Genomic DNA, 52,699 nt, shown 5'->3' on the forward strand with positions numbered 1-52,699 from the left:
TCGACGATGCTCGGGCTGACGGCCTTCGCGACGCCGGCCACGGTGCCCTTCTGGCTGGAGGGGACCACGTTGGTGCTGGTGGAGCTGGAGGCGACGGTGTCGTTGCCGGTCAGTTCCTGGATGCCGTAGGCGGTGCCGCCGCCTATCGCCGCCGCCACGATCGCCACGGCGGCGATCAGGGCGAGGGGGCCACGGCCGCGCTTCTTCGGATGCGGAGCATGCGCCGGGGCGTACGCCGGCGGGGGCGGCCACTCGGGGTTCACCGGGGCCTGCTGCTGACCCTCGTAAGGGTTCTCGTACTCGCCACTGCGGTGGAAGCTCTCGGTCATGGAACAGAGCTTGTCGCCCGACCATGAGAGCTTCCTGAGTGCTCCCTGAGAAGCCCGACAGAACCTCGTATGCCCGATATAAAGAGGCTGGCCGCCTCAACCCCCGGCGGCTACGCGCAGCCGCAGGACTGCCGGGTCACCAACCGCGACGGGAACACCTTCAGCCGCTCCCGACGGGCCCCCGCGACCCGCAGCCCGTCATCGAGGACGAGGTCCACCGCCGCCCGGGCCATCGCAGGGCGGTCGGACGCGATCGTCGTGAGGGGCGGGTCCGTGAGCGCCGCCTCCTTGATGTCGTCGAAGCCGGCCACCGCCAGCTCGCCGGGGACGTCGATGCGCAGTTCGCGCGCCGCGCGCAGCAGGCCGATCGCCTGGTCGTCGGTGGAGCAGAAGATCGCCGGCGGGCGCTCGGGGCCGGAGAGGATCTTCAGGGCGGCCTGGTAGGCGTCGTAGCGGCTGTAGAGGGCTTCGAAGAGGCGGCCCTCCGTGGAGATCCCGGCCTCGGCCATCGCGCGGCGCCAGCCCTCGACGTGGTCGGAGACCGGGTCGCCGACCGCGGGGGTCTCGGCTATGCCGCCCATACAGGCGACGTACTCGTGGCCGTGCTCCAGCAGGTGCCGGACGGCGAGCTCGGCGCCGCCCAGGTCGTCCGTGGTGACGGCGACGTCGTCGATGGCCTCGGGTCGTTCGTGCAGCAGCACGACCCGGGCGTCCCAGGCCTCGATCTCGGCGGCGGCCAGGTCGTTGAGCGCGTGGCTGACGAGGATGAGTCCGGAGACCCGCATCCCCAGGAAGGCGCGCAGGTAGTGGACCTCGCGTTCGCCGACGTAGTCGGTGTTGCCGACGAGGACCATCTTTCCGCGCTCGGAGGCGGCCTGCTCGACCGCGTGCGCCATCTCCCCGAAGAAGGGCTGGCGGGCGTCCGGGATGATCAGGCCTATGAGGTCCGTGCGCCGGGACGCCATGGCCTGGGCCACCCGGTCGGGCCGGTACCCCAGTTCCTTGATCGCGGCGAGGACACGCTCGCGCGTGGCCGGGGCGACCGGCCGGGGTCCGTTGTTGATGACATAGCTGACCACGGCAGTGGAAGTCCCTGCCAGCCGCGCCACATCATCCCGAGTCACCTTGGCCACGCGCGGAGTCTACGCGGATATACCGGCTCTGGGCAGGGCGTAAAGGAGGTTCCGTACGATATGCCGACCGCCGTCCGGGGCACCCCGTGCGGGAAGCGATGCCCAGGTCGGCGGCGCAATACGCCTCTTTACGCCTTCGCGCGAGCCTCAGCCGCGTCCAGGGCGGCCGACTTGTCCTCGGTGTCCGGATTCGCCTTGGCCGCCTTGGCCTTCGCCTCCTCGGCGGCGCGCTCCATCTTCTCCGGCTTCTCCGGCGTAACGAATCGATAACCGACGTTCCGGACGGTGCCGATCAGCGACTCGTGCTCGGGGCCGAGCTTGGCGCGCAGCCGCCGTACGTGCACGTCGACCGTGCGCGTACCGCCGAAGTAGTCGTAGCCCCAGACCTCCTGGAGCAGCTGGGCGCGGGTGAAGACGCGGCCGGGGTGCTGTGCGAGGTACTTCAGGAGCTCGAACTCCTTGAAGGTGAGGTCGAGGACGCGGCCCTTGAGCTTGGCCGAGTACGTCGCCTCGTCGACCGACAGGTCGCCGTTGCGGATCTCCATCGGGGAGTCGTCGCTGACGATCTGCTGACGCCCCATGGCCAGCCGCAGTCGCGCCTCGACCTCGGCCGGGCCGGCGGTGTCGAGCAGGACGTCGTCGATGCCCCAGTCCGCGGTGACGGCGGCGAGGCCGCCCTCGGTGACGACGAGGACGAGCGGGCAGCCCGGCCCGGTGGAGCGCAGCAGCTGACAGAGGCTGCGCACCTGCGGCAGATCGCGCCGGCCGTCGATGAGGATGACGTCGGCGCCGGGGGTGTCGACGAGGGCGGGTCCCTCCGCGGGGGCCACACGCACGTTGTGCAGGAGCAGGCCGAGGGCGGGAAGCACCTCCGTCGACGGCTGGAGGGCGTTGGTCAGGAGCAGCAGAGAACTCATACGTCTGGTTCCTCCTCGGTCCCTGCGAGGACGCTTGTTGGTACAGCACCGCTCTGTCTGCGATCCCGAAGGCCCCGTACACCTGCGGTTTCCCGCTTCGTATACAACGCTTCCGAAAGCACAAAAGGACCCGGGGGCAACGCTGCCCGAGTCCTCTGCCCAGCAGAATAGCCCACATGAGCTCTCGTCCGGCAGGTCATGTGGCGCGTTCCACCGATCGTCCACACTCCGAGACGCCCGGGGGAACGCCTGCGCGGAATCCTTCGAGGACGTTTCTGCGTACGGCCGACGGGGTGACGATCGACGCCGTGTACGACCCGGGTACCGCTGTATACGACGCCTCGCGGACGCCTTCCGGTCATCCCGTGTTCGTCGTCGCCCACGGCTTCACCGGGGCCGTGGACCGGCCACATGTACGAAGGGTGGCGCAGGCCTTCGCCCGTTACGGGGCGGTCGTCACGTTCTCCTTCCGGGGCCACGGCGCCTCCGGCGGGCGGTCCACGGTCGGGGACCGGGAGGTGCTCGACCTGGTGGCGGCGGTGCGGTGGGCGCGGGAACTCGGGCACGCGAACGTGGGGACGGTCGGGTTCTCGATGGGCGGCTCGGTCGTGCTGCGGCACGCGGCGCTGCACCCCCGTGAGACCGACGCGGTGGTCTCGGTCAGTGCCCCGGCCCGCTGGTACTACCGGGGGACCGCCCCGATGCGGCGGCTGCACTGGATGGTGACGCGGCCGGAGGGGCGGATCGTCGGCCGGTACGGCTTCGGGACGCGCATCCACCACCGGGACTGGGACCCGGTCCCGCTCTCCCCGGTGGAGGCGGTGCCGAGGATCGCCCCCACCCCGCTGCTGATCGTGCACGGCGAGGCCGACGGCTACTTTCCCGTCGACCACCCGCGGATGCTGGCCGCTGCCGCCGGTGACCAGGGGGAACTGTGGCTGGAGCCGGGGATGGGGCACGCCGAGCACGCGGCCGGCGACGAGTTGCTGGCCCGGATCGGGGACTGGGTCGCGGGCCGGGCGGGCTAGCCTGACGGGGTTCACCGCCGAATTCATTGAGGAAGCAGATGCCAAAGGTCACGGTGCGCTACTGGGCCGCCGCCAAGGCCGCGGCCGGGGTGGCCGAGGAGCCGTACGAGGCGGCCACCCTCGCCGAGGCGCTCGACGGAGTGCGTGAACGGCACCCCGGCGAGCTCGAGCGCGTCCTGCGCCGGTGCTCGTTCCTGGTGGACGGCGACCCCGTGGGCACCCGCGGACATGAGACGGTACGGCTGGCCGACGGCGGCACGGTCGAGGTGCTCCCGCCGTTCGCAGGAGGATGAGCGATGACCAACCAGCCGAACCAGCCGAACCAGCACTACGACCCCTACGGGCAGCAGCCGCAGGCGTGGCCCGGGCAGGGGTACCAGGGGTACGAGGACCCGCACGCCGCTCAGCAGTACACGCAGCAGTGGCAGGGGCAGACCTGGGAGACGCAGAACCACCGGGCGGTGTCCGCGCAGGCGCCGGATCCGGAGACGGCGATCCTGACACCGCAGTCGCCCCGGCCGCTCCAGGGTCCCCGGCCGCCGCAGGAACCTGCTGCCCCGGCCGCGACCGACGCCACCGGCTACGGCCCGGCCACCGTCGGCGGGAACGCGCGCGTCACCGACGCGCAGCGGGCCCGCGCGGAGGGGCGCTCCCCGATCATCGAGCCCGGCATGCAGCCGGCCGCGCTGACGGCGCTGCTCGGGCTGCTGCTGGCCGGTGCCGCGGCGGTCGGGACGTACGCGCTGCTCGTGCCGCTGGTGATCCTCCAGGCCGTCACCGCGGCGGGCTGGTTCCGGCTGAACGGCATGTGGCCGGCCCGGCAGGGCATCGCTCTGGGCTTCGCGGGCGCGCTGGCCGCCGACGCGGCGCTGCTGGTCTCGGGCCGCTCGCCGTCGGCGATCCTCGGCACGATCGGGGTGTGGGTGCTGCTCGCGCTGGTCCTGCAGCTGCGGTCGCACGCCGACCCGGACGAGCGGATGTACGGCCTGATGGCGACGGTCGCGGCCTCGGCGCTGGCGATCGTGGCCGGCGGCTACCTCGCGGCCGCCGCGGAGGCGGTCACGGTCGGCGCGGTGGCGGTGGCGGTCGCCGTCCTGGCCCGCGCGCTGCCGCTGCCGACCCCGGCCTCGGTGGTGGTGTCCCTGATCGCCGCGGCGGGTGCGGGCATCGCGATGGGCTCGGTCACGGACCTCGGCACGTCGGGCGCCCTCCTCGGCGCGGGCGCCGCCGTCTGCGCCCTGATCGGCCACCGGGTCGCGAGCTACGACTACCCGTCCCGCTTCGTCCACTTCACGGCGGGCGTGGCCCTGCCGCTGGCCGCTGCGGCCCCGGCGGTGTACGTCCTGGGCAGGGCGCTGGCGTAGATCGGACAGGGCGGGACGCCGCGCCGCTCGCCCTGTCACAGATGATCAACAATCCTCCGGTCCCCCTTCCCCGCGGGGTTACTCTCACGCAAGGGACGGCCACCCGGTCGTCAGGCACCGCGTCCGACCGACTGGGTGGGGGACACACCGCATGCGCGCACTGCGAATACTGCTGATCTTCGTCGTGATCCTGGGCGGGCTCTTCGTGATCGCCGACCGCGTCGCGGTCAACTTCGCCGAGGACGAGGCCGCCGACCGGCTGAAGACGACGGAGAACCTGTCGGCGACGCCCGACGTGTCGATCAAGGGCTTCCCGTTCCTCACCCAGGTCGCCGGCGGTTCCCTGGACGACATCGAGGTCGGCATCAAGGACTACGAGGCCGCCGCGGGCAACGGCGGCCAGAAGATCCGTATCGACGACCTCCAGGCCGACATGAAGGGCGTCGAGTTCTCCGGCGACTACAGCTCCGCCACCGCCTCCACCGCCACCGGCACCGCGACCATCGCCTACGACGAGCTGCTGAAGACCGCGAAGTCCGAGCCCACCCAGGTCGCCCCGGGCGTCACCGCCAACGTCATCGGCCTCTCCGACGGCGGCAACGGCAAGATCAAGGTCACCGTCGAGGCCACGGTCCTCGGGACCAAGCTCCCGGAGCCGGTCTCCGTGCTCAGCTCGGTGAAGGTGGACAACGGCACCGTCCGCGTGCACGCCGACGGCCTGCCCAAGTTCGGCGGCGTCGACATCGCCGAGAACCGCGTCCGGGCGATCACCGACTTCCAGCAGAAGATCGACGGACTGCCCGGCGGCATCAAGCTGGACACCGTCCAGGCCGCCCCGGACGGCGTCGAGATCACGGTGAAGGGTTCCGACGTCCGCCTGGCCGGGTAGGCAGTCGCTCGGCGGATCCGACCTGCGCTGTCCGGTGGGCGAGACGGCGATGTCCGCAGCGTAGATGTGACGGGGGATACGGTCGGCCGGATGCCGCGCGGTGAGCGCCCTGGCAGCCTCTCGATCCCATATGGCGGATTGTCTCGTCTCAGCATGCGACACACCGGTGACACGCCCGCCCGACCGTCCCTACGATCGACGGTATGAAGCGACAGGCGGATCTCACGAAGCGGCGGGCAGTAGACCTGTGCCGCGTCGCCGCCATGCTCTGTCGCACCTTCTGAGCGATCGCGTCGGCAGTCGCGCCGGCGCGCGCATCCCCGCAGCCCCGCATCACGGGCACCCGTGCGCCGCCCTGCCTCAAGGGCGCGCCCTGCAGACCTCGCACGCCCCGCCGTAACTGCCCCGGAGGAGAAGAAGTATGAGCCGCAACGACGTCCTGGTTGACGCCGACTGGCTCCAGGAGCACCTGGACGACCCGACCATCGCCATCGTCGAGGTGGACGAGGACACGTCCGCCTACGAGAAGAACCACATCCGCAACGCCATCCGGATCGACTGGACCCAGGACCTCCAGGACCCGGTCCGCCGTGACTTCGTCGACCAGGAGGGCTTCGAGAAGCTCCTGTCCGACAAGGGCATCGGCAACGACCACACCGTGGTCCTCTACGGCGGCAACAACAACTGGTTCGCCTCCTACGCCTACTGGTACTTCAAGCTGTACGGCCACGACAGCGTCAAGCTGCTCGACGGCGGCCGCAAGAAGTGGGAGCTCGACGCCCGCGAGCTCGTCGCCGGCGACGAGGTGCCGGAGCGTCCGAAGACGGACTACAAGGCCAAGGCCCAGGACACGTCCATCCGCGCCTTCCGCGACGACGTCGTGGCCGCGATCGGTTCGCAGAACCTCGTCGACGTGCGCTCGCCCGACGAGTTCTCCGGCAAGCTGCTCGCCCCGGCCCACCTGCCGCAGGAGCAGTCCCAGCGCCCGGGTCACGTCCCGTCCGCCCGCAACATCCCGTGGTCCAAGAACGCCAACGACGACGGCACCTTCAAGTCGGACGACGAGCTCAAGGAGCTCTACGCCGAGGAGAGCGTCGACCTGGCCAAGGACACCATCGCCTACTGCCGCATCGGTGAGCGCTCCGCGCTGACCTGGTTCGTGCTGCACGAGCTCCTCGGCGTGGAGAACGTCAAGAACTACGACGGCTCCTGGACCGAGTACGGCTCCCTCGTGGGCGTGCCGATCGAGCTCGGCGCCAACAAGTAAGCCATCCCGACCGACCTTTCCAGACTTCAGGAGTACGACATGTGCGGTGCGAAGGCCGGCGGCCCCGACGCCTCGACGATCAAGCCCGGTGAGACCACCATCCAGGGTCAGGTGACCAAGGACGGCGAGCCCGTGGTGGGTTACGTCCGTCTGCTGGACTCGACCGGCGAGTTCACGGCCGAGGTGCCGACCTCGGCGACCGGACAGTTCCGCTTCTACGCGGCCGAGGGCACCTGGACCGTCCGTGCCCTCGTGCCCGGCGCCACCGCCGACCGCACGGTCGTCGCCCAGCAGGGCGGCCTGGCGGAGGTCGCGATCGCCGTCTGACGGCGACCGGATTTCGAAGGGCCGCACCCCGCGGGTTGGACGCCTGGGGTGCGGCCCTTCGGCCTGCCCGGACCCAGGGGGTTCCTGACGGATCTCCGCGGCGTCGCGACGCCCGGCCCGCACTCTCGCCGCACCGGGCAAAAGGCCTAGTAGCTCCGCTACGAGACCTTCCGCCCGGCACGCCGAGAGCACGCACCGAACGCCGCTCCTTCCTCCGCGGAGATCCGTCAGAAACCCCCTACGCTGGACGTATGTACGCACGCCGGCGTCATACGTACTTCGCGATGATGGGCCTCTGCATCGGCCTCTTCGTGCTGGCCTGGGGTGTCGTGCGGCTGTGGTCCGTTCCCGTCGCCGTCGGGATGTGTGTCGTCGCCATGGTCATCCCGCCCGTCGCGGCCATGGTCGCGAACCGGCGCGGGCCGGAGGACCGGTGGTGGGACGACCCGTCCGGGGACCCCAAGTCCGACGAGTGGTGGGACGAGCTGGACGGCAAGAAGCGCCCGCGCTGACCGGCGTCCACCCCGCCCCGTCCGCCCATGCTGACCGGCGTCCTCCCCGCCCCCCGGGGTATCCGCGCCCCATGAGACTGACAGCGGCGGTCCTGGACGCCCCGAACGCCCGGGAGCTCGCGCTCTTCTATCTGCGGCTGCTGCCCGGCTGGGGCGTCTGGCGGGACGAGGACGGCCCCGACTGGGTCCACATCCGGCCGCCCGGCGGCGGCACGGGGCTGTCCTTCCAGACGGAACCCGGCTACCGGCCGCCGGTCTGGCCGAGCGAGCCGGACCGGCCGCGGATGATGGTGCACCTCGACATCGAGGTCGACGACCTGGAGCGGGAGACCGCGCGGGCCGTCGCCGCCGGGGCGCGGCTCGCCGGGTACCAGCCGCAGGACGATGTCCGGGTGCTGCTGGATCCGGCAGGGCACCCGTTCTGCCTGTACACGGAGTCTCAGTAGACGAGCGCCTGCGTCTCGTCCGCCATCGCCTCCTGGACGAAGACCTGCGCACCGGCGATGCGGACGCCCTTCAGGACGTCCTGCTCCGTGATCTCGCGGCGCGCCGCGCACTGCGTGCACAGGGTGACGCGGCCGGCCGTCAGGAGGGAGTCCAGCAGGTCGGGCAGGGGAGCGGCGTGCGGCAGCTCGAACTCGGCGGCGCGGCCCGGCAGCGCGAACCAGGCGGACTCGCCGGTCAGCCACAGGGAGACGTCGACACCGCTGGCCACGGCCACCGCCGCCACCGTGAACGCCTGAGAGCACCGCTCGGGGGCGTCGGCCCCCGCCGTCACCTTGATCACCAGCTTCTTCGCCATAGCCGGAAGCCTAGTCCGGAATCGAAGTGCCGAAGGGGCCCGCGTAAGCTGGCCTCCGGCCCTGTGCACCCATTCGCACCCCCGCTCAAGGAGCACCCCGTGGAGATCTTCTTCGAAATCCTGTTGGTCCTGGTCGCCGTCGGCGTCCTCGCCTTCGCCGGACTGACCGTGAAGAAGCTGTACCAGGGCCAGCGCTGACCCCCGTCTAGGAAGTTCCCATGATCGAGATCCCGTCCGACCTCCACAAGGACCTCGTCCCGCTCGCCTTCCTGCTCGGCACCTGGGCGGGCGCGGGCGTGCACGACTTCCCCGGCTCCGAGAAGTGCAACTTCGGGCAGGAGGTCACCTTCACCCACGACGGCCGGGACTTCCTGGAGTACCAGTCCCACAGCTGGGTCCTGGACAAGGACGGCAACAAGGTCCGCCCCCTGGAGTCCGAGCACGGCTACTGGCGGATCGACGGCGCCCGCAAGGTCGAGGTGACGATGACCCGCGACGACGGCGTCATCGAGATCTGGTACGGCGAGCTGGCCGACAAGAAGCCGCAGATCGACCTCGTGACGGACGCGGTGGCCCGCACGGCCGCCTCCCAGCCCTACACCGGCGGCAAGCGGCTGTACGGCTACGTCAAGAGCGACCTGATGTGGGTCGGCGAGAAGCAGACCCCCGAGGTCGAGCTGCGCCCCTACATGTCGGCCCACCTGAAGAAGGTCGTCACCCCGGAGGAGGTCGAGCGCTGGGCCAAGGCCCTGCCCGACGACATGCCGGACGACGGCATCGCCTTCTTCAAGTGAGCGCACGCCTTCCTCGACCGGTCGCACGCGAGTGGTCCTAGACTCTTGGGTGTGGTGAGCACCGACTGGAAGAGCGATCTGCGGCAGCGCGGCTACCGGCTGACCCCGCAGCGGCAACTCGTGCTCGAAGCCGTGGACACCCTTGAGCACGCGACCCCCGACGACATCCTCGTGGAAGTGAGGAAGACGGCGTCGGGGGTCAACATTTCGACGGTGTACCGGACGCTGGAGCTCCTGGAGGAGCTCGGTCTGGTCAGCCACGCGCATCTGGGGCACGGGGCGCCGACGTACCACCTCGCCGACCGGCACCACCACATCCACCTGGTCTGCCGGGACTGCCAGAACGTGATCGAGGCGGACATCTCCGTGGCCGCGGAGTTCACCGCCAAGCTGCGGCAGACCTTCGGGTTCGACACCGACATGAAGCACTTCGCGATCTTCGGCCGGTGCGAGGACTGCACGCTCAAGGCTTCACATACCGAGTCGTAGGCTTACGGATATGAAGAGCCCCCTGCTGACCCTGCCCGGCGCCGTCCCCGCCGAGGGTGTGGACGAAGGTGTCGCCGCCCACTACGGCGATCTGTTCCGTGAGCAGCGCGCCCTCGCCGATGGCACCGGATTCGTGGACCTCTCGCACCGGGGGGTCGTCGCCGTCACCGGCGAGGACCGGCTCGCCTGGCTGCACCTGCTGCTCACCCAGCACGTCAGCGACCTCCCGGCGGGCCGGGCGACCGAGGCGCTGATCCTCTCCGCGAACGGCCACATCGAGCACGCCCTGTACCTCGTGGACGACGGCGCGACGGTCTGGGCCCATGTGGAGCCGGGCACCCAGGAGGCGCTGATCGCCTACCTGGAGTCGATGAAGTTCTTCTACAGGGTCGAGGTCGCCGACCGCACGGCCGACATCGCGGTCGTGCACCTCCCGGCCGGCTCCATCGCCCCGGTCCCCGACGGCGTCGTCGTACGGGAGACGCCGCACGGCCGGGACCTGTTCCTGCCGCGCGCCGACCTGGAGGCGTACGCGGCGCAGGTCGGGCCGCCCGCCGGGATCCTCGCCTACGAGGCGCTGCGCGTGGAGCAGTACCGGCCCCGGCTCGGTTTCGAGACCGACCACCGCACCATCCCGCACGAGCTGGGCTGGATCGGCTCGGCGGTGCATCTGCAGAAGGGCTGCTACCGGGGGCAGGAGACGGTCGCCCGGGTGCAGAACCTGGGCAAGCCGCCGCGCCGGCTGGTCTTCCTGCACCTCGACGGCAGCGAGGTCCATCTGCCCGTGGCCGGGACGGAGCTCCGGCTCGCGGACGACGGCCCCGACGGCCGCAAGGTCGGCTTCGTCACCACGTCCGCCCGTCACCACGAGCTGGGCCCGGTCGCCCTCGCCCTGGTGAAGCGGAACGTGGCGGTGGACGCCCCGCTGGTGGCGGGGGACACGGCGGCGGCCCAGGAAGTCGTCGTCGAGCCGTAGACCCTCCGGGTGGATCTTCGGCCCGGAGGCTTGTAGATCTTTCGGGTCAGATTTCGATCTGCACGGTGAACGGGCCGTCGTTCGTCAGTGATACGCGCATCGCCGCCCCGAAGCGGCCCGTGGCCACCGTCGCGCCCAGGGAGCGCAACTGCGCGACGACCTCGTCGACGAGGGGTTCGGCCACGTCGCCGGGGGCGGCGGCGTTCCAGGTGGGGCGGCGGCCCTTGCGGGCGTCGCCGTAGAGGGTGAACTGGCTGATCACCAGGAGCGGGGCGTCGATGTCGCTGCACGACTTCTCGTCGTGCAGCATGCGGATCGACCAGAGTTTGCGGGCCAGCTGGGCCGCCTTCTCCTTGGTGTCCTCGTGGGTGACGCCGACGAGGACGCACAGTCCCTCGCCCTCGATCGCGCCCACGGTCTCGCCGTCCACGACGACGCTCGCGCCGTCCACCCTCTGCACCACTGCTCGCATACGTCCATCATGCAGGGCGGTGACATCGGCGCCGCGGCTGGTCGGCGGATGCACCGAAAGGGTGGTTTGCGCGGGCGCCAACAGCCCCTGCACGGACGTATTTTGCTGCTATACCGCCCATCTGGGGTCTATCGGGGGCACTCGTTCCCATAGCGGCCACTTGGGGTGGCACGATGCTTGCACACACCGGTCGAGGGGACGGTTGAGGCACATGAGCACATCAAGCACCGGACAGCAGCAGGCGGCTGTCTGGTCGACGTACACGGGGATGGGCGCGTCGGAATACCACCGGCCGCCCACACAGCGCACGGACAGCCCGCGGCTGCCCTCGGACGCCTCCGGACCGGAGATGCCCGCGCTGAGCCTGCCCGAGCTGCGCACGCTGCGCCGCGAGGTCCGGCGTGACGAGGCCGACCTCAGCTATCTGCGGCGGCTGCTCCAGGGGCGGATCGACATCCTGCGCGCGGAGGTGGACCGGCGTACGCCGGCGGGCGACGCCTCCGTCGCGGTGTCCGAGGAGACCTCGGTGGTGGAGCGGCTGGCGGAGATCCTGCGGGACTCCCCGGCGCGGCACCGCTCCTCGGCACGCCATGTCACCCTGGGCACCCCGCAGGGCGAGGAGTACCGGCGGCTGGCCGCCGAGATGCTCGCCGAGGTGGAACTGTCCGACCTGGGCGCGCGCACGGACCTGGAGCTGAACGCGGCGATGGGGCGGCTCGAGCGTCACGAGCAGCAGGTCTCCCGGCGCCGCCAGCGGCTCCAGCGCACGGCCGACGAGTGCAGCGCGGAGATCGCGCGCCGCTACCGCGAGGGGGAGGCGCAGGTCGACGACCTGCTGGTCTGAGCCGTCCCGGGGCGGGACGCGCTGGGGGAGGGCCGGCGGTCGGAAATTTACGCGACACCGACCGGCCCTCCGCCTAGCGTGAGTTCATGACCCCCATACCCCGCGCCGACGACATCGACGTACGCCCGATCGCCGAATCCGAGTTCGCCGACTGGCTGCGTGCCGTGAACACCGGCTTCCTGCGGGCGGCCCCTCTGACCGACGAGGAGGTCGAGGGCCGGCGCGAGCGGTTCGTGGAGGGCCGCTACCTCGGAGCCTTCGATCGCGGCAGGTGTGTGGCGACGTTCCGGTCCTTCGACCAGGAGCTCACGGCCGTGGGCGGCGCGAGCGTCCCGGCCGACGCGATCTCGGGGGTCACCGTCACCGCCACCCACCGCCGCCGCGGGCTACTCAGCCGCATGATGGCGCGGGACCTGGCGGCCGCGAAGGAGCGCGGGGACGTGGCCGCGACGCTGATCGCCGCCGAGTACCCGATCTACGGCCGCTACGGCTTCGGGCCGGCGACCTGGACGGCGGAGTGGACGGTCGACGTGCCGCGCGCAGGCCTCGACGCCCGCTGGGCGGGCCCGGCGGACGGCGGGCGGGTCGACCTGGTGGAGGGCGAGGACGTCCGCAAGCTCGGCCCCGAGCTGCACGAGCGGCTCCGCCGCGGCGTGCCCGGCGCCATCGACCGCGACGACATGTGGTGGAGGATGAACACCGGAATCCTGCCGTGGGACCCGTCGTGGAAGCCGCCCTTCTACGCCGTGTACCGCTCGGCGTCCGGCGAGGTCGAGGGCATGGCCGTGTACGAGGTGGACGACAACTGGGGTGACGCCAAGCAGCCGTTGAACACGGCGACCGTGCGGTGGCTCATCGGAGTGACACCGGCCGCGGAACGCGCGCTGTGGGAGTACGTCTGCTCCGTCGACTGGGTCGTGAAGGTGAAGAGCGGCCGGCGGGCGCCCGACGACCTGCTCCCGCACTTCCTGCCCGACCCGCGGGCGGCGAGGATCACCTCGCTGGCGGACTGGCTGTGGGTGCGCGTCCTGGACGTCCAACGGGCACTGGAGGCGCGGACGTACGGGGGCACGGGGGCGCTGGTGCTGGAGGTCGCCGGTGTGGACGGGTTGACCGGCGGGCGCTACCGGCTGGAGGCCTCGCCCGAGGGGGCGTCCTGTACGCCGACCACCGAGAGCGCGGAACTCGCACTGGGGCTGGGCGAGTTGGGGGCGCTGTGGCTCGGGGACGAGTCGGCGGTGCGGCTGGCGGCGCTGGGCCGGGTGGGCGAAGAACGAGCGGGCGCCGCCCGGAAGGCCGACGCCCTGCTGCGTACGTCCAGGCGGCCTTGGTGCCCGGACATGTTCTGAGCCGCTCCCTCCTGCCGGTGTGCTGGGACCCGCATCCGTAGCGAGCTGTTCTGTTGTGGTTGTCGTGCGGCCGTGCAGGCCGGGCGGGACTCCCGGCTCCCCTCCGGGAGGGAGTCCCTGGCGGGTGGCCAACCTCCTGAAGGTCTGACCATGTGCCCGAAGTTGGTGACCAACTTCACTGTACTTATCTCCGCTTGGACGCGGCTCATAACCACCTTTCCCTGAACTGCCTAAAGATGGCGGGAAGTTGTACTGTGCAGTGGTGGACCCGGAACACGACTCCGTCAATGGGCGGAAGAGGTCGCAACGGCCACAGAGAACACATCACGAGGTGGCCGACGAGCTGCGCGCCCGGATCAGGTCAGGGGCGCTGCGGCCGGGTGCGCGCATGCCCACCCAGGCTCAGCTGGCCCACGAGTTCGGTGTCGAGCGCGGGGCGGTGCGGCAGGCGCTGCGCATCCTGCAGTCCGAGCGGCTGCTCACCAACATGTCCAAGGGCAGTCCGGCGACCGTCGCCCTCGACCCCGTCGGACCGCTGACCGGCCCGGAAGCTCCTCCGCTGCCCACGACGGTGGCCCTCGCTCCCCGGATAGCGGCGGCGTTCGGCGCGGAGCACGTCGAGATCGACGCCGTGTGCCTGACGTCCATCTCCCTCACGCTCGCCATCGGCGAGCCGCTGCGCCAGATCCACGCCGGACGGCTGAAACCGGCCAAGGTCGACGTCCGGGTGCTGCTGCCCAGCCGGGACATCGACCTGGCCTTCCCGGTTCCGGTCGAGGGGGGCGGCGACGACTGGGTGCACGACCGGTGGCTGGCGATGCGCAACGCCCAGGGGCAGGTCCTCCAGCACAACCTGCTGGCCCTGCGCGCCACCCACGGCATCGACGTGCACGTCACGTTCCGGGCGCTGCCCTTCACCCCGCCGGTGAAGCTGTACCTGCTCAACGGCACGGAGGCGCTGTTCGCGTACTACACGCTGACGCGCCGGGAGGCCGAGGCCGAGCACGAACAGCCGGCGTTGTACGACGCCCAGGGCACCCGGTCCATGCTGTTCTCCTTCGAGCAGGGCGCCGGGCTGCGCGACACGACGTTCGTGGAGCAGTCGCACCTGTGGTTCAACGCACTGTGGGAGACGATCAGTTCGGAGCTGGTGCTCACGAGCTGATCGTCTCCCACGGGTCGTTCCGGGGCGGTGCGGTGGTTCATCGGGTGGGCCCCGTCATCAGCAGCGCGAGCACGACGGCTCCCGCGGAGCTGACGGCCGGGCTCTTGGCCTTGACGCCCACGGTGAGAAGGATCAGACCGACGAGGCCGGCCGGACCGTACTTCCACTGGACGAGCTGTTCGAAGGCGACGACGAAGGCGGCGGAGAGGAGAGCGAGGGCGGGCATCGGTGTTCCCCCTTCGGAAGTCCGGAAGCAAAACTTCCACCAACTCCGAGAAGTTGGCAACCAACTCTGATTAAGTTGTCCCCACTTGGTCCCTAGTCATAAACAACTTTCAAGCAACTCCCGTCAGATGGATCAGAGTTGTAGCGTTTGGTCGTGACCCAGGAGAGCGTGGCGGAGAACGTGGCAGTGAACGGCAGCAGAAGGTCCTCGCCCCAGGAGATCGCCGACATCCTGCGGCAACGCATCCGAGCCGGTGAGCTCAAGCCGGGGGACCGCCTGCCCACCCAGGCCGAACTGGCGGAGGAGTTCGGCGTGGAGCGCGGCGCCGTCCGCCAGGCTCTGCGCGTCCTCCAGGAGGACGGCCTCCTCACCAACGTCAGCAAGGGCAGCCCACCGCGGATCGCGGCCCCGGAGCCGGTCCGGGGGGAGCCCCAGCCGACGATGGTGGGGCTGGCCCCCCGTCTGACGGAGGCCTTCTCGACGCCGCACGTGCGCATCGACGTGGTCTGCCACACCGCGGAGACGCTGATGGTCGCCATCGGCGAGCCGCTGCGCCTGATCCACGAGGGCCGCATCCATCCCGAGTCGATCGACGTCCGCATCCTGGTCCCCTCCCGGGACATCGAGCTGGCCTTTCCGGTCCCGGTCGAGGCCCACGGCGACGACAACCCGGTCCACCAGCGCTGGCTGGCGATGCGCAACGCCCAGGGGCAGGTCCTCCAGCACAACCTGAAGGCGCTGCGCTCGACGCACGGCATCGACGTCCACGTCACGTTCCGCGCGCTGCCGTTCACCCCGCCGGTGAAGCTGTACCTCCTCAACGAGGAGGAGGCCCTGATCGGCTACTACATGCTGACCAGGCGTGCGGAGGAGTGGGGCAGCCAGACCCTGGACATGTACGACGTCCTCGGCTCCCAGTCCCTTCTCTTCTCCTTCGTGAAGCGGACGGGCCGCCGGGACGCGGCGTTCGTGAAGGAATCCCAGAAGTGGTTCAACGCCCTCTGGGAAACCATCACCTCGGACCTGACACTCTCCTAGTGACTTCTGATACGAAGCAGACTGGTGCGGTGCACATCACGACCGAGAACGATCCGAACCGACTCCGCGATCGGATCGAACGTGCCCGTGTCGTGCTGTGGGACTTCGACGGGCCCATCTGCCGCCTGTTCGCCGGGCACTCGGCGGAGCGGGTGGCGGGCGACCTGGTGTCCTGGCTGGAGGGCCGCGGTCTGCACGGCCTGCTCACGGAGACCGAGCGCGAGTCGCTCGACCCGCATGTGGTCCTGCGCGCCGTGGACCGCCGGCACCCCGGCAGCGACCTCGTCGCCGAGCTGGAGGAACGCCTCACCCAGGAGGAGCTGCGGGCCGCGACCTCGGCGATGCCGACCCCGTACGCCGATCCGCTGATCCGCACCTGGACCGCGGTGGGATCCCGCCTGGCGATCACCACGAACAACTCGCCACGGGTGGTCCGCACGTACCTCGCGGGACGCGGCCTCGCCGACTGCTTCGCCCCCCACGTCTACGGCCGCACCCAGGAACTCCGGCACCTGAAGCCGGACCCGCACTGTCTGAACCGGGCGCTGCGGGCGATGGGGGCGGCGCCGGGGGAGGCCCTCATGATCGGCGACACTCCCTCCGACCACGAGGCGGCGGGCCGGGCGGGAGTGCCGTTCCTGGGCTACGCGCGTAACGAACGCAAGGCCAAGATCCTGAGGGACGCCGGGGCCGACGCGGTCCTCGTGTCCCTGGAACCGCTCTTGGACCTGCTGCGCGCGTAAGCGAACCGCCGGGAGCAACTGACTCATCAGGAAACCGCCTTCTGCCGGTCCTCGGGGTCGGACAACTGGCCGGGATACTTGCCTGGTTGCCTGCTTGAACCAGGCATGCCCGGTCAACTTGATCCCTTAACCGGCAAGTTGCAGGCCGTCCTGCCTGAGAGCGACTTGTTTGCTTGTCGGCCCGCAGCGGTACGTACGTCGTGTGACTGCCAGACGGAGTGGTGACGGCAAGGAGTTCCGGCGCGTGGCCGAGGAGCTGCGGACCCGGATGGCCGACGGGACGTACGGTCTGGGTGTCACGCTGCCCTCGCAACGGGTCCTCGCAGCGGAGTTCGGTGTGTCCAGGGACACGGTGCAGCGGGTCATCCAGGAACTCGGCAACGAGGGCTGGATCGAGAACCGGCAGGGTGCCAAGGCTCTGGTCATCAAGAATCAGCGCATCCAGTCCGAGACGGCCCGGGCCACTCGCTCCCGGCGGCCGATGACCCTGGGGCCCCTCATCAGCGAGGCGTTCGAGCAGCCCGAAGTCACCCTGGACGTCTACACGTTGACCTCCGAGTCGCTGGACGTCCACATCCGCTTGCAGGCCGAGCGGATCCGCGCCGGCGTCATCGCGCCCGAGCGGATCGCCCTGCGCATGCTCCTGCCCTCAGAGTCGCTGGAGTTGCCTTACCCCCGGGCCCTGAAGGAGGAGGACGCCCCGCGGCTGCGGGACCGCTTCCGCACCATCACCCAGCGCAGCACCGAGTCCCTGCGCCAGGTGCTGCGGGGCCTGGAGGCGGAGAAGCTGGTCCCGTCCGTGGAGCTGGAGATCCGGCACGCCCCCCTCACCCCGACCTTCAAGCTGTACGTGATCAACGGGAGCGAGGTGCTCCACGGCCTGTACAACGTGGTCGAGAGGCCGCTGGTCCTCGACGACGGATACCAGGTGCGGGCACTGGACGTCCTGGGCCTCGGCGCCACGCTGACCCATCACGTGCGGGACGGCGACCCGGAGTCGGCCGGCAGCATCTTCGTGGACACCATGCGCACGTGGTACGACTCCGTCTGGAAGTGGTTGTCGGAGCTGCCGCAGTGACGGAAACGCGCTGCGGAGACGGGAGGAGACGCCTGGTGGCCGGGTGTAGCATTCCGGCACCGCGCAAGGTTTGAGTCGTTCCCGCGCCCCGCTCGTATGGGACGAGGCCAACCGGCCATCACCGAACGAGTTCACGCAGTCTCATGCTGATGGGTGGCATTCACCCGTAATGGCTCACTCTGCCATGCGCGGCGTCGGCCGCGAACCTACCGTTTGCCATACCCTCCTCCCTTCTCGTCCTTCCGGAGCGGCCAGTGGGCGCACCTCCTCGTCCCCGTCCTCTTCTCGGGGAGCGCGCCTCGCACGACGCCACCTACCGGGCCTTCGTGAAACTCGCCGCCGAGCTGGGGCAGGAGACCAGCGGCCACCACAACCGCAACTACGTCCTTCCGCTGACCCCGGGCATGGCCCGGATGATCGGCGGTGAGGCGGGGACGTCGGTGACCGTCCGGGTCCGGCGTCCGGACGCGCTGCCCGTGGTCATCAGGACCTGGCAGAACGAGGCCGACATCCTCGCCGCCGTCCGGGGCGTCCTGCCGCACGCGCCGCAATGTCTGCTCAAGCGGGACGATTTCGCGATCCACAGCTTCGTCGAGGGCGTGCCCCTTTCCAGCGTCTGCGACAACGGCAAACCGGTCGACACCCTGCTCATCAAGGCACTGGCGGGGCTGCTCGCCCGTATGGCCCAGGTGCGGCGTGGCGCGCTGCCCGCCCTGCCGGCCGTCTGGCCCCGCAACGACACGGACAGCCAGGGCTTCCTGCGGACCCTGGTGCACCTGGCGGACCAGCAGGTCAGACGGCCCAACCGCGAGAGGTTCGGCGGGCTGTTCGCGGCGCTGGGCATTCCGGAGGACGCACTCGCCGGGCTGGCCGGACGGGTGCCCGCGATGGCCCGGCGGCCCTACAGCCTGCTCCACGCCGACCTGCACCGCGACAACGTGATCGTGTCGTACGCGGGCGACCCGCCCCTCATCTGTGTCGACTGGGAGCTCGCCACCTACGGCGACCCGCTGCACGACCTCGCGACCCACCTCGTCCGCATGCGGTACCCGGCCGACCAGTGGGCCGAGGTGGTCGACTCCTGGGGCGAGGCCATGCAGGAGGTCCGTCCGGCCGCCGTCAACGGACTGGCCAAGGATCTGCGGCACTATCTGGCGTTCGAGCGGGCGCAGTCGGTGTTCCCGGACGTGATGCGGGCCGCCCGGTCCCTCGAGGAATCGTTCACGCAGACGAGCCTGGACGAGGCGACGGCCGAGGTGCGCAGGGCCCTGGAGGCGGCGGCGGAACCGCTGCGGCTCACCAGGGTGCCGCGCGAGGGCGAGATCCGGCGGGCCCTGTTCCGGTGGCTGGTGTCGCGGATGAACGGGGACATCAGCGGCCGGGCGTGGATCGCGAAGGCGTTCGAGTGGCGGCCCGACCGGCGCGTTCCGGAGCGCCCCGACTTCCCGCCCGCCGCGGTGCGGGAGGCCCTGCTGGCGGAGGGGGCCGCTCCCGCGGGGAGGGTCTTCAAGGGGACCGCCCACCTGAACACGGTGGTGACGGTGCCGGGTGTCGACCCGCCCGTGGTCGTCCGGCGGAAGCTGCCCGAGGTGTGCCGGCGGGAGCGTGGCTTCCTCAGCGAGCACGCCGTGCTGCGGGCGATCGAGGAGTCGTCCGTCGGGGTGGCCGCGCCGCGGGTGCTCGCCCTGGGCGAGACCTACCAGGGCGACACCATCGCCCTCCACACCTACGTCGGGCCGCGGGACGTCGACCGGCCCCCCAGCCACCCCGTCCACGGCCTGCTGCCGCACGAGGCGGACGGTCTGGTGGACCAGCTGTGCGCCCTGACGCACGTCAGGTACCGGCAGGTGGACCCGACCGCCGGCGAGGGCGCTTTCCACCGCTGGCTGCGGGACCAGCTGGTCGCCCTGGTACGGGACCTGCCGAAGGAGTCCCAGCAGCTGGCCCGGCACCTCGGGCTGCCCGACGCGGACCGGCTGCAGCTGATCCTCTCCCGGCACGAGGTGAGCCACCGGGAGCCCGCGCTCCTGCACGGTGACCTGAACCCGTGGAACCTCGTACGCCGCGACGACCGGCTGGCGCTGACCATCATCGACTGGGAGATGGCCGTCGTCGGCGACCCCCTCTACGACCTCGTACGGCACATGCACCTCACCCCTACCCGGCCGGAGATCAGGGACCGGATGTTCCGTCGCTGGGAGCGCCTGCTGCCCGCCGAGTACACCCGCGACTGGCGCAAGGACTGGCGGATGTACCGCGGGCTGGAGATCGTGCGGTCCGCCTACGTCGACCTGGACCGCATCGTGACCGGCGCGGGCCTGGACGCTCCGAACGTCCGGCGGGCGGTGGACTCCTACGCGGTGACGCTGGCCGTCGCCACGGGCTCCCTCGGCCTCCCGGTGCGCTCCACGGCCAACCCCTACCTCGCCCGCGCCCTGGCCTGACGCCGCCCCTGCGTAGGCTCCCCCTCATGAGCGACCCCGGCCTGCGTGAGCGTAAGAAGCGGCGAATGTACGAGACCGTGTCGGACATCGCCGTTCGGCTCTTCATGGAGAAGGGGTTCGACGCGGTGTCCGTCGCGGAGGTGGCGGCGGCGGCCGAGATCTCGAAGCCGACGTTGTTCCGGTACTTCCCGGCCAAGGAGGATCTGGTGCTGTACCGGATCGCCGATCACGAGGGGGAGGCCGCCCGGGTGGTGGCGGGGGCCGAGGGGACGGCCGTGGAGGCGCTGCGGCGGCATTTCGTGACGGGGCTGGAGCGGGAGGACCCGGTGACCGGGCTCAGCGACCATCCTGACGTGCTCGCCTTTCACGCCCTGCTCTACGGGACGCCCTCCCTGGTCGCCCGGGCGCACACGCACCAGGAGCGGTCGGAGGCCGCGCTGGCCGAGGTGCTCGGGGGTGATCTGGACGCGCGGCTGGCGGCCGGGCAGATCATGGCCGTGCTGCGGGTGCTCGCGCTGGAGAACTGGCGGCGGATCGCGGCGGGGGAGCGGGTGGCGGACGTGCGGCCGGACGCGGTCGCGGCGGCGCAGCGGGCGTTCGGGTGGCTCGCGGCCGGGCTGCCGCCGCGCCTTCGTGGAGAGACTCGGTAATTTATTTAACTCGGTTACGTTTTCGCGTACGCTCGGTGGAATGACCTCGACCGAGCCTGCCCTCCAGTACGTCCTCGACCGGGAACGCGCCCATCACGAGCGCTGCCGGACCGCCCTCGCCGCGATGGTCGAGGGCGCCGGTGAACAGGTCGTCATCGGGGAGGACGTGTCCGCGTCCGGGGCCGATGCCGAAGTCCTCGGATACCAGCTGCGCAGCCGGGCGAAGGCGCTGCGGGAGCTGCCCGAGGGGCCGTTGTTCTTCGGGGCGCTGGAGGGAGGGGACGGCACGCTGCACATCGGGCGGCTGCGGATCTCCGAGCACCCGGCCGAACCGCCCCTGGTCGTCGACTGGCGTGCGCCCGTCTCACGCGCCTTCTACCAGGCGTCGGCCCGGGACCCGCAGGGCGTGGTGGTGCGCAGGCGGTTCGGGTGGGCACCCGGCAGCCGGGGCGACTCCGGGGATCTCACCGGCCTGGAGGACGAGCACCTGGAGCAGGGGGAGTCGCGCGACAGCGAGATCGTCGCCCGGGAGATCGAGCGGCCCCGGGTCGGGCCCATGCGGGACATCGCCGCGACGATCCAGCCCGAGCAGGACGACCTCGTCCGGGGGGACCTGGCGCTGTCGGTGTGCGTGCAGGGCGCGCCGGGCACCGGCAAGACCGCCGTCGGGCTGCACCGGGCCGCGTATCTGCTCTACACGCACCCGCAGCGCATCCGGCGCGGCGGCCTGCTGATCCTCGGACCCAACCGCACCTTCCTGTCGTACATCGCGGAGGTGCTTCCCGCCCTCGGCGAGACCGGCGTGCGGCAGTCGACGCTGGCGGAGGAGATCGCCCGGTGCCCGGTCCGGGGCGCGGACGAGGAGCCGGCCGCGGTCGTGAAGCACGACGCCCGGATGGCCGAGGTGCTGCGGCGGGCGCTGTACGCGCGCGTGCGCGCCGAGGGCAGCGGCGCGGAGATCGCCCTGCCGGACGGGGCCTACCGGTGGCGGGTGCCGGCGGGAGAGCTCGCGCGGATCGTGGCCGAGGTGCGGGAGGAGGAACCGCCCTACGGGGTCGGGCGGGAGCGGGTGCGGGCGCGGATCGTGCGGTCTCTGCGCGAACAGGTCGAGCGGCGGGCCGGGCCGCCGCCGAACGCCTGGGTGCGGCGGGTCGAGCGGGCGCGGCCGGTGTCGGCGTACGTCGATGCCGTGTGGCCGCGGGTGCGGCCGGAGGAGGTCGTGGCCGAACTGCTCGGCGACGAGAAGGTGTTGGCGGCGGCCGCCGAGGGGCTGCTCGACGCCGGTGAGCAGCGGGCGCTGCTGTGGGAGCGGCCGCCCCGGTCGTGGAAGTCGGCGTGCTGGTCGGCCGCCGATCTGGTGCTGCTCGACGAGGTGGCCGGGCTCATCGGGCATCCGGAGGGGTACGGGCACGTCGTCGTCGACGAGGCGCAGGACCTGTCCCCGATGGAGTGCCGGGCCATCGCCCGCCGGGCCCGCTTCGGTTCGCTGACGGTGCTGGGCGATCTGGCGCAGGGGACGACGCCGTGGGCGGCGCGGTCCTGGCGTACGGTCCTCGCGCACCTGGGGAAACCGGACGCGGCCGAGGTCGCCCTGACCACCGGGTTCCGGGTGCCGCAGGCCGTCGTCGGGCTCGCCAACCGGCTGCTGGAGCGTCTCGACGTGGATGTACCGCCGGCCCGATCGCTCCGCGGGGACGGGGAGTTGCGGATGCGGGAGACCACCGTCGACGGCGTGCCCGGGGCGGTCGTGGCGGCCGTACGGGACGCGCTGGGGCGGGAGGGCTCGATCGGGATCGTCGCGGCGGACGCGGACGTCCCCCGGGTGCGGGCGGCCCTGGAGGCGGCCGGCATCGCGGCGGCGGGCCCGGACGAACTCGGCGCGCGGGTCGCCCTGGTGCCGGCGAGCGTGGTCAAGGGCCTGGAGTACGACCATGTCGTGGCCGTCGAGCCGGCGGCGATCGCCGAGGCGGAGGAACGGGGCCTGCACCGGCTGTACGTGGTGCTGACCCGGGCGGTGTCACGGCTGGAGGTGGTGCGGGGGAGGGAACTGCCTTTCTAGGAAACCTTTTTGACGGCTAGGGTCCCGTGCCATGGCTGACGTCGACGCGTTCACGGACATACCCACGACCACGCTGGCCGATCTGCTGGGCCGCGAGCAGGTCATGGACATCGGGATCCGGCCGCTGTGGGAACCGGTGCCCCGGGTGGCCGGACCCGCCTTCACCGTACGGTGCCCGCCCGGCGACAACCTGATGCTGCACGCCGCGATCCACCGGGCCGGCCCCGGCTCGGTCGTCGTCGTGGAGTCGGGCGACCTGGACTACGCCCTGGCCGGCGGCAACGTCTGCGCCGTCGCCCGGCGCCGGGGCATCACCGCGTTCGTCGCCGACGGGTTGATCCGCGACCTCGCCGAGGTCCGGGACATGCGCTTCCCGGTGTTCGCACGCGGTGTCATCCCCATCCCGGGCGCCAAGTCGGCCGCCACACCGCTGAACGAGCGGGTGCGCTGCGGCGGGGTCGCCGTCGACGCGGGCGACACCGTCGTCGCCGACGAGGAGGGCGTCGTGGTCGTGCCCGGGGCCCGCCGCGAGGAAGTGCTGGCGGCGGCCCGGGCGAAGCTGGCGAAGGAGGCCGCTCAGTCCCTGGACGACTGGGAGTCGGCCCACCGCACCCGCATCGCCGGGATCCTCGCGGACCAGGGCTTCGAGGATCAGGCTTACGAGGACTGACCGACCGGTCTGGGCCGGCCGGTCGATCGCTACGACCGGTCTCGGTCTGCCGGTCGCTACGCCGCGGCGAAGGGCCCTCCGTTGGTGAAGGCCAGTTCGTGGAAGCGGTCGCCGATGTGGCGGTGGGTGGCCGCGTCCGGGTGGATGTGGTCGGGCAGGGGGTGGGCGGCGGCGTCCTTCGCGCCGTAGAGGTCGAGGCCGTCGAGGTAGTGCAGGTTCGGGTCGTCGGCGGCGCGCTGCTCGACGATGCGGGCCAGTTCCTCGCGGATGACGGTGAGCGTGAGCTTGCCCGCGGCCGTCTGCGCCGGGTCGCCCATGGCGGCGAAGACCATCCGGCCCTTGCTCATCTCGTCCCTGTCGGGGGCGGTGGGCCCGGGCGTGTCCTCGTGGATGGCGCAGTGGATGGGGGAGACGAGCAGCAGCGGGGTGTCCGGGTGCCCGTCGCGGATCGTGTCGAGGAAGCCGTGCACGGCGGGGCCGAAGGTGCGCAGGTGCATCGCGTCCTGGTTGACGAGGTTGATGCCCGTCTTGACGCTGATCAGGTCGGCCGGGGTGTCCCGCATGGCGCGCGCGGTGAACGGGTCGAGCATCGCGCTGCCGCCGAAGCCGAGGTTGACCAGCTCCGCCCCGCCCCGCAGTGCGGCGATCGCGGGCCAGATGGCCGTGGGGCTCGCGGCGTCCGAGCCATGGCTGATCGAGCTGCCGTGGTGCAGCCACACCCTGCGGCCCCGGTCCGGGGCGGGCGTGACGGGAGCGTCCGTGCGCAGGGCGACCAGCTCGGTGGTCTCGTTGTGCGGCAGCCAGATCTCGACGTCCTTGTCCCGCGCGGGCAGGCCCGTGAAACGGATCGTGCCGACCGGGCCGGGCGTGACCTCGCCCTCCCAGGTGGCGAGGTCGACGGTGAGGACGTTGCCGTCGGTCCCGGCGGCCTGGCCGGCCGGGACGCCGTCGACGAGGAGGTCGTACAGCCCGTCCGGGCGCGGCGGGAAGCCGGTGTACTCGCGCTTGGTGCGCAGCGTGTCCAGCTCGATGGCGGTCGCGGCGGTGCGCAGCGCCAGGCGCACGCCCGAGGGCTGGGACTCGGCCATCGACAGCTGCGGGCTGGTGTTCTGCGCGCGGGCCCGGGCGGGCAGCCGGTGGGGGAGCAGGCCGTGCTCGGTGCGCTCCAGGTCGAGGGCGCCGCGCAGCAGGTCCGCCGTGACGGGCGTGGTGATCCAGTCGTGCTCGGTGTGCATGGGTGTCAGCCTCGGGGGTCGGTAGGGGCCGCGGGCCAGTTCCGCAGCAGCGTGTCGAGGGCGTCGAGGATCCGGGCCCAGGTCTCCTCGGTGTCCGGGGCGCTGTGGCTGAAACCGCCGCCGAGCTCCAGGCTGACGTAGCCGTGGAAGACGCTGCCGAGCAGCCGGACCGCGTGGGTCTGGTCCGGCTCCGTCAGGTCGTAGCCGCGCAGCAGCGCCCGGGTCATCTGCGCGTGCCGGACACCGGCGCTCGCGGCCGCCGTCTGCGGGTCGAGCCGCAGTTGGGCCGCGGCGTAGCGGCCCGGGTGTTCCCGGGCGTAGTCGCGGTACACGTTCGCGAGGGCGGACAGGGCGTCCTTGCCGGCTCGTCCGGCCAGGGCCTCGGCGGCCCGGTCGGCGAGTTCCGCGAGGGCCAGCAGGGCGATCCTCGTCTTCAGGTCGTGGGAGTTCCGCACGTGCGAGTACAGGCTCGCGACCTTGACGTCGAACCGCCGGGCGAGTGCCGAGACGGTGACCTGCTCGAAGCCGACCTCGTCGGCGAGCTCGGCGCCGGCCTCGGTCAGACGCTCGGGCGTGAGTCCTACGCGTGCCATGAGGGTTCTCCCTTCTACCTGAAGAGAGCGTGCCCCTGCCTAAAGCTTTTAGGCAAATGACTGTGACCTTTCGCGGCCGCGGCGGGTTTTCCCCCAGGGCTTGAGGACGGAGATCACCGTCATGAAGACGTAGGCGGACAGCGACACGACCGGCCCGAAGAGCACGTCCCCTGCGTCGGGCAGCGGTCCGCCCGCGGCGACGGCCGTGACCGCGGAGTTCACGCCGGGGCGCAGCGCGAAGACCGTGGCGGTGGTGGTGGCGAGGGTCAGCCAGAACTTCGTGTACACCCACCGGTGCCGGGCCAGGCCCCACTTCGTGCCCAGCGACAGCAGCAGGCCGCTGAGGAGCGTGAGGAACGCGACGGGGAGCAGGAGCCAGTCGGCGAAGAGCTTCATGGCCCGGACGGAGGCCTCCACGGTCGCGGGGGATCCGGTGGTGGCCGCGGAGATCCCGAGCGCGAGCAGCCCGAGCGTCAGCCCGAGCCAGCAGGCGGAGACGGTGACGTGCACGACGAGCGCGGCGCGGCGGGATCGGCGGTTGAGTTTCGGCTTCGGCTTCACGCTGTCACCGTGCCGGGGGAGGGGTGGTGCGGGCGTCTTGCAGCGGGAGTAAGTCGGCGTACTGGCGTCGGAGTACGAGGCGTGTCAGTGCCATCACCTACCTTCGTGGCATGACCGAGCCTTCCCACCTCGTAGCCATCCGCGAGTCCTACGACACCGTCGCCGCCGACTACACCCGACTCGTCAAGGAACCGGCCGAGTTGGACCCGGTGTCCCGCGCGATGTTGGCCGCCTTCGCCGAACTGGCGGCGCCTCTCGGGCCGGTCGCCGACCTGGGCTGCGGTCCGGGCAAGGTGACGGCGCACCTGGCCGCTCTGGGGGTACCGGTGTTCGGCGTGGACGTGTCGCCGAGGATGATCGAGCTGGCCCGGACGGCGTATCCAGAACTCCGCTTCACCGTCGGCTCGATGACCGCGCTGGACATCGCCGACGGCGAACTCGGCGGCATCCTCGCGTACTACACGACCCACCACACCCCGCCGCAGTGGCTGCCGACCGTCTTCGCCGAGTTTCACCGCACCCTCGCGCCCGGCGGCCGGCTGATGCTGGCCGGCCATGTGGGCAACGGCGATCACCTGCGCCCCACGCGCGCGTACGGCGACCATCCGGTGTCCTACGAGTCCCACCTGCTGCCGCCGGACCGGATCGCGGAACTGCTGCACCGGGCGGGGCTGGTGGTCACGACGCGGGTGGTGCAGGAACCGGACGGAGGGGTGAAGAGGCAGGGGGGTACGTTCCTGGCGTACAAGCCGGAGTAGCGGAACGGACCTGGTGGGGTGGGGTTGTCAGCCGTTCTGTTCGGCTTCTTCGGGGGCGTCGCCGACCGGTCGTTCGACGACGAAGGAACCCTTCCCTCGCACGGTGACGATCAGGCCGCGCTCGCGGAGTTCCTGTGCGGCCCGTCGCGCGGTCAGTCGTGCCACACCGTACTCGTCGGCGAGGTGATTCTCGGAAGGGATGGGCCTGTCCGGTGCCAGTTCACCGGATGCGATCTTCCCGGCGATGACGTCGGCCAACTGCACGTAGAGCGGTCTCGCGCTCATCGGGTCCAGAGTGGGCTTCGACGCTTCGGTATCGCTCATACGTCCAACGTAGAGCGGTAGCGATCTGCCCGATCGTGTGGATCCCTCTGTACTTGTATGTAGAGGGCTGTATCCAGGTGTAGCGTCGAAGACGGAAAGACCCCGGCGAGGTGGACTAGACCTCCCGGGGCATGGCCAACGCTGATCAAGGAGCGTCGACATGCACGACCTTATCCCCCGCGCCCTCCACTGGCTGCGCCTCCTCTTCGCCCCCGGCACCGGGAAACGGCGGCGGTGCCACCCCCGCCGTCACCTCTTCCCCCACGTGCACCTCACCCTCGTCAGCTGCCCCTCCGCCCCCCAGCAGCCGCAGCTCCCCCGCCACCGCTCCCCGTACGGCCTGCACAGTCCTCTCGACGGAGCCGCTTCCTCCCTCGTCCGCCCCTACCTCGCCGCCCACGAACAGGAAGCCGTTCTCCAGGAACGCCGTCGCCTGGCCCTCGTGCTCGCCGCCGACTTCGGGATCGATCTCGACCAGCATCTGATCGGCGCGCGGGAGGTGGCCGCCTGATGGAACCCCTCACCGGTCGGACACACGTCACGCCGCCACCCAGGCTCCTGCCCTGGTCGTCTCCCGACGGCAACCCCTGTTACCTGGTGACCGACCACAACGGCAGCCACCTCTCCCGTCTCGCCGACGACTTGGAAGCCGTCCAGCTCGCCACTGGCGCCGACGTGCTCGGTCACGCCCGCAAGGTGCTGGACGACCCGGCCTCCCCGCACAGGGAGATCCGTTTCGCCGGCATCCGTCTCGCCGAGTGCCTGAGCGACGCCCTGCGGGTCGCCGAGTCCCGGGGAATGCGCCTGCCCGGGCCGGACACCGAGGACGCCTGAGAGGGTCACCCGCCGTGTGTCCACACCCGCAACGGGCCGATCGGCTCGAAGCCGTGCCGGAGGGCGACCCTCAGATCGTCACCCTGCTCGTAGCCGACTACGGGCAGGGTGGGAAAGAGGTGGGTGAGTGCATGCAGAACGACCGGCCAGGCCGCGTCGGGTCCGTCCTCCCGCCCGAAGACGTTGGAGACGCCGACGACATGCTCACTGCGGGTCGCCACGGCTCCGGCGACCACGCGGCCGTCGGAGCCGTGGCCGGGCCGCGCCAGGATCACGAAGGTCTCCGGGTCGGCGAGCAGCCCGGGCCGGAACAGCTCTGCGTGTCCGGCCCCGTCATCCCAGGCCAGTGCCCAAGCACGCAGGGTGTCCGGGTCGCCCACCACATCCCACGCGAGATCGGATGACGGGATGGGCGCCCCGGCCGGCCGGTGGACCCACTGTGCCTCGAACAGCACCTGGAACCCGGCTGCCGTCAACTCCAGGTCGGCGAAACTGTCCTTGACCGAGGCGCCGGGCGAGGCCGTGTCGATCCGCGCCACGAGCGCGTCCCGGCCGGTCTCCGGCTCCAGCGTCACGGCGTCGGGGTAGTAGAGCGGCGTCCGCACGGCCGCGGCCCAGGCCTCGGCCCCGAACTCGCCCGCCACCCCGTGCGCCCGGCACATCGCCGCACACCACTCGGCGTTGTTCCGGGCGGCAGACCGGATCAGGACTTGCCGCGAAGTCGTCATGACAGGGATGAAACCGATGGCCGGACCGGTCCGTCCACCGATTTGATGGTGCCGCCCTCGACCTCTGCCGGAAGGACCCCGCCCCCGTGCCTGCTTCCCTTGCCGAGTCCGGACCGGCCGTCGCCCTCCTGAGCGGGCTCGGCGCGGCGGACATCGCCCATCCGGGCGGCACCCTCCTCGCCCACCTCACGCGGGTGCAGAGGCAACTCGCCGAGTGGGGAGCCCGCCCGGCCCTCCAACTGGCGGGTCTGTGCCACGCGTTCTACGGCACCGACGGCTTTCCGGACGCCCTGCTGCCCCTGGACCGCCGTGACGAACTCGCGTCGGCGGTCGGCGCCGAGGCCGAGGCTCTGGTGTATCTGTACGCCTCGTGCGATCGCGGGGCCACCTATCCGACGCTCGCGGAGGCTGATGGACCCTTCCACGACCGGTTCACCGGCTTGCGCCATACCCCCGAGCCGCAGGCGCGGCGGGACTTCGCCGAGTTGTCCGCCGCCAACGAGATCGACCTCGCTCGCCTCGACCCCGCCTTCCGTGACCGGTGGGGCCCCGACCTCCTCAGCCTCTTCACCCGCGTCCGTTCCCTGCTGAGCCGACCCGCCTGGTCGGACTGCCAGGAGGTGCTCGCCGGATGAAGTTGAGCGCGATCACCCTGGACTGTGCCGACCCGCTCGCCCTGGCGGCGTTCTACCAGCAGGCCACCGGCCTGGAGCTGCACCCGAAGTCGGACGCCGACTTCGCCGCGCTGGAGGATGAGAACGGCCTCTCCCTCGCCTTCCAGCGGATCGACGGCCACCGGCCGCCCAGCTGGCCCGACCCCGCCGTTCCCCAGCAGCTGCACTGCTGTTTCCGGGTCGCGGATCTGGACGAGACGGAGCGGCGACTGCTGAGACTGGGCGCCGGCAAACCGGAACATCAGCCGAACGCGGGAAGGTGGCGCGTCCTCACGGACCCGGCCGGGCATCCCTTCTGCATCGTCGGGGGTCTCGTCGAGCCTGAATGAGGCGGTCGGCCGGCCCCGGGCAACGAAGCCCCGGCCGACGGGGCCGACTCGGTCAGGATGGGATCCATGACCCCGTCCAACACACGAAACGAACAGAACACACCGAATCCCCCGGCCTCGGTGGTCGCCTCACCCACCCTCTCCGCCACGGAGATCACCACGCCCCGGCTCCGGCTGCGCAAGGCGCACGACGCCGACCGTGCCGGATTCATCGAGCTGCAGACCGATCCCCAGGTCCGGTTACACCTCGGGGGCCCGAGGCCGGTGGCCGCGGTCGAGCAGTACTTCGACACGATGGGCGTCGCGCACGTCACCGACAAGCCCGGCACGTTCGTCATCGCCGACCGGACGACCGACGACCTCGTCGGGACGCTCCTGATCCACCGACGCCCGGCCGCCCTCCCCGGACACGTCACCGAGGAGGGCGGGGAACTGGAACTGACCTACGTCCTGCGCCGCCCCGCCTGGGGCACGGGACTGGCCTTTGAGGCAGCCACCGCCGCGTTGCGCGCCGCCGCCTCCGAACTGCCCGACCAGCCGGTCCTGATCGTGACCCAGACGGCCAACACCCGCTCCCTCGACCTGGCCGCCCGCCTCGGCTTTCGACGCGTGAGCACCTTCGAGGCGTACGAGGCCGAACAGGCCCTCGCGGTGGCCGACCTCCACTCGTTCCTGGCCGGGTGACGGGGCGAGGAGACCGAACGAAGCAGCATCGTCGTCACCGAACGAGTCACGGCCTGTCACCACTGCTCCTTCAGCAGGCTTACCGCCGAGCACCCCGACCTGGCCTGTGAGTTGCCGGATCGGCAACGTCGATCGCGTCGGTGGCCGCCGCGCCGCATGATCCATGGGTACCTGCCGACCGCCCGCGAACCGAGGAGAAGCCGCCCATGCGATCCGAGTCGACCGCCGCACTCCGCCACCGCATCGTCGAGGCCCCGGCCGGGCGCCTGCACTTGGTCGAGCAGGGCCGCGGGCCGTTGATCCTGCTCGTGCACGGCTTCCCCGAGTCCTGGTACTCCTGGCGTTGTCAGCTCCCGGCCCTCGCCGCGGCCGGGTACCGGGCGGTGGCGATGGACGTACGCGGCTACGGCCGCTCCTCCAAGCCCGCGGCGACCGATGCCTACCGCATGCTCGACCTGGTGGACGACACCGTCGCCGTCGTGCGCGCCCTCGGCGAGGACGGCGCGGTGGTCGTCGGCCACGACTGGGGCTCCAACATCGCCGCCGCCTCCGCCCTGATCCACCCCGCAGTCTTTCGCGCGGTCGGCTTGCTGAGCGTCCCGTACGCGCCGCCCGGCGGCCCGCGACCCTCCGAGGTCTTCGGCCGGGTCGGCGGACCCGAACGGGAGTTCTACGTCTCCTACTTCCAACAGCCCGGCCGCGCCGAGGCGGAGATCGAGCCCGATGTCCGGGGCTGGCTCGCGGGCTTCTACGCGGCCCTGTCCGCGGACACCATGCCGGCCGAGGGCGACCCTGACCCGCACTTCCTCGCCCCGGGCGGTCGGATGCGCGACCGCTTTCCCGCCGGACAGCTCCCGGCCTGGTTGAGCGAGGAGGACCTCGACGTCTACGCCGGGGAATTCGAGCGCACCGGTCTGACCGGCGCCCTCAACCGCTACCGCACCATGGACCGCGACTGGGAAGACCTCGCTCCCTACCGCGGAGCCCCGATCACACAGCCCGCCTTGTTCATCGGCGGCGCGCTGGACGCCTCCACCACCTGGATGGCCGACGCCATCGACGCCTTCCCCACCACCCTCCCCGCCCTGTCCGCCTCCCACATCCTGGACGGCTGCGGCCACTGGATCCAGCAGGAACGCCCCGAGGAGGTCAACAGCCTGCTGACCGACTGGCTCGCCACCCTCCAGGGCTGAACCAGGCGGGTCAACCGGGCAGCCCGGCCACGCGCTTCGAGCGGGACGCCGTGTGTCCTGTCCCAGCTGACTGTGGGCATGGGTCCCGCAGCCGCTCCGCCCGGCCGAGGCGGTCGTTCTTGTCAACGGCTGTTCACGGATGCCTCGTTCGAGGCAGTGACCACGCCTGGATCAGTGGAACGTCGCGGCGCCGCGGAGCCTTCCGAGGGCTTGGACCTCGTCAGCCACAGGCCGGTGACCACGGCGGTGGCCACACTGATGGCGCCGGCAGCGAGGAAAGCGCTGTTGAGGCCGGTCTCGAAGGAGGCGCCGCCGGATTGTCGGGTGCGGACGATGCCCCCGAGCACCGCCACGCCGAGCACCGCACCGATCTGCCGGGTGGTGCTGCTGATGCCTGAGGCGAGGCCGCCTTCCTGCGGGCTGACCGCTTGGATGGCCGCGCCTGTCAGTGGGGATATGGCCAGTGCGAAGCCGATGCCGACGAGCCCCAGCCGCCACCACACGTTGCCGTAGCCGGTGTCGGCATGCACAATGCCGAGCGCCAGCAGTCCCAGGCCGGCCAGGGCCAGGCCGGTGGTGACCACGATTCGGAAGCCGTACCGGGCGGCGAGTCGGCCCGCGTACGGGCTGACGATCACCATGGCGAGGGATACCGGCAGGGTCTGCAGGCCGGCGCGCAGGATTGAGCTGCCCTGGACGTACACGAAGAACTGGGAGAAGAAGAACGACGAGCCCATGAGCGCGAACCCCACCACGACCATGGCGGTGTTGGACACGGTGAACAGGCGCTGCCCGAACAGCCGCAGCGGCAGCATCGGGGCGGAACGACGGGCTTCGACGGCGACGAAGGCGGCGAGGAGGATCCCCGCGGCGACGAAGCTGCCCAGGATCATCGGTGAGGTCCAGCCGCGGGTACCCCCCTCGATCAACCCATAGGTCAGTACCCCCACCGCCAGAACGGACAGCACCGTGCCCGGGATGTCGATCGCCGCTGCGCTCGGGTTGCGGGACTCGCCGAGGTAGCGCAGGCCGGCCAGCAGCAGGACCACGCCGATGGGCAGATTGACCAGGAAGATGGCGGGCCAGCCGAAGGCTTGTGTGAGCACGCCGCCGGCCACGGGGCCTGCGGCCAGACCGATTCCGCTGAGTCCGGCCCACAGCCCGATCGCCTTGATTCGTTCCTGCGGCACGGGATGGGCGGCGGCGAGCAGGGCGAGCGAGGCAGGGCTCAGCGCCGCGGCCCCGATGCCTTGCAGCACCCGGCCGGCGACCAGCCAGCCGAGCGAGGGCGCGAGGCCGCACAGCAGCGACGCGGCGGTGAACACCGCCACGCCGGTCAGGTACACCCGCTTGCGGCCGAATCGGTCGGCGAAGACACCGCCCGACAGCAGCAGCATGGCGACCAGCAGTACGTACGCGTCGACGATCCATTGCAGTCCGGTCAGCTGAGTGTGCAGCCGGTGCTGCATATCGGGCAGTGCCGCTCCGACGATCGTGTTGTCGAGCAGGACCATGAATTGGCCTAGGCAGGACACCGTGAGCAGCACGGTCCGGTTCGATCGACTGCCTGCGGTCGCATGCGATGCAGCTATGGGATGCCCCTCAATCGTTGGTTACGCCCGGTCGCGGTCGACGCGGGTGGTGATACACCTGAGCGCTCTAAAGCAGTCAGCGACTGCGTTAGGGCGGCTATAGGGAGGATCGTCTCGCAAACGCAAGTACTGACTGCGTTAAGGTGGTGGCATGAACGAGCGACAGCGAGCCCGGCGGCCCGGCGGGCGCAGCGCCCGCGTCGGCGCGCAGGTGCATCAGGCCGTCACCGGCCTGATCAGTGAGCGCGGCTACGGCAACTTCACCGTCGGCGATGTCGCAGCCCGCGCGGGCGTAGCCGACAGCAGCATCTACCGCAGGTGGGGCGACCTGGAAACCCTGCTCACCGACGTGGCGCTCACCCGCCTCAACGCGCAGTCGCCGATGCCCGACACCGGGAGCCTCGCCGGTGACCTGCGCACCTACGCGGCCCAAGTGGCCCGCGAGATCACCGGACCCGACGGCCCGGCGGTGCTGCACCTGGCCGTCGCCCTGTCGAGCAGCGGTCAGCAGGGGCTGCAAGCCGGCGCCGACCTCCGCGCCGAACGCACCCGGCAACTGCAGTCCATGCTCGATCGCGCCCGCGACCGCGGCGAGCGCGCACTCGACGCGTCCGAGGTGCTGGACCACATCCTGGCCCCGATGTATATCCGCGCCTTGTTCGGCATGGTCCCGCTCACCCCGGACTACATCGACGGGCTGGTCGACCGACTTGTCCGGTCTCGCTCAAGATGAGGCAGCGTGAGTGCCTGACCTGGAGTGCCTCAGTTTGAGCGAGACGGGGCGGATTGGCTGGCTCGCTCAATCCTGTTGGCGCTCTTTGAAATTCCCACCCGCGCTCGCCGTGTTCCTCCAGACCTGCTCATCTCAGGTCCCCGCGCTGGATGGCATGTGGCTGGCTCGGCCTCGACGCCCCCGCTCAGCTCTCCCCGGGCAGCGGGTGTTCCTTGACGAAGTGGCGGAGCTCCGCGGTGAGGCCGACCGGGTTGTCGAACTGGACGAGGGTGCGGGCGTCGGGTATCTCCACGTAGCGGGCGTTCGGCAGCAGCTCCGCGAGACGACGCCCCGTGGCGGGCGGCATCATGCGGTCCTCGGCGCCCCAGGCGACCAGTGCTGGGCGAGTGAAAGAAGGCAGGCTCGCAGCGGCCTTCAGGTAGCAGTCCGGGTCCGCGCTGCGGCAGAACTTGGCGAAGTCGCGCCGGATGTCGCGGCTGCTCAGCAGTGGGCCGTACCAGCGGGCGATCAGCTCCTTCGGGAGCCGCTTCTTCGCCATCCCGCCGAGTGACGTCTGCATGCGAGCCAGGGCCGGGAAGCGGAAGGACTGGAGGAGGAGGAAGAGGCCGCCGGGAATCTTGCTGGCCCGGTGGAGTGTTCTGCCCTGAATGCCCGGTGGGTAGTTGTCCAGGGCCTCGCAGGAGGTGAGGACGAGCCGGGCGATGCGATGGTCTCGTACGCCGACAAGGAGTTGAGCCGTTCCGGTGTCGTTCTGGACGAGGGTGACATCCTGGAGGTCCAGGCAGTCCATGAACTCGGCCAGAAGCGACGCGATGCCGTGCGCGGACAGGTCGGCGTCCGGCTGCATCGGCCGCCGGTGGCTGCCGATCGGGAGTACGGGGACCAGCACACGGAAGTCGGGCCGGAGGTCGGAGACGACCTCGCTCCACACCGACTCGTCGAAGCCGAGGCCGTGAGCCAGGACCACGACGGGGCCGTCACCGCCCGTGTCCTCGTAGTCGATCGTCCCTGCGCTCAACTCGATCTCGGGCATGGCGCTGCCTCCGGCTCGGTCGCACTTTTCTTGATAGATCGTTCTAGTGAGAGATATGGCCCGGGTGCCGAGATCCGTGTGGCCTGCCTGCATGGGGGCAGCGGCGACCAGCAGTGCGGCGAACACGATGGGGGCTGCTGTCTGGTACCCCATCCAGACTTCACCCCCGGCGCTGCTGCCCTGTCGCGCCATCAGAAGGCCGATCAAGGCCGCCAACACCCAGCCACTGTCGTAGGCAATCATGAGCTGCGTGTAGGTGCGCAACGACCGGCTGCGCGTGTATCTGATCTCGATGCCGCCGCCGATCAGCAGGGCCATGCCTGAGACGACCATCAGCCAGGTCGGCGTGCCGAGTAACCGGCCGAGCGGGGCGGCGCCGGCGATGTAGGCAGCGGCGAGCAACACCTTGAAGGCGCCGTCGGCGATGGCGCCCACCGTCTGGCGGGTCACCCGCGGTGCCACGGCCTGGGCCATGAGCGTCCTCCTCAAGGTCGTCCCGACTGGTTCCGTAATGAGATTACGGCAATAATCAAACTATGAGAATGACTAGAGCGGAGGCCAAGGAACGCAACCGCCGCGCCTTGCTGGACGCCGCGTTCCAGGTCGTTTCCCGGGACGGATACCGGGCCAGGCTTGAGGAGATCGCCGAACGCGCCGACCTGACCACCGGCGCCATCTACTCACTGTTCGGGAGCAAGAACGGCCTGGTGGTCGCCCTGGTCGCCGACTACCTGCGGCCGTACTACGAGGAGATCGAGCAGGCGGTTCCCGCTGGGCTTGATCTGCTGGAGGCGGTCGACGCCTTTGCCCGGTACTACCGGCGCAGTTGTGACGCCCCGGACGCGCTGTCTCGCCTGTCGCTCCAGATCACCTTGCTGGACATGGCCCTGCATCACCCAGAGCTGGGAGCCCAGCTCGCCACTTCCATCCGGGCGCAGGAGAACCATCTGGTCGCGCTGTTCACCGGGAGGTCGCACAACGGAAGCGTCGTGACGTCGCAACAGGCACAACGCCTGACCACAGCGCTCAGGGCGCTGTTTGTCGGCCTCGGCCAGGGCGTCCCTCTCGGTCTTGCCCCTGGTGCTGACGAGCAGTACTTCGCCGACGTTGCCCGTGCTCTGGCATCCGGGGTGTCCCTCATCGATCACGACGCGGATCCTTCGTGACGGTCAGTCAGGTGAGGCGTCTTCGGGTTCACCGTCGTGCGTCAGATCTGCGACGACTTCCACCAGGCCGACAAGGCCGTTGCGGAGCCACGGGAGCGTGATGCCTCGGGGGCGGTGGTCCAGGCGGAAGGCTTGCTCGAACTCGATTTGGGTGGTGTCGGTGAGGTGCGCGACTTTGCGTTCGGTCTCCGGTCGCTGTGCGAGGGAGATGAGTAGTTTCGTGAACCTGGCGACTTGGGGGTAGTTGGCGGCCCGGTGGAAGCGCTGCGATCGGATGAGGTCGAAGCGGTCCGGGAGGGTCTTGGAGCCGGGCCGGTAGATGCGTGCGAGCACGGAGTCCCGGTCGCCGCGCACCAGTGCCCGTCGGTCGATCTCTCTCCAGAAGCGCTCGCAGTGGCGGTAGGTGGTTCCCAGAGCGAACGTCCCGTGCCGGCGTTCCAGCCGGTCGAGGAGGCGCTGGGCGCGGACGACTTCTGGAGCGTGGGAGAGGTCGATCTGAACGGCGCGTGCGGGCCGAGCCCAGCAGATGCCGCCCCGTCGAGACCGCCCGAAGCAGCCGGTAAAAGGCGGCCCGCGACGGCATCGCCACCGTCCCGGTGCCGTGCTCGTCCGCCAGCAGACGTTCGACCTGGCGCCGCAGTACCTGCGCGGACACGGTCGCCTCATCGGTCCGACTGCTGACGACCTTCTCGATCGCCGCCACCACTCGCGGATCGGCCCGGCCCGTCCCCGTGGCGGGCTTGACCAGCCGCCTGTCCACCAGCCCCGCCACCCCCTCCCGCTCGAAACGGGTGCGTAGCCGCTGCAGGGTACTCAAGGCCACCTCCTCGCCGGCCTCCAGAAGTTCGGCGAGTTTGGCCAGCTCCCGCTGGCGCACCGAGCGCACGTCCGGGTCGTACTCGGCCCTCACCGGCATGCCGGGATCAGCATCCGGGCGGCCGGTCATCAGCTCGGTCAGGTGCCGCTGCCACCACCTCACCCGCTCCGCCTCCTCCTAGGGCAGGCCATTCAGCACCCCTTCTTCCGGCAGCGGCGGGCGGGACGGACCTGTGCCGAGCACGGCGAATCCCTCGGAGGCCAGCAGATGGCCCAGCAGCACGACGCTCGCGGCCTGGGCATCATCGACCAGCCGCACCGCCGTCCCGTGCAGAGCGACGACGCTGTGCTCACGACCTTCGTAGCGGACCCGGTCACCCAGCGACAGAAGCCGCGGACGTGCTGGCATCGCTCCCCACCTCCCTCGCCGCGACGGGTGCCGGATGCACCACCGTCGCCGCCGACAGCCGCTCGCCGACCAGATCCACGGCCAGCTCCCGGCGCCAGCGCAGATGGAAGAGCACCGGCAGTACGGCGATCGGATCTCCGACCGCCCGGACCCCGGCAAGCAAGCCTTGCGGCTGGGTGAACGCCGCCCGCAGACACTCCGCCACCAGCTCACGCCGTATCCGCGGATGCCGATAGCCCGACAGCCAGCGCAGATTCGCTGCCTGCACTGGATCGATCACCCCGACCCGCTTGTAGCTCCAGCCGACTCGGGCGCAGGCCACTGCCGTAGCCGTGAACTTCGCCGCGTCCTCCGGCTCGACCAGCTCATCCGGACGCACGTCCAGGACCACCGCCCTGCCGTCCCGACGGCGTACGAAATAGTTCGGCGTGTGCCTGATCCGCCGACGCCCGCCGCCGGACCGCCATGACAGCCGAAACGGCTGGGAAGGCACCCCGATCACCTCCGGGTCGGCATCCAGCCGCATCAGGTGGCTCAGCTCCACCCACGACTCGTAACCCACCAATTCGGCGCTGGTCGCAGCCCAGTATCAGCCGGGGAAATGACGCTGCCCCCGGCGCGACGGAAACACCCGAACCTGCCCGACAGCCTCGAAGCAGATAGGCCACACCACCTCAAGCGGCCCACCTTGTGACTCGCCCCGGCTGTCGACGTACTCCAGCCAGAAGTCACCTGCCTCCACCAGCCACCCCCACTCGGCGCGCTGACCAGCCGTAACGACCGTAGAAGGCAGAGCGAATCGCTGCCTCAGGTTGACCGAGACACCGCACCGAATGCCCGAGATTGAGCGAGACGTGTGACCAGATGCCTCACAAAGACCGGGACTGCCTCAACTACACGGAGACGGGACACGACTGCCGTGACCGGCCACGTGGTGTGGCGCACTATTGCAAGCAGGTGCTTGCAATAGTTAGCGGAGTGCTGCACTGTGGAGGCATGGCATCGCTCAACGTCGGCAATCTCGGTGACTATCTGCGCGAGCAGCGGCGCACTGCGCAGCTCTCGTTGCGGCAGCTCGCCGATGCCGCCGGGGTGTCCAATCCGTATCTGAGCCAGATCGAGCGCGGGCTGCGCAAGCCGAGCGCGGAGGTGCTGCAACAGGTCGCCAAGGCGCTGCGGATCTCCGCCGAGACGTTGTACGTCCGGGCCGGCATCCTCGACGCCGAGCGGGACCGGGACGAGGTGGAGACGCGGGCCGTCATCCTCGCCGACCCGACGCTGAACGAGCGGCAGAAGCAGGTGCTGCTGCAGATCTACGAGTCCTTCCGCAAGGAGAACGGGTTCGGGATCGGCGACGGCATCGATGTCCCGAGCGCCGAAGACGGCCCCCGCGGCGCGGGCGTCGTCGGTGTCGTCACCGGTGACGGTGCGGTGAGCGTGAACGGGGATGCTCCCGACGCCGACGTCGGTATCGAGATATCGCCGACCGGGTCGGCCGACGGTGGTCAGCCCGCCCGGCGCCGTAGCCGTAAGACCGCCGGCAAGGGCGCCGGCAAGAGCGACAGCACGAACGACGGTGGTACGACCGCCACCCGCCGGACCCGCAAGAGCACCGGCGGCAGCGACACCGATCCGCAGCAGACGGCCGGCTGAGCCGGACCAGGGCATGGGCCGCCCGCCGCGGATCACACAACCCTCAGCCGAACCCTCAAGCGAGACAGAATCCGGGAGGACCATCACCATGGCCATCACCGACGACCTGCGCAAGACCTTCAGCGACCCGACGCCGCTCTACTTCGCCGCAGGCACCGCCGACCTCGCCCTTCAGCAGGCCAAGAAGGTGCCGGCCCTGGTGGAGCAGCTGCGCTCCGAGGCCCCCGCGCGGATCGAAGCCGTGCGCAACACCGACACCAAGGCGGTCCAGGAGAAGGCGTCCGCCCGGGCCAAGGAGGCCTCCGCCCGCGTCAAGGAGACGCAGGAGACCCTTCAGACCAAGGTCACGGCGTTCATCGGCTCCCTCGACTCCGACTTCAAGAAGCTCGGCAGCAACCTCGACGCGGACCTGAAGAAGTTCGGCGAGAACGCCCAGGACTTCGCGCTGCGCGGCGTCGGCGTGGCCGCCGAGTACGCCGTCAAGGCCCGCGAGACCTACGAGAAGGTCGCCGAGCACGGTGAGCAGGCCGTGCGCACCTGGCGCGGCGAGGCCGCCGACAGCATCGAGGACGTCGCCGAGGGCGTCGAGGAGCTGGCCGTGGCCGTCGAGCCGAAGCCGAAGCCGCAGCCGGTCGAGGTCAAGGAGGAGCCGGCCAAGCCGGCCGCCGCCGCCCCGGCGAAGAAGGCCCCCGCGGCCAAGAAGGCCCCGGTGCGCAAGCCCACCACCGCGAAGAAGACCACCCCGCCCGCGAAGTAGGGCGGCGGAGCGATCACACGGGCCGGGCACCCTGGGGGTGTCCGGCCCGTTGTACGGGTACGGTGACGGCGTAGGACGAGCCGAGTCAGGTGGTGGACGTTGTGCTGATGCAGGGCTTCGCAGGGTTTATGTGGCTTCTGAGCATGGCCCTGATCGTTTTCAGCGGCTTCGCGCTGTTCGACGCGGCGGTGCGCCGGGAGGACGCCTACCGCGCGGCCGACAAGAAGACCAAGCCCTTCTGGCTGATCATCCTCGGGATCGCTTTCGTGGTGAACCTGCTCTTCCCGATCCTGTCGTTCCTGCCGATCATCGGCCTCATCGCGACGATCGTGTACATGGTCGACGTACGGCCCGCGATCCGCGCGCTCCCGGGCGGCGGCCGCAGCAACCGCGGCTCCAGCAGCGACGGCCCGTACGGCCCGTGGAACGGCGGCCGGTAAGAGCCGGCCAAGACTCTCGGCCCAGGCCGCCAGCGGGGGCCGCGCGCTCTCGCCCCCGGCCTTCGGATCTCGCTCCCGGGCCTTCGCCCCCGGGGGCCTTCGGCTTTCGCCGGGGGCTTCGCGGCTTTCGGCTCTCTGTCTCGTTCCGGGCGTTCGGCCCGCCCCCGGCCTCCGGCCGACCTACGGCACCCGGTCCAGCAGCAGTACCGCCACGTCGTCCGTCAGCTCGCCACCGTTGAGCTCGCGCACCTCGTTCACCGCCGCCCGCAGCAGCTGCTCGCCCCGCAGGCCCTCGGCGAACTGGCGGCGGACCATCTCCGTCATGCCGTCCTGGCCGAGCCGCTCCCGGCCCTGGCCGATGTGGCCCTCGATCAGGCCGTCGGTGTAGAGCATCAGGCTCCACTCGGCCCCCAGCTCCACCTGCATCCGCGGCCAGCGGGCGCCGGGCAGCAGCCCGAGGGCCGGTCCGTTGTTGTCGTACGGCAGCAGGCGCGCCGGTTTGCCGGGGCGGGCCAGCAGCGGCGACGGGTGGCCCGCCAGGCAGAGCCCGGCGCGGCGGCCGTCCGGCGCGATGTCCACCGTGCACAGGGTCGCGAAGATCTCGTCGTCGGCCCGCTCGTGCTCCAGCACCTGCTGCAGCGTGCCCAGCAGCTGGTCGCCGCACAGGCCCGCCAGGGTCAGCGCGCGCCACGCGATCCGCAGCTCCACACCGAGGGCGGCCTCGTCCGGGCCGTGGCCGCAGACGTCGCCGATCATGGCGTGCACGGTGCCGTCCGGCGTGCGGACGACGTCGTAGAAGTCACCGCCGAGCAGCGCGCGCGAGCGGCCGGGGCGGTAGCGGGCGGCGAACCGCAGCGGGGAGCCCTCCAGCAGCGGCGTCGGCAGCAGGCCGCGCTCCAGGCGGCGGTTCTCCTGCGCGCGCAGCCGGCCCTCGGCGAGGCGGCGCTCGGCCGACTCGGAGCGCTTGCGCTCCACCGCGTAGCGGATCGCGCGGCTCAGCAGCCTGCCGTCCAGCTCGTCGCGGAAGAGATAGTCCTGGGCGCCCACCCGCACCGCCTCGGCGCCGCGCTCGGCGTCGCCGGACGCGGTCAGCGCCAGGACGGCGTGCCGGGGCGCGAGCTCCAGCACGTGCTTGAGCACGGCGAGCTCGTCCTCGGAGTCCGCGTGGCCCGGCGCGGGCAGCGCCAGGTCCAGCAGGATGCAGTGGACGTCGTCGGTCAGCAGCCGCCCGGCCTCCGTCAGGTTGCGGGCCGTGCGGACGCGGATCGGCTTGCCTGCCTGGTCGAGCATGTCCGGCACGATCGGCGAACCGGCCGGGTCGTCCTCGATCAGCAGCAGCGTCAGGTTGGTGTGGGCGGTGTTGTTCTCCACCTTGTTCGTGGTGTTCCCGGCGGTGTCCGGCGTGCGGCCCACGGGTGAGGCGTCCTTCACGGACTCCTCGGCCGAGCCGCCGCGCGGGGACGCGGCCTGCGCCTGACCACTCTCCACGGCCGGGATCGCTCTCTGCCGCGGTATGGGTACGGGCATCGTCTTGGGTTCCTTCCCTCCCCCCGAGGGCATGGTGGGGCGAGGGACCTCGACCCACCGAGCGGGACCATAGCGGGTGTCGGCGCCGCATTGGAATGGTGTGAGCCACGCCGCCGCGCCACCGGCCCGTGTCATATGCCGCGATATGCCCCGCAGTTGGACAGCTCGGAGATGCTGCGGGGATGACGAACGTCACGTCAGCGCACGGTGTGCAGTGGGCGGAGCGTGCAGTGGGTCACGTGGGCCAGGTCACCGCGGGTGTCCGATATTCGGTGTGCCGCCGTCCGGTCGCCGTCCGCGCTCAGTTGGCGCCGGTGCCGGGGTCCGGGCGGACCACCCCGAGGATGGGCATGGATCCCGCCCCCGCGATCGTCACGGTCCGGCCGGGGCGCGGGGCGTGCACGATCGCCCCGTCGCCGATGTACATCGCGACATGGCTGGCGTCGCCGAAGTAGATGATGAGGTCGCCGGGCCGCATGTCCTGGACGTCGATGTGCCGCAGCTGCTTCCACTGCTCCTGCGAGGTGCGCGGGATGCCGCGACCGGCGGAAATCCAGGCCTGTGACGTCAGCCCCGAGCAGTCGTAGGTCCTCGGGCCCTCGGCGCCCCACTGGTACGGCTTGCCGATCTGGGCCGTGGCGTACTTCACGGCCTTCTTGCCCTGCGCCGAGGCCTTTCCGTTGATCTCGTTCAGGATGCCGGAGTCGAGCCAGGCGGTCTGCGCCTTGTTCGCGGCCTCCTTCTCCAGCTCGGCGAGGCGGTCCTGCTCCTCCTTCTGCAGCGCCGACTCGAGCTTCTCCGCCTGCGCGATCTGCTTCTCGATCTTCTTCTGCGCGGCGGCCTTGGCCTTGCGGCCCGCCTCCAGCTTCTTCAGCTGCGCGGAGGCGTCCTTGGCGTACTGCTCCAAGTCCTCCTGGGTGCGGGTCAGTTCGCCGAGCAGACCCTTGGTCGCGTGGTGACCCTCGCGGACCCGGCCCGCGCCGTCGAGGAAGTCCTGCGGATCGTCGCTCAGCACCAGGTGGGCCTCGGGGGGCAGTCCGCCCCCGCGGTACTGGGCGGCGGCCGCGGCGCCCGCGCGGTCCTTCAGCTTCCTGAGCTTCTCCTGGCCCTTGACGATCTTCTTGGCCAGTTCGACGACCTGGGTGGACTGTTTGTCCGCCTTCTCGTCGGCGGCGTTGTACTCGTCGGTGGCGCGGGCCGCGGCGCGGTAGAGCTTGTCGAGCTTCTTACGGACGGCCTCGAGGTCCTTGGCGGGCGCGAGGGTCTGTCCCGCGCTGGGGGTGGGTGAGGGGGTGGGGTTCGCGAACGCCGTGCCCGGTGCGGCCAGCACCGTGACCGCGCAGACCACGGCCACCGCCGTCGCGATCAGGCCACGCTTGCCCGTTCCCATACCTCAGCCCCCAAACTGATTAACCGTCAGTAACTTGTGGTTCGCCTGGGGATGCTGCCATGTCGTCTCGGAAAGCGACAGGGGTAGTACTTCCCGCCACCCCCTCGGCGGTATGCCCCCGGCAATACGATCTCCCCGTCTGTGTGACGAACGACTCAAAGAGATCGTTCCAACGGGCCCTGACCGGTTCGTCGTCCGGGTCATGTCCGGTTCCTTCGTCCAGGTCCCTGACCGGTCCCGAGAGCTCAGGTGCCCGGAGCCAACGCCTCCCACCGCACCGTCACTTCCCCCTGCCGCCACCGCACCGGCCCGTCCGTCACCGGCCAGTCCGCCGTCAGGTCCCGCACCGCCCGGATCCAGCGCTGGCGGGCGCCGTAGGAGGCGTAGGGCGCGGCGGCGGCCCAAGCGCGGTCGAAGTCGCGCAGGAAGGCGTGCACCGGCTCACCCGGGACGTTGCGGTGGATGAGCGCCTTCGGCAGGCGTTCGGCCAGGTCCGAGGGGCGCTCCAAGGAGCCCAGCCGGGTCGCGAAGGTGACCGTGCGCGGTCCCTCCGGGCCGAGCGCGACCCACACGTGGCGGCGTCCGATCTCGTCGCAGGTCCCCTCGACCAGCAGCCCGCCGCGCGACCCGGTCGCCGGGTCGGCCGGGGCGAGCCGCGTGCACAGCCGCTCCCACACCGCCGCGACCTCGCCCTCGTCGTACTGCCGCAGCACGTTCGCCGCGCGGACGAGCAGGGGCCGCTGGGGAATCGGGATCTCGAAGCCGCCGTGCCGGAAGACGAGCCCCGCCCGTGCGTAGGGCAGGGCCGCCGCGACCCGGGCCGGTTCGATCTCGACGCCCACGACACGCGCGCGTGGCGCGACGGTGCGCAGGCGCTGGAGCAGCTCCACAGCCGTCCAGGGGGCGGCGCCGTACCCGAGGTCCACCGCCACCGGGTCGGCGGCGCGGCGCAGCTCGGCGCCGTGCGTGGCCGCGATCCAGCGGTCCATGCGGCGCAGCCGGTTGGGGTTGGTCGTCCCGCGCGTCACCGTGCCGAAGGGGCGGGTGGCTGCGCGGGGTGTCATGCGTACGAGGTTAAGCGGCCGTCGGCGCTGTCAGGGCGCGAGGTGCCGCCGCCAGTAGGTGGGGCGCCAGTAGTAGAGGGTGGTGAGGTCGCCGGGCATCGGGTCGTGGGACGGACCCTGCTCGAACGGGTCCCGGTCCGGGTCTGCGGGCCGGAAGCCCGGGTCGATCGGCTCGTCGTCCCGTGGTGGCCGTACGTGGCGCCGCATCTCCTCGGTGACCGCGCCGATCCGCCGGAAGTCGGCCTGTGCCTCGATCAGGCTCAGCCCGTGGTTGGGGCCGCCGCCGGACGTGGGGTGGCGGAGCTGGAAGGGGTCCTCCTCCCAGTAGCAGACCGGGCAGATCTCGTAGGCCCACAGCTCGCCGAGGGTCTGGTGGCCGCAGCACGGGCAGGGGAGGAACTCCTCGGGCGGAGGCGGCGGTGCGGGGTGGTGCCGTGGGCCTGTCATGCCGGTGAGGGTAGAGACCCCGGGGGCCTGCCGCCTCGCCTTTTTGCGTGCCTCGGCCGCTACGCCCCGCCCCCGTACGTCCCGAACCCGGGCGCCCCCGCCGACTCGAAGACGTGCACCGACAGACCGCCCGGCGTCGTCCGTTGGCCGGTCAGCCGCAGCCCCGCGGGGGCACCGCCGTCCGGGAAGAGCCGCCGCCCCTGGCCGACCACGACCGGCGCGATCGCCAGCCGGAGCGTGTCGACGAGCCCGGCGGCCAGCAGGGACTGGGCGAGGCGGGCGCTGCCGTGGATCTGGAGCTCCCGCCCGGGCTGCCGCTTCAGCTCGGCGACCTGGGCGGGGACGTCGCCGGACAGGATCGTGGTCGGGCTCCACCCGGCCTCGGCCAAACTGTGGGAGGCGACGTACTTCGGCAGGCTGTTCATGATCCCGGCGAGGGGATGGCCGGTCATCGCCGGCCAGTCCCGGGCGAAGCTCGTGTACGTCCGGCGGCCGAACAGCAGCGCGTCCGCCTCGCCGAGCCAGCTGCCGGCCAGCCGTTCGAACTCCTCGTCCAGATACGGAACGAACCAGCCGCCCCGCTCGAAGCCGTCACTGGTGTCCTCGTCCGGGGCGCCCGGCCCCTGGGAGACACCGTCGAGCGACAGAAACTCCTGCACCACCAGTTTCATCACGCGCCACCCTCTTCCCGCTCGTCCCGTCACTCCTTCCGACAGCGTGGGGCGCGGAGACTCGTCGGCGCGGTGACTCGCCGGGGAGCCGCACGCGAGACCGTGCGAATCCCCGGCTGGTCCTCCCGGCCGGTGGATCTCCCCGCCGGTGAATCCCCGGCGGCGGCCGGAGGACCCGCCCCTCCACGCCTCGAACGGTTGAGCGACAGGCGGTAATGATTCGGTAAAACTCCCGAATCCGGAAATGGAGCACCTCCCTCCGGTGTTGGACCCCGTCGGAGGGCATCGTGCGCCCTGCGAGAGGCATGCCCGAGGCGAGGAGGAACGCCACGTGAGCCAGTACATCGGCAGGCTCGGTCGGCGCTCCGCGTCGTCGTCCGCGCGCCTGCGGCTGCACCGCAGGCCCCGCCGCGTCGCCATGCTCTCCGTGCACACCTCCCCGCTCCACCAGCCGGGCACCGGCGACGCCGGCGGCATGAACGTCTACATCGTGGAGCTCGCCCAGCGCCTCGCCGCGCACGGCATCGAGGTCGAGATCTTCACGCGCGCGACCGCGGCAGCCCTCCCGCCGACCGTCGAGCTGGCCCCGGGCGTCCTCGTCCGGCACGTCGACGCCGGGCCCTACGAGGGCCTCAACAAGGAGGACCTCCCCGCCCAGCTGTGCGCCTTCACCCACGGCGTGATGCAGGCCTGGGCCCACCACCGCCCCGGCCACTACGACCTGGTCCACTCCCACTACTGGCTCTCCGGCCACGTCGGCTGGCTCGCCGCACAGCGCTGGGGCGTGCCCCTGGTGCACGCCATGCACACCATGGCCAAGGTCAAGAACGCCAACCTGGCCGACGGCGACAGCCCCGAACCGGCCGCCCGCGTCATCGGTGAGACCCAGATCGTCTCCGCCGCCGACCGTCTGATCGCCAACACCACCGAAGAGGCCGACGAACTCGTACGGCACTACGCGGCCGAGACGGACAAGGTCGCCGTGGTCCACCCCGGCGTGAACCTCAGCCGCTTCTCGCCCGCCGACGGCCGCGCCGCCGCCCGGGCCCGCCTCGGTCTGCCCCAGGACGCGCTGATCCCGCTCTTCGCGGGCCGCATCCAGCCCCTGAAGGCCCCCGACGTGCTGCTGCGCGCCGTCGCCGTCCTCCTCGACGAACGCCCCGAACTGCGCTCACGCATCCTCGTGCCCGTCGTCGGTGGCCCCTCCGGCAGTGGCCTCGCCAAGCCCGAGGGTCTTCAGAAGCTGGCCGCGCGCCTCGGCGTCGCGGACGTCGTACGGTTCCGCCCGCCGGTCGGCCAGGAGCAGCTCGCGGACTGGTTCCGCGCCGCCTCCGTACTGGTCATGCCCTCCTACAGCGAGTCCTTCGGCCTGGTCGCCGTAGAGGCGCAGGCGGCCGGCACCCCGGTGCTCGCGGCGTCGGTCGGCGGCCTGCCGGTCGCCGTGCGCGACGGGCACACCGGCTTCCTCGTCCGCGGGCACGATCCGGCCGACTACGCGCGCGTGCTGGGCGACTTCGCCGACGACCCGCACCTGACGGCCCGGCTCGGCGGACAGGCCGCCCGGCACGCCCAGTCCTTCGGCTGGGACACGGCGGCCGCCGCCACCGCAGACGTCTACACGGCCGCCATGCAGGCGCACCGCCGTCGCGTACGCTCGCTGCATGGGTGAAACCGATCAGGAACAGCGCGCGGCACAGGTCGTCGAGGGAGCGCTGAAGGACGCCGACCTGGAGTGGGAGAGCCCCCAGCCCGGCACCTACGTCGCGCAGCTCCCCGGCACCCGCAAGCTCAAGACGACCGTCTCCCTGATCATCGGCCGCCACTCCCTGTCGCTCAACGCCTTCGTCATCCGCCACCCCGACGAGAACGAGCAGGGCGTCCACCGCTGGCTGCTGGAACGCAACCTCAAGCTCTACGGCGTGAGTTACGCCGTCGACCAGCACGGCGACGTCTACGTCACCGGCCGTCTCTCCCTGCCCTCCGTCACCCCCGACGAGCTCGACCGGCTGCTCGGCCAGGTCCTGGAGGCCTCCGACGGCGCCTTCAACACCCTGCTGGAGCTGGGCTTCGCCTCGGCGATCCGCAAGGAGTACGCGTGGCGGGTGTCGCGGGGGGAATCGACCCGCAACCTGGACGCGTTCGCCCACCTCACTCAGCGCCCCGAGCGCTAACCCGCCTTGTAGCGCCCCGGCGGCACCCCCACCAGCCTGCGGAAGTGCCGGGTGAGGTGCGACTGGTCGTAGAACCCGGCCGCCACCGCCGTATCGCCCGGTGAGCGCCCCTCCAGGAGCAGCCGCCGGGCGCGTCCCACGCGCAGGGACGTCAGGTACTGGTGCGGGGCGATGCCGTAGGCCGCGCTGAACGCCCGTACGAGATGGGCGGGATGGGCGCCGAGCAGCCCGGCGGCCTCCCGCAGGGCGACGCCCTCGACGATCCGCTCGTCCAGCAACTCGCGCAGGCGCCGCGCGAGGACGGGATCGGCCGGCCGCGGGGAAGCGGGGTCGCCGCGCAGGTGCCCGCGCAACCGCTCCCCGACGAACAACAGCCTGCTCTCGGCCTCCAGTTCCTCACCGGGCCGCCCCAGCGCGCCGTGCAACTGCCCCACCCGGCGCCGCAGCAGCGGATCACGCAGATCGGGCCGGTCGACGGCCGCCCCGATGAACTCGTCCCCGAGATGCGTGCCGTCCAGGTACAGCACCCGCTTGCGGAAGCCCTCCGGGGTGACGGGGGAGCCGTTGTGCGGCACGTGCGGCGGCAGCAGCGACACGGTGTCGTGCGGGGTGCCGTGCTCGTGCCGGTCGAGGTCGTACCGTACGGCGCCGGTGTCGACGATCAGCAGCGTCCAGGCGTCGTGGACGTGCATCGGATACGCGTACTCGGTGAACCGCGCGTGGAAGACCTCGACGACACCTTCGACGGCGGGCCGCCAGGCGGAGACGATCCGGGAGGGCTCGGAGGCGATCCGGGAGGGCTCGGAGACGATCCGGGAGGGCTCGGAGGCGATCCGGGAGGACTCGGAGACGGCCCGGGAGGACTCGGAGGCCATGCAAAGAACGTACAAGACCCCGGCGAGGGCTGCCGGGCACGCTCGGACCATGGACACCGAAGCCTCCCCGGAGCCGATCCGCTTCGACACGAAGATCGCCGTACTGCTGCGCGCCGACCTGGAGCCGTGGCAGCGCCTCAATGTGACGTCGTTCCTGGTCAGCGGTCTGGGAACGCAGCTTCCCGAGGTGATCGGCGAGCCGTACGAGGACGCGGACGGCGTGCCCTACCTCCCCATGTTCCGCCAGCCGGTCATGGTCTTCGAGGCCACCAAGGAAACCCTGACCACCGCCCATGCCCGTGCCCTCTCCCGCGCCCTGCCCCGCGCGGTCTTCACCTCCGACCTCTTCGCCACGGGCAACGACCGCGACAACCGCGCCGCCGTACGCGCCGTGCCGACCGCGGACCTGGACCTCGTGGGGCTCGCCGTGTACGGCCCGAGGAACGCGGTGGACAAGGTGGTGAAGGGGGCGCGGATGCATCCGTGAGCCGGGCGGGGCGGGGCGTTCGCCGGAGCGGGAGGGCGACCAAAGTCGCGGGTCCGTAGACCAACGGCCGACGACAGGGCGGACGGCTCCCGAAGAGACTCGTGCCATGGAGGAAGCCAGGAACGTTCCCATGCGCAAGACCCCCCGGCCGCGGGCGGGCGGAGCCACCGAACTCGCCGAGTCGGCCCGGGCCCTGGTGCTCTTCTGCGTCGCCTGCGGTGCCGTGGCCGGCGCCCTGCTCCCCGTCCTCGCACGTCTGCTCCTGGCCTTGCCCTGGGCGCCGCTCGAAGGTCCGGCCGAACTGCTGACCTCGGTCCCGGAGCCCGTCCTCACCCTCGGCACGATCACGGTGGGCGTCCTCGGCGGTCTGCTGCTCGGCTTCACGGCGGTCCACGAGTCGCTGTCCGTCCGCGTCGCCGACACCCACGTGACCCTGACGGTCCGGGACAGCGCCCAGGAGTTCGGCCGCGAGGAGATCTCCGTGTTCTTCCGCGACGGCAAGCAGCTCGTGCTGCTCGGCCCGGACGGTCTCGAACTGGCCCGCGAGCACTGCGGCCTGAACTGGCAGCGCCTCGCGGACGCCCTCACCGCACACGGCCACACCTGGGCCGAACAGGACCCGCACCGCGCCGAGTTCCGCCGCTGGGTCCCCGGCACTCCCGGCCTGCCCCCGGGCGCGAACGCCCTGCTGCGGGCCCGCGCCCAGGCCCGCAAGGACGAGGACCACGCCGAGGAGGCCCGGGAGTTGCGCGGGGAACTGCTACGGCTGGGCGTGGTCGTACGGGACGAGGACGGGCGGCAGTACGTCCGGGTCGTGACGGGTGGCGTCAGCGGGTGACGGCCTGGGACTCCATGGCCCTCGTGACGTGTGCGGTGGGCTTCAAGTTGTGCAGGCCGCGGCGATCGACACGCTGTTCTCGTACAGGTGGTGGCGGGTGATGCGCCCGTCCTCGACGGTGAGCCGCAGCGCGAAGGGCCCCGAGAAGGACTTGCCCGTCGCCCGGACGGTCCCGGAGACCTCCCCCGTCAGCACGGCGTCCTTCCCGTCGACGAGGATCGTGTCCACGGACGCGCGGGCGTCCTCGGGGACGGTGTAGCGGGCCAGGTCACCGGCCTGCGCCGCGCACTCGGCGGCGGTGGACCGGGGCCGGATCCAGGGCACGACGGGGTTCTCGGCGAGCATCCAGTCGACGGTGTCGGCGAACAGGGCCGTGAGCCCCTCGGTGTCACCGGCGAGGCGGAGTTCGAGGAACCTGCGGACGGTGGCGCGGGTGGCTTCGGCGGTGGCGGTGGGCGTCATGGGACCCACCTTGCCGGGCCGCCCGAGGAACGTCGATTACCTCGGAGGTAGCCTCCGCGCACCACCGGCGCCGACGTGCTGCGCGGTGCGCGACGGGCCTTGGGCATCGGGGGCCCGGGGGACCGACGAGCCGGGGGCCGGGTCCGACGGGCTCCGGGGTGGGAGTACGGCGAACCTGATCCTAGAATCGAACGCATGAACGACCCAGAGTCGCGGCTCGCGCTGCTCCGCTTCCTGGAGCGCGTGCAGGAGCGCGACCTGGCACGCACCCGCCGATGGATCGCGGACGAGGAACGCCGCCAGGCCGAACACCGCCGCGGCCTCCTCGCCCGGCCGCCCGCACCGGACTGGGTGATCGAGCGCGGCCTGACCGGCCAGGAAGCGGTGTACGTCCATGTCGGCGGCTGCTGGAACGCGGGCCGGCGCGGCAAGGGCGTCGACCGCGATCACGCCCGGCGCGCCCTCGCCGACGGGGTCAAGGCCTGCCCGCAGTGCCGTCCGGACACGGAGCTCGGCTTCATGGACGGGTAGCGGGGCCGCCCCGGGACGGGGGCGCCTCGACGCCCGGAGCCCCGTTGTCAGTGCCGGGGCCTATGGTCCTCCTCGCGCGGCCGGCTTCCGGGGGTTCCAGCTCCGCAGGGAATGGTTGCATCCCCGATCTGTCCGGGGGCGGCCCGGAGAAGTCGTCCGGGACCCAACCGACGGTCGGGCTTCGTCGATGGCCAGGAGGAGACCTGCCAGCGCCGGCCGCGCACCCAAGGAGCATGGTTTCGGTGGGCTGGATCATCATTCCGGTATGTCTGCGAACCAGCCCTCCGCGGCCCCGACCGTCACGCGGCTCGCCCGCTACACGAAGGCCGACCTGGAGGAGATCCTCGGTACCGGCGACGACCCCTTCGGCGTTGCCGGGACTGGTCTGACATGGCTCCCCAAGGAGGACCACTTCGGTGTCCGGCTCGACGGCCGACTGGTGGCACACGCCGGTCTGCTGCGGCTGCCGGTCGCGATCGGGGACGTGGAGACGGAGGTCATGGGAGTGGGCGGGGTGGCCGTGGCGCCCGACGTACGGGGGCGGGGCCTGGCCCGGCTCGTGCTGGCGGCGGCCCTCGACCACGCACGTACGCAGGGCCCCGCGCACGCGCTCCTGTTCTGCCGGCCGCCCCTCGTGCCGCTGTACCAGCGCCTCGGATGGCACCCGCTCGACACGGAGGTGCTCGTCGAGCAGCCCGGCTCCGCTCTGGTGACCATGCCGTTGTGCACGATGGTGACGCCGCTGCGCGACACCGCGCGCCTGCCTGCGGGGCGGGTACGGCTGTACTCCCTGCCGATGTGACGGACCGGCCACGTGTGGTCTGTTACGACGGGCCGAACTCCTGGGGTCGGTCCCGATGGGCCCGGTGCCCGGGGTCGGTCACATCGCCCCGCTGCTCCGCGTCTCCTCGCTCACCCCGGCCGCCGACGCAGGCACCACTGCGTCAGGCTTCTCCGCCCCCTCCTCCGCCTCTCCCCCCGAGGACACCCGCCGCATCAACACGGCGTACCCCACCCCGGCCACCGTCCCGACCACCGCGCACGATCCCCACAGCCACTCCGCCCCGAACCGGTCGATGACGAACCCGGACAACAGCGGAGCGACGAGGGCGGCCACGGACCAGGACATCGTGTACATGCCCTGGTAGCGCCCGCGCCCGTGCACCGGGGACAGCCGTACGACGAGACTCGTCTGCGTCGGCGCGTTGACGATCTCCGCCAGCGTCCACACGCACACCGTGAGCGCGATGACCCCCAACGACCCCGCGAAGGCGGTGAGCGCGAAGCCGTACCCCGCGAGGACGGACGAGACGACCAGCAGCCGGCGGGGATCCCGGTGCTCGATGAAGCGGGTGACCGGGATCTGGAGGACGACGATCAGCACGCCGTTGACGGCGATGGCCATGCCGTACTCGGCCGGGGTGAAACCGGCCTCGCCCATCGCCACCGGCAGCCCCACCGCCCCCTGCTGGAAGATCAGCGCGACGAGGAAGGACAGCCCGACGACGCTCATGAACGGCCCGTCGCGCAGGACGGTGCGCAGGCTCACGGAGCCGTCCCGGGGCGCCGCGTCCGTCACGGTCGCGGTGTGCTTGGACTCCGGCAGCCGCAGGAAGACGAGGACCGCGCAGACCATCGTCATCCCCGCCTCGATCAGGAACCCGGCGCGGTAGCTGACCTCGGCGATGAACCCGGCGGCCATGGAGGACACGGCGAAGCCGAGGTTGATGGCCCAGTAGTTGAGGGAGAAGGCGCGGATACGGTCCTCGGGCCGGACGATGTCGGCCATCATCGCCTGCACGGCGGGCCGCGAGGCGTTGCTGGCCATGCCGACGAGGAAGGCGACGCCGGCGATGGCCACCGGGTCGCGCACGAACCCCAGCAGCGCCACGGTCGCGGCGGTCGAGGACTGCGCGATCAACAGGGTCGGCCGCCGGCCCAGCCGGTCGGTCATCACCCCGCCGCCCAGCGAGGAGACCACCCCGCCGAGCCCGTGCAGCGCGGCGACGAGACCGGCGTACGTGGCGGAGTAGCCGCGGTCGAGGGTCAGGTACAGCGCCATGAACGTGGCGACGAAGGCGCCGAGCCGGTTGACCAGCGTGCTGGTCCACAGCCACCAGAACTCACGGGGGAGACCGGAGACCGTCTCCCGGACGGCG

63 protein-coding genes and 2 pseudogenes (2 of these 65 cut by a window edge) are annotated in these 52,699 nt (G+C 71.2%); 40 read left to right on the forward strand and 25 right to left on the reverse strand.

Going from position 1 to position 52,699, the window contains the following annotated elements; genetic code table 11:
* The 3 genes from IE153_RS19090 to IE153_RS19100 form a co-directional block, all read right to left on the reverse strand.
* Positions 1-329: the start of a S1C family serine protease gene (locus IE153_RS19090; RefSeq protein WP_189590888.1), read on the reverse strand. 688 nt of this gene lie to the left of the window's left edge; only the first 329 of its 1,017 coding nucleotides appear in the window; its start codon is at positions 327-329; the stop codon falls past the left edge of the window.
* Between the two features lie 110 nt (positions 330-439).
* Positions 440-1,462 (reverse strand): LacI family DNA-binding transcriptional regulator, encoded by a 1,023-nt coding sequence (locus IE153_RS19095; RefSeq protein ID WP_189590889.1) that lies wholly within the window; start codon positions 1,460-1,462, stop codon positions 440-442.
* Positions 1,463-1,590: 128 nt separating this feature from the next.
* The gene (locus tag IE153_RS19100; protein ID WP_189590890.1) at positions 1,591-2,379 is read right to left on the reverse strand and encodes a response regulator transcription factor; all 789 of its coding nucleotides are present in this window, start codon (positions 2,377-2,379) and stop codon (positions 1,591-1,593) included.
* 176 nt (positions 2,380-2,555) lie between these two features.
* Here IE153_RS19100 and IE153_RS19105 point away from each other — a divergent pair, with 176 nt between their 5' ends.
* From IE153_RS19105 to IE153_RS19140, 9 genes are all read left to right on the forward strand, one after another.
* Positions 2,556-3,407 carry an alpha/beta hydrolase gene (locus tag IE153_RS19105; protein WP_189590891.1) on the forward strand — a complete coding sequence of 284 codons (852 nt, stop codon included), beginning with the start codon at positions 2,556-2,558 and terminating at the stop codon, positions 3,405-3,407.
* Between the two features lie 38 nt (positions 3,408-3,445).
* On the forward strand, positions 3,446-3,700 hold the full coding sequence (locus IE153_RS19110) for a MoaD/ThiS family protein (protein WP_010036212.1): 255 nt from the start codon (positions 3,446-3,448) through the stop codon (positions 3,698-3,700).
* 3 nt (positions 3,701-3,703) lie between these two features.
* Entirely contained in the window at positions 3,704-4,771 is a 1,068-nt protein-coding gene (locus IE153_RS19115) for a hypothetical protein (RefSeq protein ID WP_189590892.1), read from the forward strand.
* A gap of 151 nt (positions 4,772-4,922) precedes the next feature.
* Entirely contained in the window at positions 4,923-5,660 is a 738-nt protein-coding gene (locus tag IE153_RS19120) for an LmeA family phospholipid-binding protein (RefSeq protein ID WP_189590893.1), read from the forward strand.
* 203 nt (positions 5,661-5,863) lie between these two features.
* Entirely contained in the window at positions 5,864-5,944 is an 81-nt protein-coding gene (locus IE153_RS42740; protein ID WP_350310325.1) for a putative leader peptide, read from the forward strand.
* Positions 5,945-6,081: 137 nt separating this feature from the next.
* Complete coding sequence (locus IE153_RS19125) at positions 6,082-6,927, forward strand: sulfurtransferase (protein ID WP_189590894.1); 846 nt, start codon at positions 6,082-6,084, stop codon at positions 6,925-6,927.
* Positions 6,928-6,966: 39 nt separating this feature from the next.
* Positions 6,967-7,254 carry a DUF1416 domain-containing protein gene (locus tag IE153_RS19130; RefSeq protein WP_003991226.1) on the forward strand — a complete coding sequence of 96 codons (288 nt, stop codon included), beginning with the start codon at positions 6,967-6,969 and terminating at the stop codon, positions 7,252-7,254.
* A 251-nt stretch (positions 7,255-7,505) separates the two neighbouring features.
* Complete coding sequence (locus tag IE153_RS19135) at positions 7,506-7,766, forward strand: DUF3099 domain-containing protein (protein ID WP_142162402.1); 261 nt, start codon at positions 7,506-7,508, stop codon at positions 7,764-7,766.
* Positions 7,767-7,837: 71 nt separating this feature from the next.
* Positions 7,838-8,212, forward strand: a complete 375-nt coding sequence (locus IE153_RS19140) for a VOC family protein (RefSeq protein WP_189590895.1) — start codon at positions 7,838-7,840, stop codon at positions 8,210-8,212.
* Here the strand turns inward: IE153_RS19140 and IE153_RS19145 are convergent.
* The gene (locus IE153_RS19145; RefSeq protein ID WP_097217443.1) at positions 8,206-8,568 is read right to left on the reverse strand and encodes a DsrE family protein; all 363 of its coding nucleotides are present in this window, start codon (positions 8,566-8,568) and stop codon (positions 8,206-8,208) included. The genes IE153_RS19140 and IE153_RS19145 overlap by 7 nt on opposite strands.
* A 218-nt stretch (positions 8,569-8,786) precedes the next feature.
* Here IE153_RS19145 and IE153_RS19150 point away from each other — a divergent pair, with 218 nt between their 5' ends.
* Genes IE153_RS19150 through ygfZ form a run of 3 tightly spaced genes read left to right on the forward strand, consistent with a single transcriptional unit; the run spans position 8,787 to position 10,827 of the window.
* On the forward strand, positions 8,787-9,362 hold the full coding sequence (locus IE153_RS19150) for a heme-binding beta-barrel domain-containing protein (RefSeq protein ID WP_189590896.1): 576 nt from the start codon (positions 8,787-8,789) through the stop codon (positions 9,360-9,362).
* Between the two features lie 51 nt (positions 9,363-9,413).
* Positions 9,414-9,851, forward strand: coding sequence for a Fur family transcriptional regulator (locus IE153_RS19155; protein WP_185007073.1), 438 nt, complete (start codon positions 9,414-9,416; stop codon positions 9,849-9,851).
* Positions 9,852-9,861: 10 nt separating this feature from the next.
* A complete protein-coding gene (gene ygfZ / locus IE153_RS19160; protein WP_189590897.1) occupies positions 9,862-10,827 on the forward strand; it encodes a CAF17-like 4Fe-4S cluster assembly/insertion protein YgfZ in 966 nt (321 codons plus the stop codon).
* A 46-nt stretch (positions 10,828-10,873) separates the two neighbouring features.
* Here ygfZ and dtd read toward each other — a convergent pair whose 3' ends face one another.
* Positions 10,874-11,299, reverse strand: a complete 426-nt coding sequence (dtd, locus tag IE153_RS19165; RefSeq protein WP_030242984.1) for a D-aminoacyl-tRNA deacylase — start codon at positions 11,297-11,299, stop codon at positions 10,874-10,876.
* Between the two features lie 211 nt (positions 11,300-11,510).
* Between dtd and IE153_RS19170 the strand changes: the two genes are divergently transcribed.
* From IE153_RS19170 to IE153_RS19180, 3 genes are all read left to right on the forward strand, one after another.
* Positions 11,511-12,143, forward strand: a complete 633-nt coding sequence (locus IE153_RS19170; RefSeq protein ID WP_189590898.1) for an RsiG family protein — start codon at positions 11,511-11,513, stop codon at positions 12,141-12,143.
* Between the two features lie 86 nt (positions 12,144-12,229).
* Positions 12,230-13,492: a GNAT family N-acetyltransferase gene (locus tag IE153_RS19175; RefSeq protein ID WP_189590899.1), complete on the forward strand. Its 1,263-nt coding sequence runs from the start codon at positions 12,230-12,232 to the stop codon at positions 13,490-13,492.
* 247 nt (positions 13,493-13,739) lie between these two features.
* The gene (locus IE153_RS19180; RefSeq protein ID WP_189590900.1) at positions 13,740-14,657 is read left to right on the forward strand and encodes a winged helix-turn-helix domain-containing protein; all 918 of its coding nucleotides are present in this window, start codon (positions 13,740-13,742) and stop codon (positions 14,655-14,657) included.
* A 37-nt stretch (positions 14,658-14,694) separates the two neighbouring features.
* Here the strand turns inward: IE153_RS19180 and IE153_RS19185 are convergent, their stop codons facing one another.
* Entirely contained in the window at positions 14,695-14,883 is a 189-nt protein-coding gene (locus IE153_RS19185; protein WP_189590901.1) for a hypothetical protein, read from the reverse strand.
* Between the two features lie 147 nt (positions 14,884-15,030).
* On the opposite strand from IE153_RS19185, the gene IE153_RS19190 reads away from it, so the two are divergent.
* The 7 genes from IE153_RS19190 to IE153_RS19220 all read left to right on the forward strand — a co-directional run bounded on the left by IE153_RS19190 (position 15,031) and on the right by IE153_RS19220 (position 23,565).
* Positions 15,031-15,921, forward strand: a complete 891-nt coding sequence (locus IE153_RS19190) for a FadR/GntR family transcriptional regulator (RefSeq protein WP_189590902.1) — start codon at positions 15,031-15,033, stop codon at positions 15,919-15,921.
* On the forward strand, positions 15,921-16,664 hold the full coding sequence (locus tag IE153_RS19195; RefSeq protein ID WP_435811942.1) for an HAD family hydrolase: 744 nt from the start codon (positions 15,921-15,923) through the stop codon (positions 16,662-16,664). Before IE153_RS19190 ends, IE153_RS19195 begins: the two co-directional genes overlap by 1 nt.
* A gap of 202 nt (positions 16,665-16,866) precedes the next feature.
* On the forward strand, positions 16,867-17,742 hold the full coding sequence (locus IE153_RS19200) for a winged helix-turn-helix domain-containing protein (RefSeq protein WP_189590904.1): 876 nt from the start codon (positions 16,867-16,869) through the stop codon (positions 17,740-17,742).
* Positions 17,743-17,996: 254 nt separating this feature from the next.
* Positions 17,997-20,186 carry a phosphotransferase family protein gene (locus IE153_RS19205; protein WP_189590905.1) on the forward strand — a complete coding sequence of 730 codons (2,190 nt, stop codon included), beginning with the start codon at positions 17,997-17,999 and terminating at the stop codon, positions 20,184-20,186.
* A gap of 26 nt (positions 20,187-20,212) precedes the next feature.
* A complete protein-coding gene (locus IE153_RS19210; protein ID WP_189590906.1) occupies positions 20,213-20,836 on the forward strand; it encodes a TetR family transcriptional regulator in 624 nt (207 codons plus the stop codon).
* Between the two features lie 40 nt (positions 20,837-20,876).
* Positions 20,877-22,895 carry a HelD family protein gene (locus tag IE153_RS19215; protein ID WP_189590907.1) on the forward strand — a complete coding sequence of 673 codons (2,019 nt, stop codon included), beginning with the start codon at positions 20,877-20,879 and terminating at the stop codon, positions 22,893-22,895.
* A 31-nt stretch (positions 22,896-22,926) separates the two neighbouring features.
* Positions 22,927-23,565, forward strand: a complete 639-nt coding sequence (locus IE153_RS19220; protein ID WP_189590908.1) for an RraA family protein — start codon at positions 22,927-22,929, stop codon at positions 23,563-23,565.
* Positions 23,566-23,621: 56 nt separating this feature from the next.
* Here IE153_RS19220 and IE153_RS19225 read toward each other — a convergent pair whose 3' ends face one another.
* From IE153_RS19225 to IE153_RS19235, 3 genes are read right to left on the reverse strand one after another with little or no spacing between them, the layout of a single operon-like run.
* Complete coding sequence (locus IE153_RS19225) at positions 23,622-24,800, reverse strand: SGNH/GDSL hydrolase family protein (protein WP_189590909.1); 1,179 nt, start codon at positions 24,798-24,800, stop codon at positions 23,622-23,624.
* Between the two features lie 5 nt (positions 24,801-24,805).
* On the reverse strand, positions 24,806-25,393 hold the full coding sequence (locus tag IE153_RS19230) for a TetR/AcrR family transcriptional regulator (RefSeq protein WP_031106847.1): 588 nt from the start codon (positions 25,391-25,393) through the stop codon (positions 24,806-24,808).
* Positions 25,394-25,441: 48 nt separating this feature from the next.
* Positions 25,442-25,954, reverse strand: coding sequence for a DUF2269 family protein (locus IE153_RS19235; RefSeq protein ID WP_189590910.1), 513 nt, complete (start codon positions 25,952-25,954; stop codon positions 25,442-25,444).
* Positions 25,955-26,064: 110 nt separating this feature from the next.
* Between IE153_RS19235 and IE153_RS19240 the strand changes: the two genes are divergently transcribed.
* Positions 26,065-26,712, forward strand: a complete 648-nt coding sequence (locus tag IE153_RS19240; RefSeq protein WP_189590911.1) for a class I SAM-dependent methyltransferase — start codon at positions 26,065-26,067, stop codon at positions 26,710-26,712.
* A 27-nt stretch (positions 26,713-26,739) separates the two neighbouring features.
* On the opposite strand, the gene IE153_RS19245 is transcribed toward IE153_RS19240, so the two are convergent.
* Positions 26,740-27,036: a GntR family transcriptional regulator gene (locus IE153_RS19245; RefSeq protein ID WP_229829056.1), complete on the reverse strand. Its 297-nt coding sequence runs from the start codon at positions 27,034-27,036 to the stop codon at positions 26,740-26,742.
* A gap of 160 nt (positions 27,037-27,196) precedes the next feature.
* Here IE153_RS19245 and IE153_RS19250 point away from each other — a divergent pair, with 160 nt between their 5' ends.
* Positions 27,197-27,547 (forward strand): hypothetical protein, encoded by a 351-nt coding sequence (locus IE153_RS19250; protein ID WP_189590912.1) that lies wholly within the window; start codon positions 27,197-27,199, stop codon positions 27,545-27,547.
* A complete protein-coding gene (locus IE153_RS19255; RefSeq protein ID WP_189590913.1) occupies positions 27,547-27,870 on the forward strand; it encodes a hypothetical protein in 324 nt (107 codons plus the stop codon). The genes IE153_RS19250 and IE153_RS19255 overlap by 1 nt, the downstream gene beginning before the upstream one ends.
* Before the next feature lie 5 nt (positions 27,871-27,875).
* Here the strand turns inward: IE153_RS19255 and IE153_RS19260 are convergent, their stop codons facing one another.
* Complete coding sequence (locus IE153_RS19260; RefSeq protein ID WP_189590914.1) at positions 27,876-28,598, reverse strand: hypothetical protein; 723 nt, start codon at positions 28,596-28,598, stop codon at positions 27,876-27,878.
* 86 nt (positions 28,599-28,684) lie between these two features.
* On the opposite strand from IE153_RS19260, the gene IE153_RS19265 reads away from it, so the two are divergent.
* The 4 genes from IE153_RS19265 (at position 28,685) to IE153_RS19280 (ending at position 31,478) form a co-directional block, all read left to right on the forward strand.
* On the forward strand, positions 28,685-29,233 hold the full coding sequence (locus IE153_RS19265) for a DUF6817 domain-containing protein (protein WP_097217420.1): 549 nt from the start codon (positions 28,685-28,687) through the stop codon (positions 29,231-29,233).
* Complete coding sequence (locus IE153_RS19270) at positions 29,230-29,601, forward strand: VOC family protein (protein WP_189590915.1); 372 nt, start codon at positions 29,230-29,232, stop codon at positions 29,599-29,601. Before IE153_RS19265 ends, IE153_RS19270 begins: the two co-directional genes overlap by 4 nt.
* Before the next feature lie 66 nt (positions 29,602-29,667).
* Positions 29,668-30,285, forward strand: coding sequence for a GNAT family N-acetyltransferase (locus IE153_RS19275; RefSeq protein WP_189590916.1), 618 nt, complete (start codon positions 29,668-29,670; stop codon positions 30,283-30,285).
* 206 nt (positions 30,286-30,491) lie between these two features.
* Positions 30,492-31,478, forward strand: coding sequence for an alpha/beta fold hydrolase (locus IE153_RS19280; protein ID WP_189590917.1), 987 nt, complete (start codon positions 30,492-30,494; stop codon positions 31,476-31,478).
* Positions 31,479-31,600: 122 nt separating this feature from the next.
* On the opposite strand, the gene IE153_RS19285 is transcribed toward IE153_RS19280, so the two are convergent.
* The gene (locus IE153_RS19285; RefSeq protein WP_229829069.1) at positions 31,601-33,070 is read right to left on the reverse strand and encodes an MFS transporter; all 1,470 of its coding nucleotides are present in this window, start codon (positions 33,068-33,070) and stop codon (positions 31,601-31,603) included.
* 151 nt (positions 33,071-33,221) lie between these two features.
* Between IE153_RS19285 and IE153_RS19290 the strand changes: the two genes are divergently transcribed.
* Complete coding sequence (locus tag IE153_RS19290) at positions 33,222-33,803, forward strand: TetR/AcrR family transcriptional regulator (RefSeq protein ID WP_189590918.1); 582 nt, start codon at positions 33,222-33,224, stop codon at positions 33,801-33,803.
* A 184-nt stretch (positions 33,804-33,987) separates the two neighbouring features.
* Here IE153_RS19290 and IE153_RS19295 read toward each other — a convergent pair whose 3' ends face one another.
* On the reverse strand, positions 33,988-34,929 hold the full coding sequence (locus tag IE153_RS19295; protein WP_308432196.1) for an alpha/beta fold hydrolase: 942 nt from the start codon (positions 34,927-34,929) through the stop codon (positions 33,988-33,990).
* Positions 34,930-35,310 (reverse strand): annotated as a pseudogene (locus tag IE153_RS41665) (hypothetical protein); the annotation flags it as partial. It abuts the gene before it with no gap.
* 68 nt (positions 35,311-35,378) lie between these two features.
* Here IE153_RS41665 and IE153_RS19300 point away from each other — a divergent pair.
* Positions 35,379-36,002, forward strand: a complete 624-nt coding sequence (locus IE153_RS19300) for a TetR/AcrR family transcriptional regulator (protein ID WP_189590919.1) — start codon at positions 35,379-35,381, stop codon at positions 36,000-36,002.
* 3 nt (positions 36,003-36,005) lie between these two features.
* Here the strand turns inward: IE153_RS19300 and IE153_RS19305 are convergent, their stop codons facing one another.
* From IE153_RS19305 to IE153_RS19315, 3 genes and pseudogenes are all read right to left on the reverse strand, one after another.
* The gene (locus IE153_RS19305; protein WP_189591287.1) at positions 36,006-36,335 is read right to left on the reverse strand and encodes a hypothetical protein; all 330 of its coding nucleotides are present in this window, start codon (positions 36,333-36,335) and stop codon (positions 36,006-36,008) included.
* 661 nt (positions 36,336-36,996) lie between these two features.
* The gene (locus IE153_RS41670) at positions 36,997-37,227 is read right to left on the reverse strand and encodes a hypothetical protein (RefSeq protein WP_229829057.1); all 231 of its coding nucleotides are present in this window, start codon (positions 37,225-37,227) and stop codon (positions 36,997-36,999) included.
* Positions 37,193-37,804, reverse strand: a pseudogene (locus tag IE153_RS19315) (TnsA-like heteromeric transposase endonuclease subunit); the annotation flags it as partial. The pseudogene IE153_RS19315 and the gene IE153_RS41670, both read right to left, overlap by 35 nt.
* Positions 37,805-38,223: 419 nt before the next feature.
* Here IE153_RS19315 and IE153_RS19320 point away from each other — a divergent pair.
* From IE153_RS19320 to IE153_RS19330, 3 genes are all read left to right on the forward strand, one after another.
* The gene (locus tag IE153_RS19320) at positions 38,224-38,880 is read left to right on the forward strand and encodes a helix-turn-helix domain-containing protein (RefSeq protein ID WP_189590920.1); all 657 of its coding nucleotides are present in this window, start codon (positions 38,224-38,226) and stop codon (positions 38,878-38,880) included.
* Between the two features lie 88 nt (positions 38,881-38,968).
* Positions 38,969-39,637, forward strand: a complete 669-nt coding sequence (locus IE153_RS19325) for a hypothetical protein (RefSeq protein ID WP_189590922.1) — start codon at positions 38,969-38,971, stop codon at positions 39,635-39,637.
* A gap of 107 nt (positions 39,638-39,744) precedes the next feature.
* A complete protein-coding gene (locus tag IE153_RS19330; protein ID WP_179879122.1) occupies positions 39,745-40,077 on the forward strand; it encodes a DUF2516 family protein in 333 nt (110 codons plus the stop codon).
* A 180-nt stretch (positions 40,078-40,257) separates the two neighbouring features.
* Here the strand turns inward: IE153_RS19330 and IE153_RS19335 are convergent, their stop codons facing one another.
* The 5 genes from IE153_RS19335 to IE153_RS19355 form a co-directional block, all read right to left on the reverse strand.
* The gene (locus IE153_RS19335) at positions 40,258-41,604 is read right to left on the reverse strand and encodes a PP2C family protein-serine/threonine phosphatase (protein ID WP_189590924.1); all 1,347 of its coding nucleotides are present in this window, start codon (positions 41,602-41,604) and stop codon (positions 40,258-40,260) included.
* A 301-nt stretch (positions 41,605-41,905) separates the two neighbouring features.
* Positions 41,906-42,994 carry a C40 family peptidase gene (locus IE153_RS19340; protein WP_189590926.1) on the reverse strand — a complete coding sequence of 363 codons (1,089 nt, stop codon included), beginning with the start codon at positions 42,992-42,994 and terminating at the stop codon, positions 41,906-41,908.
* 245 nt (positions 42,995-43,239) lie between these two features.
* Positions 43,240-44,058 carry a class I SAM-dependent methyltransferase gene (locus IE153_RS19345; protein ID WP_189590928.1) on the reverse strand — a complete coding sequence of 273 codons (819 nt, stop codon included), beginning with the start codon at positions 44,056-44,058 and terminating at the stop codon, positions 43,240-43,242.
* A 30-nt stretch (positions 44,059-44,088) separates the two neighbouring features.
* Positions 44,089-44,505 (reverse strand): CPCC family cysteine-rich protein, encoded by a 417-nt coding sequence (locus tag IE153_RS19350; RefSeq protein ID WP_189590929.1) that lies wholly within the window; start codon positions 44,503-44,505, stop codon positions 44,089-44,091.
* 59 nt (positions 44,506-44,564) lie between these two features.
* The gene (locus IE153_RS19355; protein ID WP_189590931.1) at positions 44,565-45,176 is read right to left on the reverse strand and encodes a dihydrofolate reductase family protein; all 612 of its coding nucleotides are present in this window, start codon (positions 45,174-45,176) and stop codon (positions 44,565-44,567) included.
* 331 nt (positions 45,177-45,507) lie between these two features.
* Between IE153_RS19355 and mshA the strand changes: the two genes are divergently transcribed.
* Both mshA and IE153_RS19365 read left to right on the forward strand, forming a co-directional pair.
* A complete protein-coding gene (gene mshA / locus IE153_RS19360; protein ID WP_189590933.1) occupies positions 45,508-46,845 on the forward strand; it encodes a D-inositol-3-phosphate glycosyltransferase in 1,338 nt (445 codons plus the stop codon).
* Positions 46,838-47,347 (forward strand): type III secretion system chaperone family protein, encoded by a 510-nt coding sequence (locus IE153_RS19365; protein ID WP_097217406.1) that lies wholly within the window; start codon positions 46,838-46,840, stop codon positions 47,345-47,347. The genes mshA and IE153_RS19365 overlap by 8 nt, the downstream gene beginning before the upstream one ends.
* On the opposite strand, the gene IE153_RS19370 is transcribed toward IE153_RS19365, so the two are convergent.
* Positions 47,344-48,222: a helix-turn-helix transcriptional regulator gene (locus IE153_RS19370; RefSeq protein WP_438817924.1), complete on the reverse strand. Its 879-nt coding sequence runs from the start codon at positions 48,220-48,222 to the stop codon at positions 47,344-47,346. The genes IE153_RS19365 and IE153_RS19370 overlap by 4 nt on opposite strands.
* 49 nt (positions 48,223-48,271) lie before the next feature.
* On the opposite strand from IE153_RS19370, the gene IE153_RS19375 reads away from it, so the two are divergent.
* Both IE153_RS19375 and IE153_RS19380 read left to right on the forward strand, forming a co-directional pair.
* The gene (locus tag IE153_RS19375) at positions 48,272-48,709 is read left to right on the forward strand and encodes a DUF2000 domain-containing protein (protein WP_189590935.1); all 438 of its coding nucleotides are present in this window, start codon (positions 48,272-48,274) and stop codon (positions 48,707-48,709) included.
* A 130-nt stretch (positions 48,710-48,839) separates the two neighbouring features.
* The gene (locus IE153_RS19380) at positions 48,840-49,547 is read left to right on the forward strand and encodes a YqeB family protein (protein ID WP_229829059.1); all 708 of its coding nucleotides are present in this window, start codon (positions 48,840-48,842) and stop codon (positions 49,545-49,547) included.
* 42 nt (positions 49,548-49,589) lie between these two features.
* Here IE153_RS19380 and IE153_RS19385 read toward each other — a convergent pair whose 3' ends face one another.
* Positions 49,590-50,009 (reverse strand): nuclear transport factor 2 family protein, encoded by a 420-nt coding sequence (locus tag IE153_RS19385; RefSeq protein WP_189590939.1) that lies wholly within the window; start codon positions 50,007-50,009, stop codon positions 49,590-49,592.
* A 195-nt stretch (positions 50,010-50,204) separates the two neighbouring features.
* On the opposite strand from IE153_RS19385, the gene IE153_RS19390 reads away from it, so the two are divergent.
* Positions 50,205-50,540, forward strand: coding sequence for a DUF6233 domain-containing protein (locus tag IE153_RS19390; RefSeq protein WP_185007128.1), 336 nt, complete (start codon positions 50,205-50,207; stop codon positions 50,538-50,540).
* Between the two features lie 265 nt (positions 50,541-50,805).
* Positions 50,806-51,342, forward strand: coding sequence for a GNAT family N-acetyltransferase (locus IE153_RS19395; protein WP_189590941.1), 537 nt, complete (start codon positions 50,806-50,808; stop codon positions 51,340-51,342).
* Positions 51,343-51,420: 78 nt separating this feature from the next.
* Here IE153_RS19395 and IE153_RS19400 read toward each other — a convergent pair whose 3' ends face one another.
* Positions 51,421-52,699, reverse strand: partial view of an MDR family MFS transporter gene (locus tag IE153_RS19400; protein WP_189590943.1) — the 3' portion only. It continues 26 nt past the right edge of the window; 1,279 of the gene's 1,305 nt are visible here — the last part of the coding sequence; its start codon lies off the right edge, out of view; its stop codon occupies positions 51,421-51,423.

It is taken from the genome of Streptomyces massasporeus, assembly GCF_014648995.1.
GTDB lineage: Bacteria > Actinomycetota > Actinomycetes > Streptomycetales > Streptomycetaceae > Streptomyces > Streptomyces massasporeus.

What these genes read in the sequence shown, in the direction of transcription:
- IE153_RS19255 (WP_189590913.1), top strand. Translation starts at nt 27,547, where the DNA reads ATGGAACCCCTCACCGGTCGGACACACGTCACGCCGCCACCCAGGCTC.
- IE153_RS19210 (WP_189590906.1), top strand. Translation starts at nt 20,213, where the DNA reads ATGAGCGACCCCGGCCTGCGTGAGCGTAAGAAGCGGCGAATGTACGAG.
- IE153_RS19245 (WP_229829056.1), bottom strand. Translation starts at nt 27,036, where the DNA reads ATGAGCGATACCGAAGCGTCGAAGCCCACTCTGGACCCGATGAGCGCG.
- IE153_RS19390 (WP_185007128.1), top strand. Translation starts at nt 50,205, where the DNA reads ATGAACGACCCAGAGTCGCGGCTCGCGCTGCTCCGCTTCCTGGAGCGC.
- IE153_RS19225 (WP_189590909.1), bottom strand. Translation starts at nt 24,800, where the DNA reads ATGCACACCGAGCACGACTGGATCACCACGCCCGTCACGGCGGACCTG.
- IE153_RS19100 (WP_189590890.1), bottom strand. Translation starts at nt 2,379, where the DNA reads ATGAGTTCTCTGCTGCTCCTGACCAACGCCCTCCAGCCGTCGACGGAG.
- IE153_RS19230 (WP_031106847.1), bottom strand. Translation starts at nt 25,393, where the DNA reads ATGGCACGCGTAGGACTCACGCCCGAGCGTCTGACCGAGGCCGGCGCC.
- IE153_RS19105 (WP_189590891.1), top strand. Translation starts at nt 2,556, where the DNA reads ATGAGCTCTCGTCCGGCAGGTCATGTGGCGCGTTCCACCGATCGTCCA.
- IE153_RS19150 (WP_189590896.1), top strand. Translation starts at nt 8,787, where the DNA reads ATGATCGAGATCCCGTCCGACCTCCACAAGGACCTCGTCCCGCTCGCC.
- IE153_RS19110 (WP_010036212.1), top strand. Translation starts at nt 3,446, where the DNA reads ATGCCAAAGGTCACGGTGCGCTACTGGGCCGCCGCCAAGGCCGCGGCC.
- IE153_RS19270 (WP_189590915.1), top strand. Translation starts at nt 29,230, where the DNA reads ATGAAGTTGAGCGCGATCACCCTGGACTGTGCCGACCCGCTCGCCCTG.
- IE153_RS19345 (WP_189590928.1), bottom strand. Translation starts at nt 44,058, where the DNA reads ATGACACCCCGCGCAGCCACCCGCCCCTTCGGCACGGTGACGCGCGGG.
- IE153_RS19300 (WP_189590919.1), top strand. Translation starts at nt 35,379, where the DNA reads ATGACTAGAGCGGAGGCCAAGGAACGCAACCGCCGCGCCTTGCTGGAC.
- IE153_RS19115 (WP_189590892.1), top strand. Translation starts at nt 3,704, where the DNA reads ATGACCAACCAGCCGAACCAGCCGAACCAGCACTACGACCCCTACGGG.
- IE153_RS19260 (WP_189590914.1), bottom strand. Translation starts at nt 28,598, where the DNA reads ATGACGACTTCGCGGCAAGTCCTGATCCGGTCTGCCGCCCGGAACAAC.
- IE153_RS19120 (WP_189590893.1), top strand. Translation starts at nt 4,923, where the DNA reads ATGCGCGCACTGCGAATACTGCTGATCTTCGTCGTGATCCTGGGCGGG.
- IE153_RS19275 (WP_189590916.1), top strand. Translation starts at nt 29,668, where the DNA reads ATGACCCCGTCCAACACACGAAACGAACAGAACACACCGAATCCCCCG.
- IE153_RS19385 (WP_189590939.1), bottom strand. Translation starts at nt 50,009, where the DNA reads ATGACGCCCACCGCCACCGCCGAAGCCACCCGCGCCACCGTCCGCAGG.
- IE153_RS19220 (WP_189590908.1), top strand. Translation starts at nt 22,927, where the DNA reads ATGGCTGACGTCGACGCGTTCACGGACATACCCACGACCACGCTGGCC.
- ygfZ (WP_189590897.1), top strand. Translation starts at nt 9,862, where the DNA reads ATGAAGAGCCCCCTGCTGACCCTGCCCGGCGCCGTCCCCGCCGAGGGT.
- IE153_RS19330 (WP_179879122.1), top strand. Translation starts at nt 39,745, where the DNA reads ATGCAGGGCTTCGCAGGGTTTATGTGGCTTCTGAGCATGGCCCTGATC.
- IE153_RS19240 (WP_189590911.1), top strand. Translation starts at nt 26,065, where the DNA reads ATGACCGAGCCTTCCCACCTCGTAGCCATCCGCGAGTCCTACGACACC.
- IE153_RS19375 (WP_189590935.1), top strand. Translation starts at nt 48,272, where the DNA reads ATGGACACCGAAGCCTCCCCGGAGCCGATCCGCTTCGACACGAAGATC.
- IE153_RS19355 (WP_189590931.1), bottom strand. Translation starts at nt 45,176, where the DNA reads ATGAAACTGGTGGTGCAGGAGTTTCTGTCGCTCGACGGTGTCTCCCAG.
- IE153_RS19350 (WP_189590929.1), bottom strand. Translation starts at nt 44,505, where the DNA reads ATGACAGGCCCACGGCACCACCCCGCACCGCCGCCTCCGCCCGAGGAG.
- IE153_RS19365 (WP_097217406.1), top strand. Translation starts at nt 46,838, where the DNA reads ATGGGTGAAACCGATCAGGAACAGCGCGCGGCACAGGTCGTCGAGGGA.
- IE153_RS19290 (WP_189590918.1), top strand. Translation starts at nt 33,222, where the DNA reads ATGAACGAGCGACAGCGAGCCCGGCGGCCCGGCGGGCGCAGCGCCCGC.
- IE153_RS19185 (WP_189590901.1), bottom strand. Translation starts at nt 14,883, where the DNA reads ATGCCCGCCCTCGCTCTCCTCTCCGCCGCCTTCGTCGTCGCCTTCGAA.
- dtd (WP_030242984.1), bottom strand. Translation starts at nt 11,299, where the DNA reads ATGCGAGCAGTGGTGCAGAGGGTGGACGGCGCGAGCGTCGTCGTGGAC.
- IE153_RS19380 (WP_229829059.1), top strand. Translation starts at nt 48,840, where the DNA reads ATGCGCAAGACCCCCCGGCCGCGGGCGGGCGGAGCCACCGAACTCGCC.
- IE153_RS19340 (WP_189590926.1), bottom strand. Translation starts at nt 42,994, where the DNA reads ATGGGAACGGGCAAGCGTGGCCTGATCGCGACGGCGGTGGCCGTGGTC.
- IE153_RS19250 (WP_189590912.1), top strand. Translation starts at nt 27,197, where the DNA reads ATGCACGACCTTATCCCCCGCGCCCTCCACTGGCTGCGCCTCCTCTTC.
- IE153_RS19395 (WP_189590941.1), top strand. Translation starts at nt 50,806, where the DNA reads ATGTCTGCGAACCAGCCCTCCGCGGCCCCGACCGTCACGCGGCTCGCC.
- IE153_RS42740 (WP_350310325.1), top strand. Translation starts at nt 5,864, where the DNA reads ATGAAGCGACAGGCGGATCTCACGAAGCGGCGGGCAGTAGACCTGTGC.
- IE153_RS19370 (WP_438817924.1), bottom strand. Translation starts at nt 48,222, where the DNA reads ATGGCCTCCGAGTCCTCCCGGGCCGTCTCCGAGTCCTCCCGGATCGCC.
- IE153_RS19175 (WP_189590899.1), top strand. Translation starts at nt 12,230, where the DNA reads ATGACCCCCATACCCCGCGCCGACGACATCGACGTACGCCCGATCGCC.
- IE153_RS19145 (WP_097217443.1), bottom strand. Translation starts at nt 8,568, where the DNA reads ATGGCGAAGAAGCTGGTGATCAAGGTGACGGCGGGGGCCGACGCCCCC.
- IE153_RS19335 (WP_189590924.1), bottom strand. Translation starts at nt 41,604, where the DNA reads ATGCCCGTACCCATACCGCGGCAGAGAGCGATCCCGGCCGTGGAGAGT.
- IE153_RS19125 (WP_189590894.1), top strand. Translation starts at nt 6,082, where the DNA reads ATGAGCCGCAACGACGTCCTGGTTGACGCCGACTGGCTCCAGGAGCAC.
- IE153_RS19325 (WP_189590922.1), top strand. Translation starts at nt 38,969, where the DNA reads ATGGCCATCACCGACGACCTGCGCAAGACCTTCAGCGACCCGACGCCG.
- IE153_RS19295 (WP_308432196.1), bottom strand. Translation starts at nt 34,929, where the DNA reads ATGCAGGCAGGCCACACGGATCTCGGCACCCGGGCCATATCTCTCACT.
- IE153_RS19320 (WP_189590920.1), top strand. Translation starts at nt 38,224, where the DNA reads ATGGCATCGCTCAACGTCGGCAATCTCGGTGACTATCTGCGCGAGCAG.
- IE153_RS19215 (WP_189590907.1), top strand. Translation starts at nt 20,877, where the DNA reads ATGACCTCGACCGAGCCTGCCCTCCAGTACGTCCTCGACCGGGAACGC.
- IE153_RS19280 (WP_189590917.1), top strand. Translation starts at nt 30,492, where the DNA reads ATGCGATCCGAGTCGACCGCCGCACTCCGCCACCGCATCGTCGAGGCC.
- IE153_RS19170 (WP_189590898.1), top strand. Translation starts at nt 11,511, where the DNA reads ATGAGCACATCAAGCACCGGACAGCAGCAGGCGGCTGTCTGGTCGACG.
- IE153_RS41670 (WP_229829057.1), bottom strand. Translation starts at nt 37,227, where the DNA reads ATGCCAGCACGTCCGCGGCTTCTGTCGCTGGGTGACCGGGTCCGCTAC.
- IE153_RS19135 (WP_142162402.1), top strand. Translation starts at nt 7,506, where the DNA reads ATGTACGCACGCCGGCGTCATACGTACTTCGCGATGATGGGCCTCTGC.
- IE153_RS19140 (WP_189590895.1), top strand. Translation starts at nt 7,838, where the DNA reads ATGAGACTGACAGCGGCGGTCCTGGACGCCCCGAACGCCCGGGAGCTC.
- IE153_RS19130 (WP_003991226.1), top strand. Translation starts at nt 6,967, where the DNA reads ATGTGCGGTGCGAAGGCCGGCGGCCCCGACGCCTCGACGATCAAGCCC.